49 protein-coding genes, 1 pseudogene and 1 riboswitch (1 of these 51 running past the window's edge) are annotated in these 56,954 nt (G+C 73.3%); of the genes and pseudogenes, 20 read left to right on the top strand and 30 right to left on the bottom strand.

What is annotated here, in order from left to right; all coding sequences use genetic code 11:
- Positions 1-113: 113 nt before the first annotated feature.
- The 16 genes from IF43_RS0122400 to rsmH all read right to left on the bottom strand — a co-directional run bounded on the left by IF43_RS0122400 (position 114) and on the right by rsmH (position 17,842).
- Complete coding sequence (locus IF43_RS0122400; RefSeq protein WP_030203538.1) at positions 114-1,271, bottom strand: DivIVA domain-containing protein; 1,158 nt, start codon at positions 1,269-1,271, stop codon at positions 114-116.
- Positions 1,272-1,320: 49 nt separating this feature from the next.
- Positions 1,321-1,617 (bottom strand): YggT family protein, encoded by a 297-nt coding sequence (locus IF43_RS0122405; protein ID WP_030203539.1) that lies wholly within the window; start codon positions 1,615-1,617, stop codon positions 1,321-1,323.
- Between the two features lie 84 nt (positions 1,618-1,701).
- Entirely contained in the window at positions 1,702-2,310 is a 609-nt protein-coding gene (locus tag IF43_RS0122410) for a cell division protein SepF (RefSeq protein WP_030203541.1), read from the bottom strand.
- Positions 2,311-2,449: 139 nt separating this feature from the next.
- On the bottom strand, positions 2,450-3,172 hold the full coding sequence (locus tag IF43_RS0122415; RefSeq protein ID WP_030203543.1) for a YggS family pyridoxal phosphate-dependent enzyme: 723 nt from the start codon (positions 3,170-3,172) through the stop codon (positions 2,450-2,452).
- Positions 3,169-3,903 (bottom strand): peptidoglycan editing factor PgeF, encoded by a 735-nt coding sequence (gene pgeF, locus IF43_RS0122420; protein WP_030203546.1) that lies wholly within the window; start codon positions 3,901-3,903, stop codon positions 3,169-3,171. Before pgeF ends, IF43_RS0122415 begins: the two co-directional genes overlap by 4 nt.
- Complete coding sequence (gene ftsZ / locus IF43_RS0122425; RefSeq protein WP_030203549.1) at positions 3,900-5,111, bottom strand: cell division protein FtsZ; 1,212 nt, start codon at positions 5,109-5,111, stop codon at positions 3,900-3,902. The genes pgeF and ftsZ overlap by 4 nt, the downstream gene beginning before the upstream one ends.
- Before the next feature lie 278 nt (positions 5,112-5,389).
- The gene (locus tag IF43_RS0122430; protein ID WP_051795853.1) at positions 5,390-6,124 is read right to left on the bottom strand and encodes a cell division protein FtsQ/DivIB; all 735 of its coding nucleotides are present in this window, start codon (positions 6,122-6,124) and stop codon (positions 5,390-5,392) included.
- A gap of 18 nt (positions 6,125-6,142) precedes the next feature.
- Positions 6,143-7,237 carry an undecaprenyldiphospho-muramoylpentapeptide beta-N-acetylglucosaminyltransferase gene (murG, locus tag IF43_RS0122435; RefSeq protein ID WP_030203556.1) on the bottom strand — a complete coding sequence of 365 codons (1,095 nt, stop codon included), beginning with the start codon at positions 7,235-7,237 and terminating at the stop codon, positions 6,143-6,145.
- Positions 7,238-7,243: 6 nt separating this feature from the next.
- On the bottom strand, positions 7,244-8,620 hold the full coding sequence (gene ftsW, locus IF43_RS0122440; protein ID WP_030203559.1) for a putative lipid II flippase FtsW: 1,377 nt from the start codon (positions 8,618-8,620) through the stop codon (positions 7,244-7,246).
- 59 nt (positions 8,621-8,679) lie between these two features.
- Entirely contained in the window at positions 8,680-10,107 is a 1,428-nt protein-coding gene (gene murD / locus IF43_RS0122445; protein ID WP_030203562.1) for a UDP-N-acetylmuramoyl-L-alanine--D-glutamate ligase, read from the bottom strand.
- Positions 10,089-11,159 (bottom strand): phospho-N-acetylmuramoyl-pentapeptide-transferase, encoded by a 1,071-nt coding sequence (mraY, locus tag IF43_RS0122450; protein ID WP_030203565.1) that lies wholly within the window; start codon positions 11,157-11,159, stop codon positions 10,089-10,091. Before mraY ends, murD begins: the two co-directional genes overlap by 19 nt.
- Positions 11,156-12,580 (bottom strand): UDP-N-acetylmuramoyl-tripeptide--D-alanyl-D-alanine ligase, encoded by a 1,425-nt coding sequence (gene murF / locus IF43_RS0122455; RefSeq protein ID WP_030203568.1) that lies wholly within the window; start codon positions 12,578-12,580, stop codon positions 11,156-11,158. Before murF ends, mraY begins: the two co-directional genes overlap by 4 nt.
- The gene (locus IF43_RS0122460) at positions 12,577-14,283 is read right to left on the bottom strand and encodes a UDP-N-acetylmuramoyl-L-alanyl-D-glutamate--2,6-diaminopimelate ligase (RefSeq protein ID WP_030203570.1); all 1,707 of its coding nucleotides are present in this window, start codon (positions 14,281-14,283) and stop codon (positions 12,577-12,579) included. The genes murF and IF43_RS0122460 overlap by 4 nt, the downstream gene beginning before the upstream one ends.
- 64 nt (positions 14,284-14,347) lie before the next feature.
- Positions 14,348-16,321, bottom strand: coding sequence for a penicillin-binding protein 2 (locus IF43_RS0122465; RefSeq protein ID WP_030203574.1), 1,974 nt, complete (start codon positions 16,319-16,321; stop codon positions 14,348-14,350).
- 3 nt (positions 16,322-16,324) lie between these two features.
- Positions 16,325-16,831, bottom strand: coding sequence for a septum formation initiator family protein (locus tag IF43_RS0122470; RefSeq protein WP_107048571.1), 507 nt, complete (start codon positions 16,829-16,831; stop codon positions 16,325-16,327).
- A gap of 54 nt (positions 16,832-16,885) precedes the next feature.
- Positions 16,886-17,842, bottom strand: coding sequence for a 16S rRNA (cytosine(1402)-N(4))-methyltransferase RsmH (gene rsmH / locus IF43_RS0122475; RefSeq protein ID WP_030203578.1), 957 nt, complete (start codon positions 17,840-17,842; stop codon positions 16,886-16,888).
- 322 nt (positions 17,843-18,164) lie between these two features.
- On the opposite strand from rsmH, the gene IF43_RS0122480 reads away from it, so the two are divergent.
- From IF43_RS0122480 to IF43_RS0122495, 4 genes are all read left to right on the top strand, one after another.
- Positions 18,165-18,710 (top strand): carbonic anhydrase, encoded by a 546-nt coding sequence (locus IF43_RS0122480; RefSeq protein ID WP_030203581.1) that lies wholly within the window; start codon positions 18,165-18,167, stop codon positions 18,708-18,710.
- A 187-nt stretch (positions 18,711-18,897) separates the two neighbouring features.
- Positions 18,898-19,941 carry a MoxR family ATPase gene (locus IF43_RS0122485; RefSeq protein WP_051795856.1) on the top strand — a complete coding sequence of 348 codons (1,044 nt, stop codon included), beginning with the start codon at positions 18,898-18,900 and terminating at the stop codon, positions 19,939-19,941.
- Positions 19,941-21,281, top strand: coding sequence for a DUF58 domain-containing protein (locus IF43_RS0122490; RefSeq protein ID WP_030203585.1), 1,341 nt, complete (start codon positions 19,941-19,943; stop codon positions 21,279-21,281). The genes IF43_RS0122485 and IF43_RS0122490 overlap by 1 nt, the downstream gene beginning before the upstream one ends.
- Positions 21,278-23,698 (top strand): DUF3488 and transglutaminase-like domain-containing protein, encoded by a 2,421-nt coding sequence (locus IF43_RS0122495; RefSeq protein WP_030203588.1) that lies wholly within the window; start codon positions 21,278-21,280, stop codon positions 23,696-23,698. Before IF43_RS0122490 ends, IF43_RS0122495 begins: the two co-directional genes overlap by 4 nt.
- Before the next feature lie 484 nt (positions 23,699-24,182).
- On the opposite strand, the gene IF43_RS0122500 is transcribed toward IF43_RS0122495, so the two are convergent.
- The 3 genes from IF43_RS0122500 to IF43_RS0122510 are packed head-to-tail and all read right to left on the bottom strand — an operon-like array spanning position 24,183 to position 27,977.
- Positions 24,183-24,830, bottom strand: a complete 648-nt coding sequence (locus tag IF43_RS0122500; RefSeq protein ID WP_030203590.1) for a TetR/AcrR family transcriptional regulator — start codon at positions 24,828-24,830, stop codon at positions 24,183-24,185.
- 11 nt (positions 24,831-24,841) lie between these two features.
- A complete protein-coding gene (locus tag IF43_RS0122505; RefSeq protein WP_030203592.1) occupies positions 24,842-26,926 on the bottom strand; it encodes a YhgE/Pip domain-containing protein in 2,085 nt (694 codons plus the stop codon).
- Positions 26,913-27,977 carry an ATP-binding cassette domain-containing protein gene (locus IF43_RS0122510; protein ID WP_234332457.1) on the bottom strand — a complete coding sequence of 355 codons (1,065 nt, stop codon included), beginning with the start codon at positions 27,975-27,977 and terminating at the stop codon, positions 26,913-26,915. The genes IF43_RS0122505 and IF43_RS0122510 overlap by 14 nt, the downstream gene beginning before the upstream one ends.
- A 263-nt stretch (positions 27,978-28,240) precedes the next feature.
- On the opposite strand from IF43_RS0122510, the gene IF43_RS0122515 reads away from it, so the two are divergent.
- The 5 genes from IF43_RS0122515 to IF43_RS0122535 all read left to right on the top strand — a co-directional run bounded on the left by IF43_RS0122515 (position 28,241) and on the right by IF43_RS0122535 (position 32,552).
- Positions 28,241-28,717, top strand: a complete 477-nt coding sequence (locus IF43_RS0122515) for an SAV_6107 family HEPN domain-containing protein (RefSeq protein ID WP_051795858.1) — start codon at positions 28,241-28,243, stop codon at positions 28,715-28,717.
- Positions 28,718-28,867: 150 nt separating this feature from the next.
- A complete protein-coding gene (locus tag IF43_RS0122520; protein WP_030203596.1) occupies positions 28,868-29,632 on the top strand; it encodes a methyltransferase domain-containing protein in 765 nt (254 codons plus the stop codon).
- 248 nt (positions 29,633-29,880) lie between these two features.
- Complete coding sequence (locus IF43_RS0122525; RefSeq protein WP_030203597.1) at positions 29,881-30,282, top strand: DUF3040 domain-containing protein; 402 nt, start codon at positions 29,881-29,883, stop codon at positions 30,280-30,282.
- A gap of 128 nt (positions 30,283-30,410) precedes the next feature.
- Complete coding sequence (locus IF43_RS0122530; RefSeq protein ID WP_037889579.1) at positions 30,411-31,049, top strand: DUF4126 domain-containing protein; 639 nt, start codon at positions 30,411-30,413, stop codon at positions 31,047-31,049.
- 9 nt (positions 31,050-31,058) lie between these two features.
- A complete protein-coding gene (locus IF43_RS0122535; protein WP_234332449.1) occupies positions 31,059-32,552 on the top strand; it encodes an NAD(P)/FAD-dependent oxidoreductase in 1,494 nt (497 codons plus the stop codon).
- Between the two features lie 132 nt (positions 32,553-32,684).
- Here the strand turns inward: IF43_RS0122535 and IF43_RS0122540 are convergent, their stop codons facing one another.
- From IF43_RS0122540 to IF43_RS0122560, 5 genes are all read right to left on the bottom strand, one after another.
- On the bottom strand, positions 32,685-33,719 hold the full coding sequence (locus tag IF43_RS0122540) for a hypothetical protein (protein WP_030203607.1): 1,035 nt from the start codon (positions 33,717-33,719) through the stop codon (positions 32,685-32,687).
- A 39-nt stretch (positions 33,720-33,758) separates the two neighbouring features.
- A complete protein-coding gene (gene metF, locus IF43_RS0122545; protein WP_037889581.1) occupies positions 33,759-34,673 on the bottom strand; it encodes a methylenetetrahydrofolate reductase [NAD(P)H] in 915 nt (304 codons plus the stop codon).
- A gap of 212 nt (positions 34,674-34,885) precedes the next feature.
- Positions 34,886-35,539: a thiamine phosphate synthase gene (gene thiE, locus IF43_RS0122550; RefSeq protein ID WP_030203612.1), complete on the bottom strand. Its 654-nt coding sequence runs from the start codon at positions 35,537-35,539 to the stop codon at positions 34,886-34,888.
- A gap of 137 nt (positions 35,540-35,676) precedes the next feature.
- Positions 35,677-36,042: an Rv2175c family DNA-binding protein gene (locus IF43_RS0122555; protein ID WP_030203615.1), complete on the bottom strand. Its 366-nt coding sequence runs from the start codon at positions 36,040-36,042 to the stop codon at positions 35,677-35,679.
- Positions 36,043-36,296: 254 nt separating this feature from the next.
- The gene (locus tag IF43_RS0122560; RefSeq protein ID WP_234332459.1) at positions 36,297-37,532 is read right to left on the bottom strand and encodes an NAD(P)/FAD-dependent oxidoreductase; all 1,236 of its coding nucleotides are present in this window, start codon (positions 37,530-37,532) and stop codon (positions 36,297-36,299) included.
- Positions 37,533-37,950: 418 nt separating this feature from the next.
- Positions 37,951-38,063, top strand: a riboswitch (TPP riboswitch).
- Here IF43_RS0122560 and thiO point away from each other — a divergent pair.
- From thiO to IF43_RS0122590, 6 genes and pseudogenes are all read left to right on the top strand, one after another.
- On the top strand, positions 38,061-39,326 hold the full coding sequence (thiO, locus tag IF43_RS0122565; RefSeq protein ID WP_078910364.1) for a glycine oxidase ThiO: 1,266 nt from the start codon (positions 38,061-38,063) through the stop codon (positions 39,324-39,326). It overlaps the preceding riboswitch by 3 nt.
- Positions 39,323-39,523, top strand: a complete 201-nt coding sequence (gene thiS, locus IF43_RS0122570) for a sulfur carrier protein ThiS (RefSeq protein ID WP_030203622.1) — start codon at positions 39,323-39,325, stop codon at positions 39,521-39,523. Before thiO ends, thiS begins: the two co-directional genes overlap by 4 nt.
- Positions 39,524-39,528: 5 nt before the next feature.
- Entirely contained in the window at positions 39,529-40,365 is an 837-nt protein-coding gene (locus IF43_RS0122575; RefSeq protein ID WP_051795861.1) for a thiazole synthase, read from the top strand.
- 188 nt (positions 40,366-40,553) lie between these two features.
- Positions 40,554-42,458, top strand: coding sequence for a Stk1 family PASTA domain-containing Ser/Thr kinase (gene pknB, locus IF43_RS0122580; RefSeq protein WP_030203628.1), 1,905 nt, complete (start codon positions 40,554-40,556; stop codon positions 42,456-42,458).
- Between the two features lie 68 nt (positions 42,459-42,526).
- A pseudogene (locus IF43_RS36765) lies at positions 42,527-43,385 on the top strand (deoxyribonuclease IV).
- Between the two features lie 76 nt (positions 43,386-43,461).
- The gene (locus tag IF43_RS0122590) at positions 43,462-44,019 is read left to right on the top strand and encodes a DUF4396 domain-containing protein (RefSeq protein WP_030203640.1); all 558 of its coding nucleotides are present in this window, start codon (positions 43,462-43,464) and stop codon (positions 44,017-44,019) included.
- A gap of 58 nt (positions 44,020-44,077) precedes the next feature.
- Here the strand turns inward: IF43_RS0122590 and IF43_RS0122595 are convergent, their stop codons facing one another.
- A complete protein-coding gene (locus IF43_RS0122595) occupies positions 44,078-44,710 on the bottom strand; it encodes a sulfite oxidase-like oxidoreductase (RefSeq protein ID WP_030203643.1) in 633 nt (210 codons plus the stop codon).
- A 151-nt stretch (positions 44,711-44,861) separates the two neighbouring features.
- Here IF43_RS0122595 and bfr point away from each other — a divergent pair, with 151 nt between their 5' ends.
- The gene (gene bfr / locus IF43_RS0122600) at positions 44,862-45,338 is read left to right on the top strand and encodes a bacterioferritin (protein WP_030203646.1); all 477 of its coding nucleotides are present in this window, start codon (positions 44,862-44,864) and stop codon (positions 45,336-45,338) included.
- 52 nt (positions 45,339-45,390) lie between these two features.
- Here the strand turns inward: bfr and IF43_RS0122605 are convergent, their stop codons facing one another.
- Together IF43_RS0122605 and IF43_RS0122610 are read right to left on the bottom strand one after the other, a co-directional pair.
- Positions 45,391-45,732, bottom strand: a complete 342-nt coding sequence (locus tag IF43_RS0122605) for a bacterioferritin-associated ferredoxin (protein WP_030203649.1) — start codon at positions 45,730-45,732, stop codon at positions 45,391-45,393.
- A gap of 169 nt (positions 45,733-45,901) precedes the next feature.
- Positions 45,902-47,257: a class II 3-deoxy-7-phosphoheptulonate synthase gene (locus IF43_RS0122610; protein WP_030203651.1), complete on the bottom strand. Its 1,356-nt coding sequence runs from the start codon at positions 47,255-47,257 to the stop codon at positions 45,902-45,904.
- A 112-nt stretch (positions 47,258-47,369) separates the two neighbouring features.
- Between IF43_RS0122610 and IF43_RS43910 the strand changes: the two genes are divergently transcribed.
- The 4 genes from IF43_RS43910 to IF43_RS0122625 all read left to right on the top strand — a co-directional run bounded on the left by IF43_RS43910 (position 47,370) and on the right by IF43_RS0122625 (position 54,362).
- Entirely contained in the window at positions 47,370-47,426 is a 57-nt protein-coding gene (locus tag IF43_RS43910) for a trp operon leader peptide (RefSeq protein ID WP_158939462.1), read from the top strand.
- Positions 47,427-47,527: 101 nt separating this feature from the next.
- A complete protein-coding gene (locus IF43_RS0122615) occupies positions 47,528-49,414 on the top strand; it encodes an anthranilate synthase family protein (RefSeq protein WP_030203654.1) in 1,887 nt (628 codons plus the stop codon).
- Between the two features lie 540 nt (positions 49,415-49,954).
- Positions 49,955-53,986 carry an SGNH/GDSL hydrolase family protein gene (locus IF43_RS0122620; RefSeq protein WP_051795863.1) on the top strand — a complete coding sequence of 1,344 codons (4,032 nt, stop codon included), beginning with the start codon at positions 49,955-49,957 and terminating at the stop codon, positions 53,984-53,986.
- A gap of 82 nt (positions 53,987-54,068) precedes the next feature.
- Positions 54,069-54,362 (top strand): hypothetical protein, encoded by a 294-nt coding sequence (locus IF43_RS0122625; RefSeq protein ID WP_030203659.1) that lies wholly within the window; start codon positions 54,069-54,071, stop codon positions 54,360-54,362.
- A gap of 91 nt (positions 54,363-54,453) precedes the next feature.
- Here IF43_RS0122625 and IF43_RS0122630 read toward each other — a convergent pair whose 3' ends face one another.
- From IF43_RS0122630 to IF43_RS0122640, 3 genes are all read right to left on the bottom strand, one after another.
- Positions 54,454-55,449 (bottom strand): 2-hydroxyacid dehydrogenase, encoded by a 996-nt coding sequence (locus IF43_RS0122630; protein ID WP_030203661.1) that lies wholly within the window; start codon positions 55,447-55,449, stop codon positions 54,454-54,456.
- A gap of 200 nt (positions 55,450-55,649) precedes the next feature.
- Positions 55,650-56,681 carry a 6-phosphofructokinase gene (locus IF43_RS0122635; RefSeq protein WP_030203663.1) on the bottom strand — a complete coding sequence of 344 codons (1,032 nt, stop codon included), beginning with the start codon at positions 56,679-56,681 and terminating at the stop codon, positions 55,650-55,652.
- Between the two features lie 143 nt (positions 56,682-56,824).
- Positions 56,825-56,954, bottom strand: the 3' end of a protein-coding gene (locus IF43_RS0122640) for a response regulator transcription factor (RefSeq protein ID WP_030203665.1). 557 nt of this gene lie beyond the right edge of the window; 130 of the gene's 687 nt are visible here — the last part of the coding sequence; the start codon falls outside the window, past its right edge; its stop codon occupies positions 56,825-56,827.

Raw genomic sequence — 56,954 nt, forward strand, 5'->3', positions numbered from 1 at the left:
CCCCACCCCACCCCACCCCCCGAAAAACGGGCCGGGCCCGGATCCCCGCAAAGGGGTCCGGGCCCGGCCCGTAGAGACTGCCGACGGCTACGTCGGTCGACGCGACGCCTACCTCAGTTGTCGTCCTCGTCGATCAGGAAGCCCCGCATCGGAGACGGCGCCTGCTGCATCGGCTGCGGCGCGGCCGGCCGCACCGGAGCCATCGGCTGCGTCATCGCCGGGGTCATCTGCTGCTGGCCACCGTAGGACGGCGCGCCCATCGGCGACGGACCGCCGCCCATGCCCATGGCACCGGCCGGGGCCATCGACGGCGTCGTGGTGGCCGGCAGGGACGCGGTCGCCGGGGTGCGCGGCGGCGCGAGGGAGTCGTCCGACTGCGACTCCAGCTGGCGCAGCTGCGACTCCAGGTACGACTTCAGACGCGTGCGGTACTCGCGCTCGAAGCCGCGCAGGTCCTCGACCTTGCGCTCCAGCGTGGCGCGGGCGGACTCCAGGGAGCCCATCGCGACGCGGTGCTTTTCCTGCGCGTCCCGCTCCAGCGCGTCGGCCTTGGCGCGGGCGTCCCGCTCCAGGCCCTCGGCGCGCGAACGCGCCTCGCCGACGATCTTGTTGGCCTCGGAGCGGGCCTCCGCGATCGCCTGGTCGGCGGTCTGCTGCGCCAGCGAGAGCACGCGGGCGGCGCTGTCGCCGCCGGGGCCCTGGCCGGGCTGCGGCAGCTGCGGGGGCTGGTGACCCATCGGGGGCTGACCCATCGGCGGCTGACCCATGGGCGGCTGGCCCATCGGCTGGCCCATGGGGTTCTGGCCACCCATGGTGTGCGGCTGCATGGGGCCGCCCATGGGGCCCTGCTGCATGGGGCCGGGACCCTGCTGCATCGGACCGGGGCCCTGCTGCATCGGGCCGGGACCGCCGGGGCCGGCCGGAAGCTGCGGGGCGCCGCCCGGAAGCTGGGGAGCACCACCCGGAAGCTGCGGCGGACCCATCTGCGGCGGGCCCTGCTGGACCGGCGGGCCGGATATGGCGGCGGGCACGGGGCCGCCGGGGCCGCGCTGGTCCTGGGGCTCGGGCTTGCGCTGCTGCTGCTGGTTCTGCGCGGCGGCACGCGTGGCGGCGGCCAGCTTGGCGCGCAGGTCCTCGTTCTCGCGGAGCAGGCGGGTCAGCTCGGCTTCGACCTCGTCGAGGAAGGCATCGACCTCGTCCTCGTCATAGCCTTCTCGGAGGCGGACGGTCGTGAACTGCTTGTTCCGCACGTCCTCGGGGGTCAGCGGCATCTCTTCTTCACCTCTACGTAGTCGTCGGCAGTCGGCAAGACCAGTTCGTTCACAGGCTTCTCGCAACGTTGCTCACGATGCTGATCAGGATGTAAACGATGATCATCAGCACGAAGAAGGACAGGTCGAGTGCCACGCCCCCGAGACGCAGCGGCGGGATGAACCGCCGCAGGAGCTTGAGCGGTGGATCGGTGACAGTGTAGGTGGCCTCAAGAACGACCACCATCGCCTTGCCTGGTTCCCACGAGCGGGCGAACTGGAAGACGTAGTCCATGACCAGCCGGAAAATGAGCACGACGAGGAAGCACATCAGCGCGATGTAGATCACTTGCAGTGCCACGCCCATCTCGCGCTTCCCTCTCCCCTTGCTCTCGCTGTCCGGCCGAGCGGCCGGGTGGTCGGTCCCGGTGTCGCGTGTTACTCAATCGGTCTAGCTCTGGTTGAAGAACCCGCCCTCGGCGATGCGGGCCTTGTCCTCCGCCGTGACATCGACGTTAGCAGGCGACAGCAGGAACACCTTCTGCGTCACGCGTTCAATGCTGCCGTGCAGACCGAACACGAGTCCGGCCGCGAAGTCGACGAGACGCTTCGCATCAGTGTCGTCCATCTCCGTGAGGTTCATGATCACGGGGGTGCCCTCGCGGAAGTGTTCCCCGATGGTACGGGCCTCGTTGTAGGTCCGGGGGTGCAGCGTCGTGATGCGGTAGGGCTCCCGCTCGGACACGACCTTGGGCATGATCACCGGTGCGTTCTTCTCCAGGCTCGGGCGTTCGGGTGTGATGGATGCCACGGGGGCGATTCGCGCCGGACGCCCGCTTTCCGCCGGCAGCGGGGCCGGCTCGCGGGGTGCCGGCGGCTGGGCGACCCGTACCGGTTCGTCCGGGGCCGGGGCCTGGTGCGGAGGCTGGTGCCGCCGGCGGTCCCGCTCCGGTTCGGGCTCGGGCTCGAATTCGTCGTCGGGATCGAACCCGGGGCCGTCGTACCCATCGTCCTCCACGAGGCCGAGGTAGACCGCCATCTTGCGCATCGCGCCGGCCATTCTCTGAGTCCTCCGCTCTGTGGTGGATCGCCCTCGTCACCGATGGGCACTGCGTTCGACTGCCCGCGATCCACGTGGCCCGTCCCCGATCTGCGGGAATGACCATATTTTCTGCTGTGGTCCGACTTTCTTCGCGACGTTACCCGAGCCGGGGTCGGCTTCCGAGTACCGCAGTGCCGACGCGTACGTGTGTCGCCCCTGCCGCCACGGCCTGCTCGAGGTCCCCGCTCATACCGGCCGAGACCATCGTGGCAGCCGGATGGACGGCGCGCAGGCGGGATGACAATTCCACCAACCGCGCGAACGCCTCCTGTTCGCGGCCCGCGTACGGACCGGCGAGCGGGGCGACGGTCATGAGGCCGTCGAACCGGAGTCCCGGGGCGGCGGCCAGCAGGCCGGCCAACTCCTCGACGCGGTCGGGGGCGGCGCCGCCGCGCGCCCCCCGCTCCTCGCCGGCCTCCGCGTCGAGCGCGACCTGGACGAGGCAGCCGAGCTCGCGCCCGGCCGTCTCCGCCGCCGCCGAGAGGGCGGTGACCAGTCGGGGGCGGTCGACGGACTGCACCAGATGCGCATAACCGGCCACGGAACGGGCTTTGTTCGTCTGCAGCTGGCCCACGAAGTGCCAGACGAGCGGCAGATCCGCGCAGTCGGCGGCCTTCGGCGCCGCCTCCTGGTCCTTGTTCTCCGCCACGTGCCGGACGCCCAGCTCCGCCAGCAGCCGCACGTCGCTCGCGGGGTAGGTCTTGGTGACCACGATGAGGGTCACTTCCTCCCGCTTGCGACCGGCTGCGGCACAAGCGGAAGAAATACGTTCCTCCACCCGCGCCAGGTTCGCGGCCAGTTCGGCCCTGCGGTCGGTCATCGCGACTCCAGCCAGACATATCCGGCGAGCCGCCCGGTGGTGCGGTCGCGGCGGTACGAGTAGTGGTCGGGCGATTCGAGGGTGCAGACGGCGGAGCGCGCGAGGTCGCGTACGCCGAGCGCGACGAGCTGCGCGTGCACGCCGGCGACCACGTCGACGGCCGGAGTGCCCCAACTCGTCTCGGCGTACGCCTGCGGTACGACGGCGGCGACGGCCTCGCGCATGTCGGCGGGCACCTCGTAGCAGCGCCCGCAGACCGCGGGGCCGGTACGGGCGGTGATGCGGACGGGGTCCGCGCCGAGCGCGGCCATCGCCTCGACGACGGCGGGCACCACACCGGCGACCAGGCCGGGCCGGCCCGCGTGCGCCGCGGCCGCGACCCCGGCGACGGGGTCGGCCAGCAGGACGGGGGTGCAGTCGGCGGTCAGGACCGCCAGTGCCAGTCCGGGGCGGGTGGTGACCACGGCGTCCACGGCCGGGACCGGGCCGTCGGCCCAAGGTCCGTCGACCACGGCCACGTCGCGGCCGTGCACCTGGTTCATCCAGACCACGCCCTCCGGGGCGAGGCCCAGGGACCGGGCGGCCCGGGCGCGGTTCTCGCGCACCGCGGCGGGGTCGTCCCCGACCGCGCCGCCCAGGTTGAGCTCCTCGTACGGAACGGCGCTCACCCCGCCCCACCGGTCGGTGAAGGCGAAGTGGGCGCCGCTCGCGTGGTGCTGCTCGCTTATCACTTCAAGAAGTCCGGTACGTCCAGCTCTTCGGCGGGGCTGTCCTGGTACGGACGGGCCGTGGGCACCTGGGGCGCGGCGACCGTGGGGGCCACCGGCACCTCGGGGGCGGGCTCGACCGGCGCCGGGGGCTCCTCGCGCGGGGTGACCGTGCCCAGTCCGCCGAAGGCGGGGCGGGCCGGCTCGGGGGCGCGGACCGGGGCCGGGGGCTCCTCGCGCTTGGTGGAGGCGGCGCCGATCACGTTGTCCCGGCGGGCCGGGGGCTGGCCCCCGTCGAAGCCGGCCGCGATGACCGTGACCCGGACCTCGTCGCCGAGGGCGTCGTCGATGACGGCGCCGAAGATGATGTTCGCCTCCGGGTGGGCGGCCTCGCTGACCAGCTGGGCGGCCTCGTTGATCTCGAAGAGGCCGAGGTCGGAGCCACCGGAGATGGACAGCAGCACGCCCCGGGCGCCGTCGATGGAGGCCTCCAGCAGCGGCGAGGAGATCGCCATCTCGGCGGCGGCCACCGCGCGGTCGTCGCCGCGGGCCGAGCCGATGCCCATGAGGGCCGAGCCGGCCTCGGACATCACGGACTTGACGTCGGCGAAGTCGAGGTTGATCAGGCCGGGGGTGGTGATGAGGTCGGTGATGCCCTGGACACCGGAGAGCAGGACCTGGTCGGCCGACTTGAAGGCGTCCAGGACCGAAACCTGGCGGTCCGAGATGGACAGCAGCCGGTCGTTCGGGATGACGATGAGGGTGTCGACCTCTTCGCGCAGGGCGGCGATGCCGTCCTCCGCCTGGTTCGCGCGGCGGCGGCCCTCGAAGGTGAACGGGCGGGTGACCACGCCGATCGTCAGGGCGCCCAGCGAGCGCGCGATGTTGGCGACGACCGGGGCACCCCCGGTGCCGGTGCCGCCGCCCTCGCCCGCGGTGACGAAGACCATGTCGGCCCCCTTGAGGACCTCCTCGATCTCCTCGCGGTGGTCCTCGGCGGCCTTGCGGCCGACCTCGGGGTTGGCGCCGGCGCCCAGACCCCGGGTGAGTTCGCGGCCGACGTCGAGCTTGACGTCGGCGTCGCTCATCAACAGCGCCTGCGCGTCGGTGTTGATGGCGATGAACTCGACGCCCTTGAGACCGACCTCGATCATTCGGTTGATGGCATTGACACCACCGCCGCCGACACCGATGACCTTGATGACTGCGAGGTAGTTCTGCGGTGCTGCCACGTCGAAGGCCTCTCGCCTCGAGTTACGTGTCGTCACACCGCGGGCCTGCGCTGCGACGACTGATGCCGAAATGGGACGGTCCGTACGCGCCGACCCGAACCCTCACCCTGAAGTTTAGGGTTAGGAGTGTGTCTGTTCCTTGGACTCTTCCGGACAGGACACTAAGTCGACAAGTGGCGCGCGTTCAACGAACACGCCGAACCTCCCGTTTTTCTTTTCACCCTATGTGATCACCCATATCCCTGGCCAACCAGGGTGCTTCCCTGTTCGACCTGGCGTCAACTCCGCGACACCGCAGGGGCGCTGGGGGCGCTCACGTCGAAGTGACCGGCCCCCGGGGCGGCTTTCATCAGCGCGGTCAGCGCACGGCCCTTCAGGGCCCCGCGCTCCGAGCTCCCCCACACGACCGTACGCCCCCCTGCCAACTCCAGCACGACGGAGTCGTACGAGCGCACGCGGACGACCCGGGTGTCCGCGGCCACGGCCCGCGGCAGGTCGCCGGCCACGCCCACCGCCTCCAGCAGGAGCCGCTCCTCGTCGAAGCGGCGCAGGCTGGGCGATCCCGCGGCCGCCAGTTCGAGGACGGGGACGCCCCGGGGGGCCTTGCGGACGGTGGCGAAGCGGACGCCCGAAGCATCCACTTCCACGAAGTCCGCACCCTTTTCGAGGAGCAGGACCGGTGTGCGCTCGGTCACCTTCAGCCCGATCCCGTGCGGCCAGGCGCGGACCACGTCGACCGAGCCGACGCGCGGCAGTTGGCCGCGCAGCCGCGTCCCGATCTCGTCGGTGTCGACGGACGCCAGCGGGGCGCCCAGCGACACGGCGGCCGCGGCGCGCACCTGGTCGGGGGTGAGCACCGCGGTGCCGGAGACGCTCACCTTCTCGACCCGCAGCCAGGAGGAGCCGTACAGCACCCAGGAGCCGCCGCCCGCGAGCAGCAGGGCGGCGGCGATCCCGAGGAGCACGGGCGTGCGCCGGAACCAGGGACGTCTCGCGGTCTGGGGTCCGGCCACTCGTGCTCGCCTCCTGCGTCAGCGGTTCCGGTGCGCGGCGATCGCCTCGTACACCATGGCGACCAGCAGCTCGTCGGCGTCCCGGCGGCCGAACTCGGCGGCCGCGCGGGACATCTCGTAGAGCCGGTGCGGGTCGGCCAGTACCGGCAGGACCTGGCCCTGGACCCACTCGGGGCTCAGTTCCGCGTCGTCGACGAGGAGGCCGCCGCCAGCCTTGACCACCGGCTGGGCGTTGAGCCGCTGCTCGCCGTTGCCGATCGGCAGCGGGACGTACGCGGCGGGGAGCCCGACGGCGGAGAGTTCGGCGACGGTCATCGCGCCCGCGCGGCACAGCATCATGTCGGCCGCGGCGTACGCGAGGTCCATCCGGTCCACGTACGGTACCGGGACGTAGGGCGGCATCCCGGGCATGTTGTCCACGCGCGGCAGTTCGTTCTTCGGGCCGACCGCGTGCAGGATCTGGACGCCGGAGCGCTGGAGCGTCGGGGCGACCTGCTGGACGACCTCGTTGAGGCGCCGGGCGCCCTGCGAACCGCCGGAGACCAGCAGGGTCGGCAGGTTCGGGTCGAGACCGAAGGCGGCGCGGGCCTCGGCGCGGACCGCGGCCCGGTCGAGGGTGGCGATGGTGCGGCGCAGCGGGATGCCCACGTAGCGCGCGCCCCGCAGCTTGCTGTCGGGCGTGGAGACCGCGACGGCGGCCGCGTAGCGCGAGCCGATCTTGTTGGCCAGGCCGGGCCGGGCGTTGGCCTCGTGGACCACGATCGGCACGCCGAGGCGCTTGGCCGCCAGGTAGCCGGGCAGCGCCACGTAGCCGCCGAAGCCGACGACGCAGTCGGCCTTGGTCCGCGTGAGGATCTCCTCGGCGGCCTTGATGGTGCCGCGCAGCCGCCCGGGGACGGTGATCAGCTCGGGGGTGGGCTTGCGGGGCAGCGGCACGGCGGGGATGAGCCCGAGCTCGTAGCCGCGCTCCGGCACGAGCCGGGTCTCCAGGCCGCGTTCCGTGCCGAGGGCAGTGATGCCCACGGTGGGGTCCTGCCTGCGCAGGGCGTCCGCGAGGGCGAGCGCCGGCTCGATGTGGCCGGCGGTCCCCCCACCGGCAAGTACGACATGCACCGAAATTCACCGCTCTCCGGACAGACGCTTCTTGACGCGCCGTCTCATCGACTTCCATCCAAGCCCGGCCCGCTTCCAGCCGAACCTCGGCTGCCGCATGGCGAGCGCCGCGCGCGCCGCCGGCTCCTCACGCGCGAACGCGATGAGCAGCCCGACGGCGAACATGGTCGGCAGCAGGGCAGACCCTCCGTAGGAGAACAGCGGGAGCGGGACACCGGCGATCGGCAGCAGACCGAGCACCGCACCTACGTTGATCACGGCCTGGGCCGTGATCCAGGTGGTCACCCCTCCCGCGGCGTACCTCACGAAGGAGTCCTCCGTGCGTCCGGCCACGCGGATACCCGCATAGCCTAGAGCCGCGAACAGGGCCAGCACCGACAGCGTCCCCGCCAGTCCCAGTTCCTCCCCGGTGATGGCGAAGATGAAGTCGGTGTGGGCTTCGGGCAGTTGTCCCCATTTTTCCACACTGGCGCCGAGACCGGAACCGAACCATCCACCGGAGGCCAGGGCGTAGAGTCCGTGCACGGCCTGCCAGCACAGGTCACCCTTGCCCGGATCGGTGGCGCCGAGGCAGGCGAGCCGGTCCATCCGGTGCGGGCTCGTCTTGATGAGGACCGCCACGATCAGGCCGGCCAGCCCGAGCACGCCCACGAAGAGCCGGGTCGGCGCCCCCGCCAGCCACAGCAGGCCGAACAGGATGGCCGTGAGGATCATCGCGGTGCCCATGTCCCCGCCGAGCATGATCAGCCCGAGGAGCAGGAACGCCACCGGGATCAGCGGCACCAGGAGGTGCTTCCACTGGGTCAGCAGGTCCTTGTCGCCCTTGCGGGCCAGGAGGTCGGCTCCCCACAGGATCAGCGCCAGCTTGCCGAACTCGCTGGGCTGGAGCATGAACGGGCCGCCCAGCGAGATCCAGTTCTGGTTGCCGCCGACCGAGACCCCTATCCCGGGGACCTGGACCAGCACCATGAGGAACACGGTCGCGGCCAGCACCGGGTAGGAGAGCGCCCGGTGCAGCTTCACCGGCATCCGGGAGGCCGTCAGCAGCAGGCCGGTGCCGAGCAGGGCCGCGAAGAGCTGTTTCTGGAAGAAGTACGAGGCCGGCAGCCCCTTCTGCAGCGCCGTGATCATCGACGCCGAGTAGACCATCACCAGCCCTAGGACGGTGATGAGCAGCGCACTGCCGAAGATCAGGTAATAGGCCGTGAGCGGCCGGTCCCAGGTGCGCCGGAGCTGCCGGTAGGTGGTGCGGACCCGCTCGAGGGGACCGCGCCCGGACGGCTTCCGGGGCGGCCCGGAGCGCACCGGACGCCTGCGGCCGAGGGTCCTGGGCGCCTTGGGCGCCGAGGGGCGCCGCCCGGCGCCCACCGCCACGCGCTGCATGTGTCTGTTCCCCTCCACTCGTACGAGCAGCCGGCCGGACAGACCTGTCGCCCGGGCCCCTACGCGGTTTCGGCGGCCAGTTCGCGCACGGCGTCGGCGAACGCGTCGCCGCGGGTGCCGTAGTTCGCGAACATGTCCATCGACGCGCAGGCCGGGGCCAGCAGGACCGTGTCGCCGGGCTCCGCGAGCCGGGCCGCTTCCCGGACCGCGGCAAGCATCGCCCCAGTGTCGGTCCGGTCGAGGTCGACCACCGGGACCTCGGGCGCGTGTCGCGCCAGGGCTCCCCGGATCAGCTCCCGGTCGGCGCCGATGAGCACCGCGCCGCGCAGCCGCCCGGCGGAGCCCGCCACGAGCTCGTCGAAGGTCGCGCCCTTGGCGAGGCCGCCGGCGATCCACACGATGGACTCGTAGGCCGCCAGGGAGGCCTCGGCGGCGTGGGTGTTGGTGGCCTTGGAGTCGTCGATGTACGTGACCCCGGCGACCTCGGCCACGTGCGCGATCCGGTGCGCGTCGGGGCGGAAGTCGCGCAGCCCGTCGCGGACGGCGCGCGGCTCGACCCCGAAGGCGCGGGCGAGCGCGGCGGCGGCCAGGGCGTTGGCGACGTTGTGCGGGGCCGGCGGGTTGACGTCCGCGACCTCGGCGAGCTCCTGGGCGTTCTTCTGCCGGTTCTCGACGAAGGCGCGGTCGACGAGGATGCCGTCCACGACGCCGAGCATGGAGGGGCCGGGGGCGCCGAGGGTGAAGCCGATGGCGCGGCAGCCCTCGACGACGTCCGCCTCCTCGACGAGGTGCTCGGTGGCCTTGTCGGCGACGTTGTAGACGCAGGCGACCGTGTTGCCCTCGTAGATGCGGCCCTTGTCGGCGGCGTACGCCTCCATGGAGCCGTGCCAGTCGAGGTGGTCGGGCGCGAGGTTGAGCACCGCCGCGGAGTGGGCGCGCACGCTGGGCGCCCAGTGCAGCTGGTAGCTGGAGAGCTCGACGGCCAGGACGTCGTACTGCTCCTGCCCCTGCACCACGTCGATGATCGGGGTGCCGATGTTGCCGACAGCGGCGGTGCGCAGGCCGGCGGCGCGCAGGATCGAGGCCAGCATCTGGGTCGTGGTGGTCTTGCCGTTGGTGCCGGTGATCGCCAGCCACGGGGCCGCGTCCGGGCCGCGCAGCCGCCAGGCGACCTCGACGTCCCCGATGACCTCGACCCCGGCCGCCGCGGCGGCCTCGAACAGCGGGCTGGAGGGCTTCCAGCCGGGCGAGGTGACCACGAGGTCGGTGCCCTCGGGGAGGCTGTCCGCGTCCCCGAGGCGTACCGCGATGCCGGTGGACTCGACCTCGGAGGCGCGGGTGCGGTGCGCCTCGCTGTCACCGCCGTCGACCACGGTCACGCGTGCGCCGAGGCCGGCCAGGGCGCGGGCGGCACTGATGCCGCTCACGCCGAGGCCGGCCACGGTGATGTTCATGCCCTGCCAGGAGGTCACTTGTCGGCTGCCCATCCCGCGTAGAAGAGGCCCAGGCCCACGATGACGCACATGCCCTGGATGATCCAGAAGCGGACCACGACGAGGACTTCCGACCAGCCCTTGAGCTCGAAGTGGTGCTGCAGCGGTGCCATCCGGAAGACGCGCTTGCCGGTGAGGCGGAACGAGCCGACCTGGATGATCACCGACATCGTGATGAGGACGAACAGGCCGCCCAGCAGCGCGAGCAGCAGCTCGGTGCGCGAGCAGATGGCCAGGCCGGCCAGGGCGCCGCCGAGCGCCAGCGAGCCGGTGTCGCCCATGAAGATCTTGGCGGGCGAGGTGTTCCACCACAGGAAGCCGAAGCAGGCGCCCATGAGGGCGGAGGCGACGATCGCGAGGTCCAGCGGGTCGCGCACCTCGAAGCAGGCGGCCGGGTTGGTCAGGGTCTCCGCGTTGGCGCAGGACTCCTGGTACTGCCAGACGCCGATGAACGTGTAGGCGCCGAACACCATCACGGACGCGCCGGTGGCCAGGCCGTCGAGGCCGTCCGTCAGGTTCACGCCGTTGGACATGGCCAGGATCATGAACAGCGCCCAGACCACGAACAGCACCGGGCCGATGGACCAGCCGAAGTCGGAGACCCACGACAGCTTGGTGGAGGCCGGGGCCAGCCCGCGGGCGTCCTTGAACTGCAGGGCGAGCACCGCGAAGGCGATGCCGACGATCAGCTGGCCGGCCATCTTCGCCTTGGCCCGCAGACCCAGCGAGCGCTGCTTGACGATCTTGATGTAGTCGTCGAGGAAGCCGACCAGGCCCATGCCGGCCATCAGGAAGAGCACCAGCAGACCGGAGAAGGTCGGCTGGCTGCCCGTGATCACCTTCGTCAGGCCGTACGCGGCGAGCGTGGCCAGGATGAAGGAGATGCCGCCCATGGTGGGCGTGCCCTTCTTGCCGGCGTGGCCGCGCGGGCCGTCGTCCCGGATGAACTGGCCGTAGCCCTTGCGGGCCAGCAGCTTGATGAGCAGCGGGGTGCCGATGATGGTGAGGAACATGCCGATGACACCGGCGAACAGGATCTGCCTCATCGGCCGGCGACCTCGCCCTCGCCCTCGAGCAGCGCCAGCGCCACCCGCTCCAGACCGACCGACCTGGAAGCCTTCACCAGCACGACGTCTCCCGGGCGCAGTTCACTGCGCAACAGGTCGACCGCCGCCTGCGCGTCGGACACGAGCACCGACTCCTCACCCCACGAACCCTCGTTATATGCGCCCAGTTGCAACCAGGACGCTTCCCTGCCCCCGACTGCGACGAGCTTGCTCACGTTGAGCCGGACGGCGAGCCGTCCGACCGCGTCGTGCTCGGCGAGCGACTCGTCACCGAGCTCGGCCATTCGACCGAGCACCGCCCACGTGCGACCCCCCTTCGCCCTGGCGGCGCCGCCCATCGCGGCCAGCGCGCGCAGCGCGGCCCGCATGGACTCGGGGTTCGCGTTGTAGGCGTCGTTGACGACCGTCACGCCGTCGGCGCGCTCGGTGACCTCCATCCGCCAGCGGGAGAGCGTGCCCGCACCGGAGAGCGCGGTGGCGATCTCGTCGACGGACATGCCCAGCACGTGGGCGACGGCGGCCGCGGCGAGCGCGTTCGACACGTGGTGCTCACCGTACAGCCGCAAGGTCACGTCGCTGCACCCGGTGGGTGTGTGGAGCGTGAAGGAAGGCTGTCCCTGGGGGGTCATCCGGACTTCGCTGGCGCGTACGTCGGCGTCGTCGGCCTCGCCGAAGAGGACCGTGCGGGCCTGCGTCCGGGAGCTCATGGCGCGTACGAGCGGGTCGTCGGCGTTGAGCACGGCGACGCCGCCCTCGGCGGCGGTCGGCAGGGCCTCGACCAGCTCGCCCTTGGCCTGCGCGATCTGCTCGCGGCCGCCGAACTCGCCGATGTGGGCCGTGCCCACGTTGAGGACGAGGCCGATCCGGGGCGGGGTCAGACCCGTGAGGTACGTGATGTGGCCGATGCCGCGCGCGCCCATCTCGAGCACCAGGTGACGGGTGTCCTCGGTGGCCTTGAGCGCGGTGAGGGGCAGTCCGATCTCGTTGTTGAGCGAGCCGGGCGTCCATACGGTCGGGGCGTGGTTCTGCAGGACCTGCGCGATGAGGTCCTTGGTGGAGGTCTTGCCGGCCGAGCCGGTCAGGGCGACCACGTCGGTGCCGAGCCGGCCGACCACGGCGCGGGCGAGGGCTCCGAGGGCGGCCTCGACGTCGGGCACCACGACCGCGGGCACGCCGACGGGCCGGGCGGCCAGTACGGCGACGGCTCCGGCGGCGGCGGCGCGCTCGGCGTAGTCGTGGCCGTCGACGTGTTCACCCGCGAACGCGGCGAACAGACCGCCGGGTTCGACCTCGCGGGAATCGATGACGACGGAACCGGTGACCGTGACCGACGGATCCGGTATGTCGTGGGTACGCCCGCCGGTGATGTCGGCGATCTCGGCGAGGGAGAGGGCGATCACGGTTTCACCTCGGCCTGTCGGGACTGCTCTTCGGACTGGGCGCGGGCCCGCTCGATCGCGGCCCGCAGCACCTGGCGGTCGTCGAAGGGTCGGACCACCCCGGCGGTGTCCTGGCCCTGCTCGTGCCCCTTGCCGGCGACGAGCACGGTGTCGCCCGCCTGCGCGCGGGCCACGGCCGCGGCGATCGCGGAGGCCCGGTCGGCGTCGACGAGGACCGCGCCGCGCTCGGCGGCGGGGACGGAGACGGCGCCCTCGAACATCGCGGCGAGGATCGCGAGCGGGTCCTCGGAGCGCGGGTTGTCGGAGGTCAGCACGGCCGTGTCGGCCAGGCGCGCGGCGGCGGCGCCCATCGGGGCGCGCTTCGTCCGGTCGCGGTCGCCGCCGCAGCCGATGACGACGTGGAGCTTGCCCTGGGTGACCTCGCGCAGGGCGCGCAGGACCGACTCGACGGCGTCCGTCTTGTGCGCGTAGTCGACCACGGCGAGGTACGGCTGGCCCGCGTCGACCCGCTCCAGCCGGCCCGGGACGCCGGGCACGGCGGCCACGCCGTCGGCGGCGGTCTGCGGGTCGATGCCGGCGGCGGCCAGCGTGACCACGGCGGCCAGGGTGTTGGCCACGTTGAACGGGCCGGGCAGCGGCGCGGTGGCGTTCACCCGCACGCCGCCCGGGCCCACGATCGTCAGGGTGGAGTCGACCGGGCCGGAGCGGACGTCCTCGGCACGCCAGTCGGCGCCCGGGTCGCCCGCCACGGAGAACGTGACGACCGGGACGGCCGACTCCTTCGCGAGCCGGCGGCCGTACTCGTCGTCGACGTTGACCACGCCGAGCCGGGCGCGCCGCTCGGTGAACAGCTGCGCCTTGGCCTGGAAGTAGTCCTCCATGTCGGAGTGGAACTCCATGTGCTCCGGGCTCAGGTTGTTGAAGACGGCGACGTCGAAGACGCAGCCGTCGACCCGGCCGAGCACGAGGGCGTGGCTGGAGACCTCCATCGCGACCGCCTCGACCCCGCGCTCGCGCATGGCGGCGAACAGGGCCTGGAGGTCGGTGGCTTCCGGCGTGGTGCGCTCGGACTTCACGCGCTCGTCGCCGATGCGCATCTCGACGGTGCCGATGAGCCCCGTGCGGCGGCCGGCGCCGCGCAGGCCGCCCTCGACGAGGTACGCCGTGGTGGTCTTGCCGGACGTACCGGTGATGCCGATCTGCAGGAGCCCGGTGCCGGGGCGGCCGTAGATCTCGGCAGCGAGCTCGCCCATCCGGCCGCGCGGGTCCTCGACGGCGAGGACCGGCAGTCCGGTGGCGGCGGCGCGGTCGGCGCCCGCCGGGTCGGTCAGGACCGCGGCGGCGCCCAGCGCGGCGGCCTGCGCGGCGAAGTCGGCACCGTGCACGTTCGCGCCCGGGAGGGCGGCGTACACGTCACCGGGTCGCACGGCACGGGAGTCGTGCGTGATGCCGGTGATCTGCACGGCGTCGGCCGGGGCGCCGGGGGCTCCGAGACCCAGCAGCTCCGCGAGCGCGCCCAGGGGTGTCGGGCGGGCGTGTGCGGGCCGGGGCGGTCCCGGCGGCGCTGCCGGGGCGTCTTTCTGGGCGGTTCTGGGCTGATCAGCGTGGGGCACGGCGGTGAGCGTACCGGGCGCTGCGGGCCCGCCGGGAATTGAGGTGCCCGGGGCGCCGCGGTTCCCCGGGTCCGGGGTGATGGTCGTCACTGGTGGTGCCTCGCGCTTCTGGTCCGCTTCTCGTCGCCGGCCGGGCGGTCCGGCCGGCCGGGTCTCACCGGCTCGGGCGGCCGGGGGTGAAGGTGGTCGGCAGGTTCGCGGGAGCGGTGCCGGTGGGGGCGATCTGGAGGCTCTTGAGGGCGAACTCCATGACCTTCTTGTAGATGGGGCCGCAGATCTGGCCGCCGAAGTGGCTGCCCCGGGTGGGGTTCTGGATGGCGCAGTAGACCGTGATCCGGGGCTTGTCGGCGGGGGCGAAGCCGGCGAAGGAGGCCGTGTAGCCGTTGTAGCGGCCGGTGGCCGGATCCACCCGGTTGGCCGTGCCGGTCTTGCCGCCGACGCGGTAGCCGGGGATGCGGGCCTTGGTGCCGGTGCCCTCCCGGTCGTCGACCACCGACTCCAGCATGGCGGCCAGCGTCTTGGCGGTCTCCTCGCTGATCACGCGGGTCTTCTGGGGCGCCGGGGCCGCGGTGAAACGGCCGTCGGGGCCCTTGTAGCCGCGCACGAGGGTGGGCTGGATGCGGACGCCGCCGTTGGCCACGGTCGAGTACACGGACGCGGCCTGCATGGCGCTGAGCGAGAGGCCCTGGCCGAAAGGGATCGTGAACTGCTGCGAGGTGGACCACTCGGAGGGCCGGGCCAGGATGCCGCGGGTCTCGCCGGGGAACTCCAGGCCGGTGGGCTGCCCGATGCCGAAGCGGGTCAGGTAGCCGTAGAGGGTCTCGTTCACGTCGGCCTGGGTCTTGCCGAGCTGCCCGGTGGCCAGGATGGTGCCGATGTTGCTGGACTTGGCCAGGACGCCGTTCAGGGTCAGGTACCAGGTCGCGTGGTCGATGTCGTCCTTGAAGAGCCGGTCGCCGCGGTGCAGCCGGTTGGGGACGGTGACCTGCGTGAGGGGGCCGGCGACCTTCTCCTCGAGCACGGCGGCCATGGACATGACCTTGGCGGTGGAGCCGGGCTCGTACGCGTCCTGCAGGGCCGCGTTGCCCATGGCGGCGGAGCGGGCCTTGCTGAGGTCGTTGGGGTCGAAGCCGGGGGCGTTGGCCATCGCCAGCACCTCACCGGTCTGCGTGTCCTGGACGACGACGTAGCCGCGGTCGGCCGCGGATGCCCGCACCTGCTCGGTGATCGCGTCCTGGGCGGCCCACTGGATGTCGCGGTCGATGGTCAGCTCGATGTCGGAGCCGGGCACCGCGGGCTTCTCGCGCGAGCCGGCCGTGGGTACGCGGCGGCCGCCGGCCTGGGCGTACCGCAGTTCGCCGTCCTTGCCCGCGAGCCGCTCGTCGAGCTGGGACTCCAGGCCGCCGGCGCCCTTGCCCTCGGCGTTGACGTAGCCCAGTATCCCGGCGGCCAGGTCCCCGTTGGGGTACACGCGCTTGCTGCTGGGCTCCTGGAACACGCCCGCGAGGACGTTCGCGCCGGGACCACCGGCCCGCTTGTCGGCCTGCGCCTTGTCGGCGAAGACGCGCTTGAGGTCCTTGATCTGGTTCCAGACCTGGGGGGTCTGGCGGCGGGCCAGGACCACGTACCGGGACTTGGGGGTCTTCAGCCGGGCGGCCAGGTCGCCGGCGTCCTTGCCGAGGATGGGGGCGAGCAGGGCGGCCGCCTGCGCGGCGGCGTCGGGGGCGCCGCTGCCCTTCGGCGTGAACATCGAGGGGTCCGCGGTGATGTCGTACGCGTCCACGCTGGTGGCGAGCGCGATGCCGCGGCGGTCGGTGATCCGGCCGCGCTCGGCGGCGATGGTGTAGCTGGCGTAGCGGTTCTTCTCGGCCTGGGCGGAGTACTCGGCCGCGTCGACCGCCTGGACCTGGAGCAGTCGTACGACGAACGCGGCCATCACCAGCGTCAGGCCGAGGCTGACCAGCCGGAGCCGGGGCCGGGGGCTGCCCAGCCGGATGGTGTGCGGGGCGCGGTCGGGGGCGGCCGGGCGGGGGCGGCGCGCCGTGGGGCGGGCGGCGGGGCGGCGCTCCCCGGGCCGGGGGCGGGCGGGGCCGGGCACGCGCCGCCGCGGGGGTTCCTTGGGGCTCACGGGTCACCTGCCGGGGGTCGGTGCGGGCTTCGTGACGGGGCTCGGATCGGTGGCGGGGGCCTGGGACGGCGGGGCGGCGGGGGCGGACGGGACCGCCTGCGCGGCCGGGTCGGCCTGGGCGGTGGCGGTGGGCCGTGCGGCGGGGCTCGGGACGCCGCCGACCTTGCCGTCCGCGCCGAGGAAGACGGGGCTGCCGCCCGGGACCAGGCCGAGCCGGCGGGCCTGGCGTTCGAGGGCGTCGGGGGCCGAGTAGGAGTCGACGTCGCGCTGCAGGGCCTGCTGCTCGTCGGTGAGGGAGGTGGTCTCCTTCTTGAGCCGGCTGAGCTGGAAGGAGCCCTCGTTCAGGGCGGAGTTCAGCAGCAGCAGGGTGATCAGGCCGCCGCCGAGCAGGGCCACGACCAGCAGGACGAACGGGGTGCGGGCGGCCTGGGCGGCCGCGCCCTTGGCAGCGCCGGCGCCCTGCCCCTTCCGGCCCGGCCGGGTCGCCGGGCCGCTCCGCCTGATCACCACACTCGCCTCCCGGTCACACGCGCCTCCCGGGACGTCGCGGACGCGGTCCGGGCCTCACAGGTTCTCCTCGCGGATCCGCTGGGCGCCGCGCAGCCGGGCGGGGGCGGCCCGCCGGTTCTGCGCGACCTCCTCCTCGGTCGGCAGCTCCGCGCCGCGGGTCAGCAGCTTCAGCTTGGGCTGGTACTTCTCCGGTACGACCGGCAGTCCGGGCGGCGCGGTGCTCGCGGCGCCGGCCGCGAAGACCGTCTTGACCAGGCGGTCCTCGAGGGAGTGGTACGACAGCACGGCGATCCGGCCGCCCACGGCGAGGGCCGCCACCGCGGCCGGGATGGCCCGCTCCAGGACCGCCAGCTCCCGGTTGACCTCGATGCGCAGCGCCTGGAAGGTGCGCTTGGCCGGGTTGCCGCCGGTGCGCTTGGCGGCCTGCGGGAGGGCGTCGCGGATCAGCTCGACGAGCCGGGCGCTGTTGCTGAAGGGTTCCTTCTCGCGCTCGCGGACGATCGCCGAGACGATCCGCTTGGCCTGCTTCTCCTCGCCGTAGGCGCGCAGGATGCGGACCAGTTCGCCGGCCGGGTAGGTGTTGAGGACCTCGGCGGCGCTCATGCCGGTGGTCTGGTCCATGCGCATGTCGAGCGGGGCGTCCTGGGCGTACGCGAAGCCCCGGTCGGCCTCGTCGAGCTGCATGGAGGAGACGCCGAGGTCGAACAGGACGCCGTCGACGCGCGGGATGCCGAGCCGCTCCAGCACCTCGGGCAGCTCGTCGTACACGGCGTGGACGAGGGTGGCCCGGTCGCCGAAGGGCGCGAGGCGCTCGCCCGAGAGCCGCAGCGCCTCCGTGTCGCGGTCCAGGGCGACGAGGCGGACCTCGGGGAACTGGGTGAGCAGGGCCTCGCTGTGGCCGCCGAGGCCCAGGGTGCAGTCGACGACCACCGCCCCGGGTCGTTCCAGGGCCGGGGCCAACAGGTCCAGGCACCGCTGGAGCATCACCGGGACGTGGCGGGTCTCGCTCAATGCACCCTCTCAGGTAACGGCGCGGCCTGCGGGTACATGGCCGTACGCGCCGCGCACGCGGGGGGATTCTCGTGCGGCCGGAGCCGCGGGCGGGGCCCGGGGTGCCGGCCGGTTCGCGTCACTTTAGTCCACGGGTGCGCGGGATCGGGGCACCGGCCCGCGCGTCGTGCGCCCCGGTCCGGCCAACCCGACGCATGCTCCGTACCACTCGAACGGGCCAGGTCGGGCCATCCCTGTGGGTTAGCTCACAACAAGGTTCGTTGACCGGCTTTGTCCACCCTCACACCTGTCGCGCTCGAGCGTGAGCACTAACGTCATAGGCATGACGACCTCCGCATCCCTGCCGACAGAGTCCGCACCCTCGACGGCCGGCACCGTCATCAACCGGCTCGTCGAGGCGAACCGGGCGTACGCCGAGGGCTTCAGCGACCCCGGCATGGACGCCAAGCCGGTCCTGCACGTGGCCGTCGTGGCGTGCATGGATGCCCGACTCGACCTGCACAAGGCGCTGGGCCTCCAGCTCGGCGACTGCCACACGATCCGCAACGCGGGCGGTGTGGTCACCGACGACGTGATCCGCTCGCTCACCATCAGCCAGCGCGCCCTGGGCACCCGCTCGGTGATACTCGTCCACCACACCGGCTGCGGCCTGGAGAGCCTGACCGAGGACTTCCGCCACGACCTGGAGGAGGAGGTCGGCCAGCGCCCGGCCTGGGCCGTCGAGGCCTTCCGCGACGTCGACCAGGACGTCCGCCAGTCCATGCAGCGGGTCCGCACCAACCCCTTCCTCCTGCACACCGACGACGTCCGCGGCTTCGTCTTCGACGTGCACACCGGCCTCCTGAGGGAGATCGGCCCGGCCTCCTGAGCAACCGGTCCCCCTCCCCCGCCCGGGAGGGGGAAACCCCGGGCACGTGACAGCAGGGCGTCGCGCCGTCAAGAATGCGGGGTGACGCCTGCCCGGAAACCGTTCCGGCGGACGTCCGTGAGTTTTCGCGGTGGGCCGGTGATGCGCAAATGGGCGTTCGGCCCGTGAAAGGGCCGAGGAGGGCCGGGTGACGACCTTTGACGATCGAGCGAGCCTCGCTGATCTGACCAGCACCGCCGAGCGGGTGCGCGGGTCGGTGGAGCGGGTGATCGAGGGCAAGCCCGAGGTCGTGCGGCTTTCGCTGGTGGTGCTGCTCGCCGAGGGGCACCTGCTCATCGAGGACGTGCCGGGCGTGGGCAAGACGATGCTCGCCAAGACGCTGGCCCGGTCCATCGACTGCTCGGTGCAGCGCATCCAGTTCACCCCGGACCTGCTGCCGTCCGACATCACGGGCGTCAGCATCTGGGACCAGCAGCGCCGCGAGTTCGAGTTCAAGCCCGGCGCGATCTTCGCCCAGATCGTGATCGGCGACGAGATCAACCGCGCCTCGCCCAAGACCCAGTCCGCGCTGCTGGAGTCGATGGAGGAGCGCCAGGTCACCATCGACGGCGAGACCTACCCGCTGCCCAGCCCGTTCATGGTGGTCGCCACCCAGAACCCGGTGGAGATGGAGGGCACCTACCCGCTCCCCGAGGCCCAGCGCGACCGCTTCATGGCCCGCGTCTCGGTCGGCTACCCCAGCCCCGAGGCCGAGCTGCAGATGCTCGACGTGCACGGCTCGGTCTCCCCGCTGGACGACCTCCAGCCGGTGGCGCACGCGCACGACATCGTCAAGCTCATAGAGGCCGTGCGGGACGTGTACGTCGCCGAGCCCGTACGGCGCTACGTCGTCGACCTCGTCGCCGCCACCCGCAACCACCCCGACCTGCGCCTGGGCGCCTCCCCCCGCGCCACGCTGCACCTGCTGCGCGCGGTCAAGGCCTCCGCCGCCCTCGCCGGCCGCGACTACGTGCTCCCCGACGACGTGCAGGCGCTGGCCGCCCCGGTGCTCGCGCACCGCCTGCTGCCCACCGCGCAGGCCCAGCTGAACCGGCGGACCGCCGAGCAGGTCGTCGCCGACATCCTCCAGCGCACCCCCGTGCCCAACGCCGCCGTGCGCAGCCAGGCCACCGCGCCCCGGTTCCAGGAGCAGGCGTACGGCGAGCAGTCCCCGGGCGGCCGGGGCTACTGATGGCGAACGGAACGCGTCCGTCCGACGGGTCCGGCCGGGACGGGCTGCGGGCCGCGCTGTCCGGCCTGACCACCCGGGGCCGCTCCTTCCTGGCGGCCGGCGTGGCGGCCGGGGTCTGCGCGTACGTGCTGGGCCAGCCCGACCTGCTGCGGGTCGGGCTGCTGCTCGCCGTGCTGCCGCTGCTGTGCGCGGTCGCGCTGCACCGCACCAAGCACCGGGTGGCCTCGACCCGCCTGCTCAGCCCGGGCCGGGTGCCGGCGGGCGCCGAGGCCCGGGTGCAGCTGCGCATGAACAACGTCTCGCGGCTGCCCACCGGCCTGCTGATGCTGCAGGACCGGGTGCCGTACGTGCTCGGGCCCCGGCCCCGCTTCGTGCTGGACCGGGTCGAGGGCGGCGGCCGCCGGGAGGTCTCGTACCGGGTGCGCTCGGACCTGCGCGGCCGCTACCCGCTGGGGCCGCTCCAGCTCCGTCTGACGGACCCCTTCGGGCTGGTGGAGCTCACCCGCTCGTTCACGGCGTACGACACCCTGACCGTCATACCGCGCACCGAGCCGCTGCCCGCGGTGCGGCTGACCGGCGAGGCCTCCGGCTACGGCGACGGCCGGCAGCGCTCCCTGGCGCTGGCCGGCGACGACGACGTGATCCCGCGCGGCTACCGGCACGGCGACGACCTGCGCCGGGTGCACTGGCGCTCCACCGCCCGCTACGGCGAACTGATGGTGCGCCGCGAGGAGCAGCCCCAACGGGCCCGGGCCACCGTGCTGCTGGACACCCGGCGCATCGCCTACCAGGGCGCGGGCCCGGACTCGGCCTTCGAGTGGGCCGTGTCGGGCGCCGCCTCGGCGCTGCTGCACCTGCTGGAGCGCGGCTTCTCGGTGCGACTGCTGACGGACACCGGCGACGCGGTGGGCGGCGAGGGCGCGGGCGGTTTCTCCGCCGGGGGCCAGGAGTCGGCCGCGGCGGCCGGGATGATGATGGACATGCTGGCCGTGGTCGGGCACTCCGACGGGGCCGGGCTCTCGCGCGCGCACGACGCGCTGCGGGGCGGCGAGGAGGGGCTGCTGCTGGCCTTCCTCGGCGACCTGGACGACGCGCAGGTGGAACTGGCGGCGAAGCTGCGTCCGCGCACCGGCGCGGCGGTGGCCTTCGTGCTGGACTCCGCGGCCTGGGCCGGCGAGGGACCCGGCAGGAGCGCGGACGCGGTCGAGGGAAGGCTGCGGCGGCTGCGCGAGACGGGCTGGACGGCGGTCGCCGCGCTGCCCGGCGTACCGTTCGCGGACCTGTGGCGGCAGGCGGGGAACGCCCCCGCGGGCCGCGGCACTTCGGGGGGTTGGGCATGAGCAGCCGGACGAGACTGACGCTGTGCGCGCTGGCGGCCACGCTGCTGACGGCCGGTTCGCTGCTGCCGCTGGTGCATCCGGCGACCTGGTTCCCGCAGGCCGTGGTACTGGTCGCGATCCAGGCCGGGGTGGGAACGGGCGCGCGGCGGGTGCCGCTGGCCCGGTCGCTGACCCTGGGGGCGCAGGTCCTGGTGTCGCTGCTGCTGCTGACGCTGCTGTTCGTCGGCGAGCACGCGCTCTTCGGCGTGCTGCCCGGGCCGGCCGCGATACAGGACTTCGCCGACCTGTACGAGCAGGGCGCCACGGACATCGGGCACTTCGCCATGCCCGCCCCGCTCACGGACGGCATCCGGCTGATGCTGCTGACCGGCGTGCTGGTCATCGGGCTGCTGGTGGACATGCTGGCGGTCACGTTCCGCACGGCGGCCGCGGCCGGCCTGCCGCTGCTGGCGCTGTACTCGGTGGCCGCCGGGCTCTCCCAGGGCGGGGCGGACTGGCTGTGGTTCCTGCTGGCCGGGGCCGGGTACCTGCTGCTGCTCCTGGCCGAGGGCCGGGACCGGCTCTCGCAGTGGGGCCGGGTCTTCGGGGGCGCCCCGAAGGGCCGCAGCAACGCCGGCCTGACCTCGGGTGCGGGCGCGGTGGCGCCCGTACGGACGGGGCGGCGGCTGGGTGCGCTGGCGCTGGGCGTCGCGCTGCTGGTGCCGGCCGGCCTGCCGGCGCTGGAGGGCGGTCTGCTCGGCGGCACGGGTCCGGGCGACGGCGACGGGCTGGGCGGCGGGACGATCTCGGCGGTCAACCCGCTGGTGTCGCTGCAGAGCAGCCTGAACGTGCCCGAGGACAAGGAGGTGCTGCGCTACCGCACCGACAGCGGGCGCACCACGGAGCAGTACCTGCGGATCGTGGCGCTGGACGAGTTCGACGGGCAGTCGTGGAAGACCTCGGAGCGGGAGATCACGGCGGTGCCGGACCGGCTGCCGAACCCGCCGGGGCTGGGCCCGGGCACACCCACGCGCGAGGTGCGCACCAGCGTGTCGGCGGCCGGCTGGTACGCGCAGACGTACCTGCCGATGCCGTACCCGGCCACGCAGGTGGACGTGAAGGGCAAGTGGCGGTTCGAACCGGTGGGCCGGACCCTGGTGGGCGACCGCGGGCAGAGCACGCGGGGGGCGCAGTACACCGTGCGCAGCCTGCAGGTGCAGCCGACGGCGCAGCAGTTGGCCGGGGCGCCGCGGCCGCCGGCGGAGCTGCTGGCCGAGTACACGCAGGTGCCCGAGAGCCTGCCGGAGTCGGTGGAGCGGACGGCGCTGGAGGTCACCAAGGGCGCCCGGACCGACTACCAGCGGGCGGTGCGGCTGCAGGACTGGTTCGCCGAGAGCGGCGGCTTCACGTACACGACCCGCGGCAGCTCGGGGTCCGGGACGGCGGCGATCGCCCGCTTCCTGAAGGACAAGCAGGGCTTCTGCGTGCACTTCTCCTTCTCGATGGCCGCGATGGCGCGCACCCTGCGCATCCCGGCGCGGGTGGCGGTGGGCTTCACGGCGGGCTCGCAGCGGGCGGACGGCAGTTGGTCGGTGGGGCTGCGGGACGCGCACGCGTGGCCCGAGCTGTACTTCGAGGGGGTGGGCTGGACCCGGTTCGAGCCCACGCCGTCGCGCGGCAGCACCCCCGCGTACACCCGGCCCGACCTGCCCTCCGCGCAGCCGTCGGACCCGGCGGCGGAGGTTCCGGGGCGGACGGACGCGCCGGCTCCGGCGCCGTCCAGGGCCGACCAGTGCCCGGACCAGCTGCGGCGGTTGGGCGAGTGCGGCGGGGCCACGGCGGGCGTGGCCGCCGACCGGGGCGAGGACGGTCCGTCGCCGCTGTCGGTCGTGCTGGTGGTGCTGGCCGTGCTGGTGGTGGCGGGGCTGCCGCTGCTTCCGATGCTGTGGCGTTCGCGGGTACGGGCCCGGCGGCTGGCCTCGGCGGATCCGCTGGAGGCCTGGCGGGAGCTGGGCGACGCGGCCTGGGACGTGGGCATCGAACCGGACGAGGCGCTGTCGCCGCGGGGTGCGGCGCGGCGGATCGTGCGGCTGGGCGGGCTGGACGTGGTCGCGGCCGAGAGCGTGCACCGGGTCGCCGGGGCGGTGGAGCGGGCGCTGTACGCGCCGGCTCCGGCACCCGGCGGCGGTGCGCCCGGCGGCGGTACGGCGACCCTGGCCCGGCCGGCCACGACCGCGGGAGCGGACCTGGCGGCGGACGTGTCGGCGGCGGCCGCGGCGCTGCTGGTCGGTGTCGGCGGACGCACGCGGCTGCGGGCCCGGCTGGCCCCGCGGTCCGGGGTGCGGGTGCTGTGGGTGGCGCAGGTCCGCTGGGGCGCGGTACGGGCCGGACTGCGGGCCCGGCTGCCGGAGCGCGTGCGGTCGCTGACCGGGCGCTGAGCGTCCGGTCGCCGACCGGACGGGAAGTCGACCGGACCGGAAGTCCACCGGACCGGGAGTCGACCAGACCGGGAGTCGACAGGCCCGGGAGTCGACCGGCCCGGGAGTCGACCGGCCCGGGAGTCGACCGGCTCCGGAACGCGAAGAACGCCGGTGCGGTGAGGCTCGATCCCCCCGAGCCCCACCGCACCGGCGTTCTTCCGGTCCTGCGGACCGTTTCCCCCGCCCGGAGGCGTGGTCGGCGCTCTCCGGGACGCGTTCGAGGGCCCGATCCGCTCCGCCGCCCCGTGTCGGCGGCGCGGTTCGGGCTCCCCATCCGCTGGGTCCACTCTCCCGTCCATCCGGGTGCGGGCCCATCCGCGTACCTACTCATCTGTGCGTCTAGGTACGGATACTCAGTTCTACGTGCCCGGACCCGGCCGGAACGACCGCCGACCGGGTCCATTCGGAACGTTTCGGTCCGCTTCGTGGCGGTGGCTGGCCTCTACGCCTCCGACGCGGGGCTGCCGGTGCCCGAGACCCGGCCGCGCAGCAGCAGCGACAGGGCCGAGTGCACGTCGTCCAGCGACCGTTCGCGCTGGAAGGACTGCCAGTCGAGCGCCGCCACCAGCACCATGCCGACGAGCGCGGCGGCGGTCAGCTGCACGTCGATCTCCGCGCTCAGCTCGCCCCGTTCGACACCCTCGCGGAGCACCGACTCGACGACCGCCACGGCCTCGCCCCGGACCACCATCAGGGTCGGCTGCCAGCTGCGGTTGGTGCGCCACAGCTCGGCGACGTACAGCTGCGTGAAGGCCGGGTAGGCGTCGATGAAGACCAGACCGGCCCGGATCATCGCGTCCAGCGCCTCGACGCTGCCGCCGCCGCGCCGGCGGACCTCCTCGGCCGCGGACCGCAGCGAGGCGGTCAGCAGGCCGACGCCGTGCCGCAGCAGCTCCTCGAAGAGGACGGTCTTGCTGGCGAAGTTGTAGTAGACGGTGCCCTTCGCCACTCCCGCCCGCTCGGCGATCTCGTCCACCGTGGTGGCGGAGAAGCCCTGTTCGGCGATGAGCGTGACGGCGGCCTCGTAGAGCTTCTGCCGCGTCGCCTGGCGGCGGGAGGTGCCGCCGGTGTCCGTGCTGCTGCTGTCCATGGCGGAGATTCTCACAGGCTCAGGTCCGGGTGCAGACGGTCGAGGGTCCACACCTGCTTGCCGCGCGCCGCGAGGGCGGTGAGCGCGAGGGCACCGGTGGTGAAGGCCACCAGGACCGCGCACGCCTGCCAGACCGGGTCCAGCGGGCCGCCGGTGATGAGCCGGCGCAGCGCGTCGACGATGTACGACATCGGCAGGTAGGGGTGGACCGCATTGAAGAAGCCGGGGCTCGTCTGGACGGGGTACGTGCCGCCCGCCGAGGTCAGCTGGAGCATCAGCACCGCGAGGACCAGGATCCGGCCGGCCGCACCGAAGCGGGCGTTGAGCCACTGCACGATGGCGGCGAAGCAGCCGGTGACCAGGACCAGGAAGCCGATGGTGCCGGCCGCCCGGGCCATCTCCAGGCCCAGGGCCCAGTGCAGTACGGACATCAGCGCGGCCACCTGCAGGACGCCGAGGGCGGCCACGGGCAGCCAGCCGGCGAGCGCGATCCGCCAGGCGGAGGCGCCGGCCGCGAGGGCGCGCCGGTTCATCGGCTGGATGAGCATGTACGCCACCATGGCGCCGACCCAGAGGGAGAGCGGGATGAAGTACGGGGCGAAGCCGGTGCCGTAGTTGGGGGCCTTGTGCAGGGACTTGGCCGCGAGCTGGACCGGGTCGGCCATGACCTCGGTGCGCTGGTCGCGCTCCTGCTCGTCGTAGTCGGGGATCTGGTCCGCACCCTTGTGGAGGCCGCCGGCGAGTTCACCGGAGCCGTCCACCAGCTTGTACATGCCGCTGTCGAGCTGGTGGGCGCCGCTCTTGAGCTTGCCGACGCCCGCGTCGAGGACGCTCGAGCCGGAGTGGGCGGAGGCCAGGCCCGTGTGGAGCTTGCCCAGGCCGGAGGCGACCTTGTGGGCGCCGGAGTTGAGCGCGTTGACCTTCTCGACGGCCGCGTCGAGGTCGTTGGCCAGGTTGGGGGCGCTCGCCTCCAGGCGGCGGGCCTGCTTCTCCAGCTCCTTCAGCTGGGTGTCGAGCTTCTTCATGTCGCCGCCGCTGTCCTGCACGAGGTTGTTGACGTCACCGGAGAGCTCGGCGGCCTCGGCGGCGTCGTCGCGGAGCCTCTTGACCCGGTCGCAGCCGGTGACGGTCGTGTCGCCGCCGGCGCAGTGGTCGCGGTAGTAGTCGGCGAGGCCGTCGGACACGCGCTTGCTGGCGCGGGCGGCGCCGGGGGCGTGCTTGGTGAACGTGTCCAGGTGGTTGCGGACCACCTTGGCGGTGTCGGCGGTCAGTTCGGCCGCGTCGGCGATCGTCTTGATGTTGTTGCGCAGGAACGGACGGGCCTTGTCGGCCGTGGTGTTCACCTTGCCGGCCAGGGACTGGGTGCCGCCGGCGATCTGCCGGGCGCCGGTCTCCAGCTGACCGGCGGCCCCGTCGAGCTTGCGCAGGCCCGAGGCGAGGTCGCTGCTGCCGTCCTTGGCGGTGGTGAGGCCGTCGGCCAGGTCGGACGCGCCCTGCTTGGCCTTGCCGATGCCGCTCTTGAGCGTGTCGGCGCCCTCGGCGGCCTTCACGGTCTGGTCGTGCATGTCGGAGAAGGAGATGAAGATCTTGTCGAGGAAGCCGCGCGAGGTGCTGCGCGAGGCCGAGGCGCGCACCTCGGAGAAGACCGTCTTGGAGATCGAGCCGACGATGTAGTTGTTGGCGTCGTTGGTGCGCACCTGGAGCGCGCCGGTCTCGGGGTTGTCGCCGGCGCTGGAGGCCAGCCGGGTGCTGAAGTCGGCGGGCATGGTGAGCGAGAGGTAGTACGTGCCGTCCTCGACGCCCTTGGCCGCCTCGGCGGCGCTCACGTCTCGCCAGTCGAAGATCCGGCTCTCGTGCAGCTTGCGGGCGATCTCGTCGCCGGCCGCGAGCTCCTTGCCGTCGACCGTCGCGCCCTTGTCGGCGTTCACGAGGGCGACCGGGAGCTTGTCGAGACGGCTGTACGGGTCCCAGAACGAGCACAGGTACAGGGCGCCGTACAGCAGCGGGAGCAGGAGCAGGGCCACCAGGGCGGCGCGCGGCAGCTTCCCCCTGCCGAAGCGCTTGAGCTCGAGCGCGGCGAGCCTAGGCGAGCGCATCGGAGGTCCCCTTCCGGACGGTGGTACGGGTCTTGGGCTTGCGGTCGCCCTTGGTGAGGGAGGCCGACCCGGGCCGCGCCGCGGTCGCGGGGGCGGCGACGGTCGTGGACTCGATGGCGGGGTCGGTCGTGGACTCGGGGTCGGAGTCGGGCTTCGGCTCGGACTCGGAGTCGGGCTCGGACTCGGTGTTCGGCTCGGACTCGGTGGCGGGCTCCGGCTCGGGATCGGTCGCGGGCTCCGGGTCGGGCTTGGTCGTGGGCTCGGGCTCCGGCTCGGACCCGGGCTCCGGATCGGTGTCCGCGTCGGCCGCCGGAGCGGCGGGCGCCGCGGCGGGCTCCGGATCGGCCCCGGCCGCCACCGCGGGCGCCGCGCCGGGCACGGGCCGGGCGCTGGGGTCGGGCGCGGCGGCGGTGCGGACGACGACCGCGCCCTCCGGGGCCTCGCTGCAGACGGCCAGCACGGTCGTGCCGCGGTCGGCGAGGGAGCGCAGCAGGGCCCAGGCCTCGGCGCGCTCGGCGTCCGAGAGCTTGAGGTCGGTGTCGTCCACGGCCACGAGCCGGGGCTGCGACATCAGGGCCAGTGCCAGCGAGAGCCGCAGCTCCTCCAGGCGCTCCAGGTCGCGGACCGAGGTGCGGGCGCCCTTGGGCAGCGCTTCCACGTCCAGGCCGACCGCGGCGAGGGCCTCGTCGATCCGGCGGGCGGTGCCCGCGACGCGCTCGCCGCGCGGGCGGAGCAGGGCGCGGACCGGGCCGTCGTAGCGCCGCTGGAGCAGCGCGCGCTCGCGCAGCTGCTCGGCCACGGTCAGGGACGGGTCGAGGTCGGTGACCCCGGGCACCGGGCCCAGCGCGCTGAGCCGGCGGACCGCGCCCATCTTCTTCGGCAGTCGGTGGCCGTCGACCTCGGCGTGGCCGGCGGTGGGCTTCATGCGGCCGGTCAGGGCGAGCAGCAGGCAGGTGCGCCCGGAGCCGGACGGGCCCTCGACGGCGATCAGCGAGCCCGGTGCGGCCTCGACGTCCACGCCCCGGAAGACCCAGCCGCGCGGGCCCTTCATCCCGAAGTCCGCGGCCTTGACGGCCGCGCCGTGCGGGCTGTCCACGCCCGTCCCCCCTCTTTTTGAACTGACCAGTCAGTTCAAAAACTATCACGCTTCGTGGAAGCCCCACCGCGGGAGCCGCGCCCTCCCCCCGGCACACGCCCAGGCGCCCGGCAAAACCGCAGGTCAGATGGATTGTCAGTGGCGGACGTCACGATGGGTCCGTGCGGAGCTCCCCGACGGAAGGGGACCCCGCGAACCGCGTAGACAGGAGGTTCGTCATGGCCACACCCGCCGCCACGCCAGCCGCCGATGTCCACCCCGTCCTCCGCCGCACGACCGCGCCGCCCGCGGCCGTCGAGCTGCTCGACAAGGCCCGCGCGGGCCTGACCGAGGCCGCCGGCCTCGCCGTACCGAACGAGCGCTATGCCACCGCCCACCTCGCCGCACTGCGCGCCGCGGCCGCCGTGCTCGCCGCCCGGGCCCGCCCGGAGCCACCGAGCGCCCGGCGCCGGCCGCGGATCCGCAGTGCCTGGGACCTGCTGCCCCAGATCGCGCCCGAGCTGACCGAGTGGAGTGCCCTGTTCGCCTCGGGGGCGGCCAGGCGCGCCCGGGCCGAGGCGGGCATACAGGGGGCGGCCACCGGACGGCAGGCGGACGACCTGCTGCGCGAGGTCGCGATGTTCCTGCGCATCGTGGAGCGCCTGCTGGCCCTCCCGCCGGTGCTGCCGCCACCCCGCCCGGAGCCCCTCGGCTGACGGTCGGCGGAGCCGGGGACGGCAGACCGCGCCCGGAACGACCGGACGCGGGATGGGCTGCCCGGCTCCGGGAGGCAATAGGGTGGATCACGCACCTGACCATTGCCAGCCCGCCGCCCGCGGCGGTTCCGCGCCGAGGAGTCATCAGCCGTGTCGGACACCACCCGCCCCCGCGCCTCCCTCCGCACCGCCGTGGTGTGGGAGGTCCTCAAGGAGGTTCTGGACCACCGCGCCAAGGCCACCGGGCGGGACGTCCTGGACGTGCTCGACACGGGCGGCGGCACGGGCAAGTTCGCCGTGCCCGTCGCCCGGCTCGGCCACCGGGTCACCGTCGTCGACCCCAGCCCGAACGCCCTGTTCGGGCTGGAGCGCCGGGTCACCGAGGAGGGCGTCGCCCACCTGGTGACCGGCGTGCAGGGCGACGCCCAGGGCCTGCTGGACGTCGTCGAGCGCGGGGCGTACGACGTGGTGCTCTGCCACGGGGCGCTCGAGTACGTGGACGACCCGGCCGAGGGCGTGTCCAACGCGGTCGCCGCCCTGCGCCCGGGCGGCACGCTCAGCCTGCTCGCCGCGGGCCTGGGCGGCGCGGTGCTCGCGCGCGCCCTGGCCGGGCACTTCACGGAGGCCCGCACCGCCCTGACCGACCCGGCCGGCCGGTGGGGCGCGGGCGACCCGGTGCCCCGCCGCTTCACCGCCGACCAGCTCACCGAGCTGGTCGGTGGCGCAGGCCTGGAGGTGGGCCCGGTGCACGGCGTACGGGTCTTCGCCGACCTGGTCCCGGGCGTGCTCGTGGACACCGAGCCGGGCGCGGTAGAGGCCCTGCTGCGGCTCGAGGAGGCGGCGGCGGAGCTGCCCGCGTTCCACGCCGTGGCCACCCAGCTCCACGTGCTCGGCCGGAAGCCCGACACGGCCTGATCTGCGGCGGGTCGGACCGGGTGGGCCGCACCCCCTCCGTTCCGGCCGCCGTCACCGTATGATCGGGATACACCGTCCGGCATGGCCGGCCGGGCGTTGGGGAATAAGGGCCACAACGACCGCTCGGGCGACGGTACGGTTTGTCGAACCTGGCGCAGAGGGGCGGGTTTCACGGGGGCGATTCCCTGCCTATCCTGAAGGGGACCCCCGGTCGCCACCCCCGCGACCGACGGATGAGGAGGACTCCCGTGCCGCTCTCGGAGCACGAGCAGAGAATGCTCGAGCAGATGGAGCGAGCGCTGTACGCCGAAGATCCCAAGTTCGCGTCGGCGCTTGAGGGAAGCGGGCTGCGCACGTACACCCGACGACGGGTCTACCAGGCAGTCGCAGGCTTTCTGGTGGGTATCGCGCTCCTCATGACCGGAATGGTCGAGCAGAGCCTGTTGTGGGTCAGTGTGGTGGGGTTCCTCGTCATGCTGGGCTGCGCGGTGCTCGCGATCACCGGCTGGCGCAAGGCACCCAAACCCGGCGAGCAGGCCGCACCCGGCGCCGCCGGTGGCCACGCCCGGGGCCACAACCGACAGAAGCGGTCGGTCATGGACCGCATCGAACAGCGCTGGCAGAAGCGCCGCGACGAGCAGGGCCACTGAGCCCAGGGGCCACGGCCCCGTGAGCAGACGTGCACGAGGGGGTGCCGCCCGGGCCGGGCGGCACCCCCTCGGCGTCCCGGCGTCCCGTTTCGCCGGTCAGCGCGGGACCGCTGCGGCATGATGACCGGATGAGCGCGCTCCCCCTGGTCTTCACCAGCGGCTGGGCCAGCGGCATCAACGCCTACGCCGTGGTCCTGCTGCTCGGCGTCTTCGGCCGTGCCGGGCTCACCGACCAGGTGCCCGCCTCGCTCCAGCGCACCGACGTCCTGGTCGTGGCCGGGGTGCTCTTCCTCTGCGAGGCGGTCGCCGACAAGATCCCGTACGTGGACTCGGCCTGGGATGCGGTGCACACCGTGATCCGGCCGGTCGCCGGTGGCGTGGTGGGTGCGCTGCTGGCCGGGCAGAGCGGCTCCCTGACGGACCTCGCGGCCGGAGCCGTGGGCGGCGCCACCGCGCTGGCCAGCCATTTCGTCAAGGCCGGCACGAGAATGGCGGTCAACACCTCCCCGGAGCCGGTCAGCAACATCGTCATCAGCACCGCCGAGGACCTGGGCGTCGCCGCGATCGTCACCTTCGCGATGTTCAACCCGCAGGCGGCCGCGGTGATCGCCGCCGTGCTCCTGCTGTCCGGCCTGGTCGTGCTGGTCTACCTCTGGACCAGGATCCGCCGCTTCCTTCGCCGTCGGGCGCAGCGACGCGAGGAGAGACGGCTGGCCGCGCTCCCGGGTGGCGGCCCTCCGGACGGGGCCCGCCACCAGGGCGGATAGGGTCGGGCCATGGCAAGGATTGCGGTGATCGGCGCCGGGATGGGCGCCATGGCGGCGGCCGCCCGACTGACCGTGGCGGGCCACCGGGTGACGGTGTACGAGCGCGGGGAGACGTACGGCGGCTCCCTCGGGCGCCTCGAGCGCGACGGCTTCGCCTTCGACACCGGCCCGGGACTGCTCCTGCTGCCCGCCGTCTACCGCGACCTGTTCGTCAAGACGGGCAAGCGACCCCTGGAGAGCTGCGTCGACATGGCCCAGGTGGACCCCGCGGTCCGCCACGTCCTGGCCGACGGCCGCACGCTGACGCTCCCGGCCGTCTCGCGCGGCGGCGTGGCCGCGGCCCTCGACGAAGCCTTCGGCCCGGGCGCGGGCGAGCGCTGGGCGGCCCTGCTCAACCGGGCCCGGGACGCCTGGGACGCCACCCGGCGCCCGCTGCTGGAGGAGCCGCTGCGCCCCGACTGGCAGGTGCTGGGCCGCGACCCCTACCCGGCGCTGCGCAGGAGCGGCCTGCTGCGCCGCCGCCCGCCGACGCTGGCCGAGGTGGCCGACCGCGAGCTGGGCGGACCCGCCGCCGCCCTGCTGACCAGCCGCGTGCTGGAGCACGGGCTCGACCCGCGCACCGCGCCGGCGGCCGCGACCGTGCTGCCGTACATGGAGCAGACCTTCGGCGGCTGGTACGTGCGCGGGGGCCTGCGGGCCCTCGCGACGGCGGTGTACGAGCGGTGCCTGGAGCGCCGGGTCGGGTTCGTCTTCGGCGCCGAGGTCACGGGCGTCCCGGTGCGGGACGGCCGGGCGGCCGGCGTCGAGCTGGCCGACGGCACGGTCGCCGAGGCCGACGAGGTGGTCTGCGGGGCGGACCCGCGGACGCTGGAGTGGCTCCTGCCGGACGCCGCCCCGTGGCCCGCCGGGGCCAGGGAACCGCGGACGGGGGCGCCGAGCCGCTTCACCCTGCTGCTCGCCCTGCGCGGGGAGCGTCCCGCGGACACCGTCCACCGGACCGTCGTGCACTCCCCCGACCCGGCCGCCGAGGCGGACGCGTTCCGGGGCGAGCACACCGGCCGGCCCACGGTGACGGTGCTGCGTCCGGACGACCCGACGACCCGGCCCGACGCGGACCACGAGGCGGTCACGGCGACGGCCGTCGTGGCCCCTCAGGGCGTCCTGGACTGGGCGGACGCGGATCTGGTGGCCCGTTACACGGAACGGGTGCTGGCGGCCGCGGAACGGGCCGTCCCGGGGCTGCGGGCCCGGCTGCTGTGGCACGAGGCCCGGACGCCGCTGGACGTGGCCGGCGACACCGGCGCGGTCGGGGGCGGCGTGCCCGCGCCCGCGCTGGCCGGGGCCACGGAGCTGCTGTACCCCGCGAACACCACCGCCGTGGCCGGCCTGCACCTCGCCGGGGGCTGGACCCACCCCGGTGGCGGACTGGCCCACGCGGGCATGTCCGGCGCGCTGGTGGCGGGGCTGGTCACCGAGGGCTCCGCCTTCCGCGGGTCCCAGTAGGCAGGGCGCAGGCGGTGGTGAGCCCGGGCGTCGTGGGCGCGGGCGCGGTGGGCGCGGGCGCAGCAGGAGGACGGAGCGGCGGTCGCCGTCCGTCCGGATGCGGGAGTTCGGTTCGGTAGCGGGAGGCCGATTTCAGTAGCGGTACTGCTCGTACTCGCCGTTCGGCGCCTGGTACGGGTACGCCTGCGGCTGCTCCTCGGGGTACGGCTGGGCGACGTCGCGCTGCTGCGGGACCCACGACCCGCTGTACGGCGCCTCCGGCGCGTACTGGTGCTGCCCGGTGTACGGGTCGGCGTAGGCCGGGTAGGCGTCCTGGCCCGTGCCGTAGCCGTAGTCGTACGCCGCGTAGGCCCCGGGGTCGGGCTGGGCGGAGAGCGCGCCGGTGCCGATGTAGGGGTCGGAGTAGGCGGCGTACGTCTGCTGCTCGCCGGCGCCGTAGCCGTAGCCGGTCGCGTAGCCGGGGTCCTGGTAGGCGGCGGCCTGGCCGTACGGGTCCGGGGCGGCGGGGGCCTGGGGGGCGTAGTAGTTCGGGTCGGCGTAGTCGGAGCCGGGGTACCCGGAGCCGTCGTAGCCCGGCGCGGCCTCGTAGCCCGCGGGCGCGTAGCCGTCCGCGGCGGTGCCGTAGCCGGAGCCCGCCGGGTCGTAGGCGGCGCCGGCCTGGTCGTAGGCGGCGCCGGCCTGGTCGTCCGTACGGGGCTCGAAGACCGAGGCGTCGGATGCCTCGACGGGATCGTCGGCCGGGTCCAGGCGGTCCATCACGGCCGTCCCGGCGTCCTGCACGTCGCCGTCGGGGCCGTACGCCGACCCGTACTCGAGGTCGGAGACCTCCAGCACCGGCTCCGTACGTCGCGGGGCCGCCCCGCCGCGGCGCCTGCCGCGGCGGCCCTGCTCGACCTCGGGTTCGGCGTCGCGCTTGGTGCCCAGCGCCCAGCCCGCGACGAAGCCGCGCCGGAAGGAGAGGGTGACCAGGGTCTGGCCGACCGCGAACGCGGCGGCGCCCACGGCGATGACGACGACCGAACCCAGCAGGACGCCGACGACGACGCCCAGGAACCCGGCGAACGCGAGCACGCGCCAGCGCAGGCGCGCCTTGTACTGGAGCAGTACCTCCGCCAGCAGCCACAGCGCGACAATGCCGAACGCGATGTAGAGGACCGTCCAGCCCATGCATGGCCCCTCTCGGTACGGCCGCGCGGGTACGGCCGGTCAGGGCCGCTGGTGCAGGCCCAGATTCTCGTAGATCTCGAGGGTCGCCGTGGAGTTGTTGAGCGTGATGAAGTGCAGTCCGGGGACACCCTCGGCCAGCAGTCGCGCGCAGAACTCCGTGGCGAACTCGATGCCAATGGAGCGTACAGCGGCCGGATCGTCCTTGACGGCGAGCATGCGCTCTTTCACGTCCGCGGGGAAGACCGCGTTGCTCAGCTGGGGCAGCCGGTCGAGCTGCTTGATGCCCACAACTGGCATGCACTCGGGGATGATCGGGGTGTCGCAGCCGGCCTGCTCGACCCGGTCCCGCAACCGCAGGTAACTCTCCGGATCGAAAAACATCTGCGTGATCGCATAATCGGCACCTGCACGGCACTTGTCCACGAAGTGCCGGATGTCCGTATCCCAGTCGTCGGAGCGGGGGTGCAGCTCGGGGAACGCCGCGACGCCCACGCAGAAATCGCCGGACTCCTTCAACAGGCGGACGAGGTCGGCCGCATAGTGGACGCCCTCGGGGTGCGCCACCCACTCGCCCATCGGGTCGCCCGGCGGGTCACCGCGCAGGGCCAGCATGTTGCGGATGCCCGCGTCCGCGAACTGCCCGATGACGTGGCGCAGCTCGGCGATCGAGTGGTCGACCGCGGTCAGGTGGGCGACCGGGGTCAGCGTCGTGTCGGCCGCGATGTCCTGGGTGGCCTTGACCGTGCCGCCCCGGGTCGAGCCGCCGGCCCCGTACGTGACGGAGACGAAGCTGGGGGACACGGCCTCGATGCGGCGCAGCGCGTTCCACAGGTTCCGCTCGCCCTTCTCGGTCTTCGGCGCCCAGAACTCGAACGAGTACGAGGTGCCGGACGCGAGCATGTCGCGGACGGTGCGTGCACGGTCCGACCTGGTGGAAGCGGTGCCAAGGGCCATACCGGCAGGTTAGACAAAGTCCAGGGAGGGCCCAAGGACCGTCCACATCCCGGACGCGTTTTTGGACAGTTCGTGTCGGTCCCTGCGGCCACGGGGAGCGCAGGGGTCTCCTGCCGTCACATCAGGCACGTCGCGGATGTCGGGCGCGTCGGGCACGTGGGGCACGTGGGGCACGTGGGGGCGGGCGAGCCGCGCGAGGCCCGTGAGCCGCCTCAGGCGAGGCGGGCGCGGACCCGCTTCGCGAGGTCGGCGGCGGCGGCACCGGGGTCGTCGGCCTCGGTGATCGCCCGTACGACGACCACGCGGGAGGCGCCGGCGTCGAGCACCTCGTCCAGGTTCCCGGCGTCGATGCCGCCGATGGCGAACCAGGGCCGGTCCTGGCCGAGCGAGGCGGCGTAGCGCACGAGGTCGAGGCCGGGGGCGTAGCGGCCCGGCTTGGTGGGGGTGGGCCAGCAGGGGCCGGTGCAGAAGTAGTCGACGCCCGGCTCGGCGGCGGCCGCGGCCACCTCGTCCTCGCCGTGGCAGGACCGGCCGATCAGCACCCCTTCGCCGAGGATCGCGCGGGCGGCCGGCACCGGGATGTCTCCCTGGCCCAGGTGCAGGACGTCGGAGCCGATGGCGTGCGCGACGTCGGCCCGGTCGTTGACGGCCACGAGCTTGCCGTGCCGGCGTGCGGCCTCGGCGAACACCTGGAGGTGCTCCAGCTCCTCGGCGGCTTCCATGCCTTTGTCGCGCAGCTGCACGATGTCGACCCCGCCGGCGAGGACGGCGTCGAGGAACTCGGGCAGGTCGCCCTGGCGCTTGCGCGCGTCCGTGCAGAGGTAGAGCCGGGCGTCGGCGAGGGCTGCGCGGGCGTCGACAGGCATGGAGGTACCCCCCGTGGTGAGCGGTGCGCAGGGCCCGGAGGGTCCCGCGCACCGCGTGGCGGATCAGGTGTTCAAGCAGGTCAGCTGGTCAGCAGGCCGGCGAGCCGGTTGGCTGACAGGCCGGCGGGGTCGGCAGGTCAGACGGCGAGCGCCTGGGCGCGCCGCTTGACCTCCGTGCCGCGATTCTCGCTCAGGGCCTGCGCCGGGGTGCCCGGCAGGGTCTCGTCCGGCGTGAAGAGCCACTCGAGCATCTCCTCGTCGGTGAAGCCGTCGTCGCGCAGGAGGGTGAGGGTGCCGGAGAGGCCCTTGACCACCTTGTCGCCGTCGATGAAGGCCGCCGGCACCTGGAGGGCGCGGTTCTCGCCGCGGCGGACGGCGATCAGCTGACCGTCCTTGACCAGCTGGCGGACCCGGGTCACCTCCACGTCCAGCATTTCGGCGATGTCGGGGAGGTAGAGCCACTCGGGGACGAGAGCATCGATCTTCGTGTCAATCTCGGTCACGGGACAAGCCTGCCATCCCGGACCGACAGCCGGTACCCGGGCCGTCCGGACGGGGGCTCGGGTGTGGGGTGCGGGCGTGGGGGGGGTGGGGGTGGGATGTCGGGTGTCGGCTGTCGGCTGTCGGCTGTCGGCTGTCGGCTGTCGGCTGTCGGGTGACGGGTGACGGGGACGAGGCCCGGCACCCGGGATACGGGGTGGGGTGCCGGGTGCCGGGCGTGCGTGTCGGGTAGGCGTGTATCGGGTGTCGGGGGCCGTCAGACCGCGGCGGACTTCAGTGCCACGGTGGGGTCCGCGACCTTGGCCGGATCCAGTCGGGTGCCGGCCTCGATGAGCTTGCGCCCCTGTGCCAGGTCCCGCGGCCGTCCGACGGAGAGCACGGCGGCCGGCACGTCGCCGCGCAGCCACACGACCGCCCACGCGTCCTCGGCCGGATCGCCGCGCCACACCAGCGTGTCGTGGTCGGTGTGGTGGCCGGCGTACTGGACGAAGCGCCCGAACTGCTCCGACCAGAAGTACGGCACCGGGTCGTAGACGGGCCCGTCCTCACCCGGGGCGGCGAGGATGTTCGCGGCCAGCGTCCGGGGCCCCTGGAGGGCGTTGTCCCAGTGGTGGACGAGCAGCCGCTCGCCGTAGCGGGCCGAGGGGAACGAGGCGCAGTCCCCTACCGCGAACACCGCGGGCACCGAGGTGGCCAGGCGGGCGTCGGTGGTGACGGAACCGTCCGGGCCGAGCTCGACGCCGGAGCCGGCCAGCCAGGCGGTGGCGGGCCGGGCGCCGATGCCGACCACGACGGCGCCGGCGGGCAGCCGGGTGCCGTCGGCGAGCAGGACCGCGCCGGGGCCGCCGGCGGCCCGGGGCTTCCCCGGGCGGGCGGGCTCGGCGGGCGCTGCGGGCTCGGCCGGCTCGATCTTCTCGACGCGGGAGCCGGTGAGCAGCCGGACGCCGATCTGCTCGTACCAGGCGGCCATCGGGGCGGCCACCTCGGCCGGCAGCGCACCGGCCAGCGGGCGGTCGGCGGCCTCGACGACGGTGACGGCGCAGCCGGCCTCGCGGGCGGCGGTGGCGAACTCGGCCCCGATCCAGCCCGCGCCGACCACGACGATGTCGTGCTGCTCGGCGAGCACGGGCTTCAGGCGGGCGGCGTCGTCGAGGGTGCGCAGCAGGTGGACGCCGGGGACGCCGGCGCTGCCGGGCAGGGTGACCGGCTCGGCGCCGGTGGCGACGACCAGGACGTCGTACGGGACCGGGCCCGCCTCGGTGTCGACCTCGCGGTCACCGGCGCGCAGGCCGGTGACGGCCACGCCGAGGCGCAGGTCGATGCGCAGGGCCTCGAAGTCGATCTCGAAGGCGGAGTCCTCGGCCTTGCCGAGGAGGACCGCCTTGGAGAGCGGGGGGCGGTCGTAGGGCTGGTGGGGCTCCGCGCCGAGGAGGGTGACCGGCCCGGTCCAGCCCTGTTCGCGCAGGGCGACCGCCGTCTGCACCCCGGCCATGCCCGCTCCGACGATGACGACGCCGTACGTCGTCTCCCGCGTCTGGTTGCTCTGATCGCTCACGTCCCCACCCTAACCACCTGATAGTGCGTCAGTAAGGCCGGTGCGGGGGGCTTCCCGGGCTGGTCCGGCGCAGGTCCGGTGCCTGTCCGGCGTCCGTCCGGCTTGCGTCCGGCGTCCGTCCGGCCGGGTTCGGTCGATCCTCCGGTTTTTGGTGCGGTTGGCCCGTGGATGGGCTGGAGGATTCTCTGGTGCTGGGGTGCGTGGGTGGGGGTGGTGAGTTTGGCGCGCGTTCGCTGACCCCGGGCACGCGGGGCCCAGGACGGCTCCCGCACCGGGGTGGGGGCGGCGCCCCCGGGGGAGGGCGCGCGACCGGGCGGCCTTACCCGTCCTGCTGGGCGGGGGTTAGTCTGACGGCCGTACCTATCGCGGGAGCCCGGACGCACCGGGCTGAGAGGGAGGCTGGCCGGCCTCCGACCGTCCGAACCTGATCCGGGTCATGCCGGCGAAGGGAGGGGCTGGAAGCCCATGCACGCACCCACGCGCGCAGACACAGCGGCCGACGTCCTCGTCATCGGCGGCGGGATCATCGGGCTCGTCACCGCCTGGCGGGCCGCCCGGCTCGGACTGCGCACCGCCCTCGTCGACCCCTCGCCCGGCGGCGGGGCGGCCCAGGTCGCGGCCGGCATGCTGGCCGCCGTCACCGAACTGCACTACGGCGAGGAGACCCTGCTGGGGCTCAACCTCGCCTCCGCCCGCCGCTACCCGGACTTCGCGGCCGAACTGGCCGAGGCCAGCGGGGGCATGGACATCGGCTTCCGGGCCTGCGGCACCCTCGCCGTCGCGCTCGACGCCGACGACCGTGCCCATCTGCGCGAACTCCACGCCCTCCAGCGGCGCTGCGGCCTGGAGTCCGAGTGGCTCACCGGGCGCGAGTGCCGCCGCCTGGAACCGATGCTGGCCCCCGGCGTCCGCGGTGGCCTGCGCGTGGACGGCGACCACCAGGTCGACCCGCGCCGGCTGGCGGCCGCCCTGGTCGCCGCCTGCGAGCGGGCCGGGGTGGCCTTCCACCGCACCACGGCCGAGCGGCTCACCGTCACCGGCGACCGGGCCGCCGGCGCGCTGCTCGACGACGGTACGGACGTCGCGGCCGGCCAGGTGGTCCTGGCGGCCGGCAGCCTCAGCGGCCGCCTGGCCGGGCTGCCCCCGGAGGTGGTCCCGCCGGTCCGGCCGGTGAAGGGCCAGGTGCTGCGGCTGCGCGTGCCGCCGGCGTACGCGCCCTTCCTGACCCGGACCGTACGGGCGGTCGTCCGCGGCAGCCACGTCTACCTCGTCCCGCGCGAGAGCGGCGAGCTGGTCGTCGGCGCCACCACCGAGGAGCTGGGGTGGGACACGACCGTCACCGCGGGCGGGGTGTACGAACTCCTGCGGGACGCCCACGAGCTGGTGCCGGGCCTGACCGAGCTCCCCCTGATCGAGACCCGGGCGGGTCTGCGCCCGGGCTCCCCCGACAACGCGCCGCTGCTGGGCCCCACCGCGCTGCCCGGCCTGCACCTGGCCACCGGGCACTACCGCAACGGCGTCCTGCTGACGCCGGTCACCGGCGACGTGATGGCGGACCTGCTGACCACCGGCGAACTACCTGAGGCGGCACGGCCGTTCAGTCCGCGCCGGTTCGCCCGCCCCGGTTCGGCCGCGTCGGCGGCCGTACCGCCGGCCGCTGGTCCGGCCGGACCCGGAGTACCCGTGGCGCCCGGCGCCGCGCCCACCGCACGTCAGGAGTCCTTCGCATGACCGTGTCCGTCAACGGCGAGCCGCGCGAGGTCGCGGCGGGGACCACGCTGGACGTCCTGGTCGCCACGCTGACCTCGGCGCCCTCCGGGGTGGCCGCAGCCGTCAACGAAACCGTCGTACCGCGGGGGCAGTGGCGGGCGACCGCGCTCGGCGAGGGCGACCGGGTCGAGGTGCTGACCGCGGTGCAGGGAGGGTGAGCGCGATGTCTCTCGACCCCTCCGGCTTCCCCGCCGACGGACCCTCCGGTGCGTCCGACCCGTTCGTGCTCGGCGGACGGGAGTTCTCCTCGCGTCTGATCATGGGCACCGGTGGCGCGCCGAGCCTGGACGTCCTGGAGCGGGCGTTGCTGGCCTCCGGTACGCAGCTCACGACCGTCGCGATGCGGCGGCTGGACCCCTCGGTGCAGGGTTCGGTGCTGTCGGTGCTCGACAAGCTGGAGATCCAGGTGCTGCCGAACACCGCCGGCTGCTACACCGCGGGCGAGGCGGTGCTCACCGCCCGGCTGGCCCGGGAGGCGCTGGGTACGGACTGGATCAAGCTCGAGGTGGTGGCCGACGAGCGGACGCTGCTCCCCGACGGGGTCGAACTGCTCGACGCCGCCGAGACGCTGGTGGACGACGGCTTCACGGTGCTGCCGTACACGAACGACGACCCCGTGCTGGCGCGCAAGCTGGAGGACGTGGGGTGCGCGGCGATCATGCCGCTCGGGTCGCCGATCGGGTCGGGGCTCGGGATCCGCAACCCGCACAACTTCCAACTGATCGCGGAGCGGGCCTCGGTGCCGGTGATCCTCGACGCGGGGGCCGGGACGGCGTCCGACGCCGCGCTGGCGATGGAGCTGGGGTGTGCGGCGGTGATGCTCGCGTCCGCGGTGACGCGGGCGCAGGAGCCGGTGCTCATGGCCGCGGCCATGCGGGACGCGGTGTCGGCGGGGCGGCTCGCCCACCGGGCCGGCCGGATCCCCCGGCGCCACTTCGCCGAGGCGTCCTCGCCCTCCGAGGGCCTCGCCGCCCTCGACCCGGAGCGCCCGGCCTTCTGACCCCGGGGGGCCGTCCTCGAACGGCGGCCCGTCCCGCCCGCCGGGGCACCTCCCGGCGGTGGCCGGGCGGGTTCGAGGCGCCGGGGTCCGGGGGCGGAGCCCCCGGGGTGGCGGCGGTGGCGTCACAAGACGGTGGCAAGCAGGGGCGGGCGGGGTGGGGCGAGGGCGGGCCCTCGTAGAATTCGCGGGTGGATACGACCCTGGACGACCCGCTCGTCGGGCGCAGCCTCGACGGCCGCTACCGCATCGACGCCCGCATCGCGGTCGGCGGCATGGCGACGGTCTACCGGGCCCTCGACACCCGCCTCGACCGCGTGCTCGCGCTCAAGGTGATGCACCCGGACCTCGCCGCCGACGCCGCGTTCGTGGACCGCTTCATCCGCGAGGCCAAGTCCGTGGCCCGGCTCGCGCACCCGAACGTCGTCGCCGTCTTCGACCAGGGCACCGACGGCCCGTACGTGTTCCTCGCCATGGAGTACGTCCCCGGCTGCACCCTGCGCGACGTCCTGCGCGAGCGCGGCGCGCTGCAGCCGCGGGCGGCGCTCGACATCCTGGAGCCCGTGCTGGCCGCGCTCGGCGCCGCGCACCGGGCCGGGTTCGTGCACCGGGACATGAAGCCCGAGAACGTCCTGATCGGCGACGACGGCCGGGTCAAGGTCGCCGACTTCGGCCTGGTCCGGGCGGTCGGCTCGGCCACCAACACCACCGGTGCCGTCCTCGGCACCGTCTCCTACCTCGCCCCCGAGCAGATCGAGAACGGCACCACCGACCCGCGCGTGGACGTCTACGCCTGCGGCGTGGTGCTCTACGAGATGCTGACCGGCGGCAAGCCGCACTCCGGCGACACCCCCGCCCAGGTGCTCTACCGGCACCTGAACGAGGACGTGCCGCCGCCCTCCGCCGCCGTCCCGGGCCTGCCGGCCGCGCTGGACGAGGCGGTCGCGAGCGCCACCGCGCGCTCCGCGGACCTGCGCCCGTACGACGCGGTCGCGCTGCTGCAGCTCGTACGGGAGGCCCGCGCGGCGCTCACCGACGCGCAGCTGGACGCCGTGCCGCCGCAGGCGCGGGCCGGTGAGCGCAGTGCGTCCGAGGACCGGACCAGCGTCGTGCCGCGGCCGGTGGCCGGGCGGGAGTCCGTGCACCACACGGCCCGGTTCGAGCACCCGCCGGTGGCGGACCCCGCCCCCGCGCCGCGGCGCCGGCCGCGCCCGCGCGGGCCGCTGTTCGCCGCGCTCGGCGCGCTGCTGGTCGTCCTGCTCGGCACCGGTGTCTGGTACGTGAGCTCGGGCCAGTTCACCCGGGTGCCGAACCTGCTGGGCAAGACCCAGGAGGACGCGCAGCAGCGGCTGGCCGCGGCCGGTCTGGACGTCGAGGGCGTCCGGCGGGAGTTCAGCGACTCGTACGAGCGCGGCACCGTGATGGCCACCGACCCGGCGGGCGGGGCGCGGATCCGCGGGAACGGGTCCGTGGTGCTCACGGTCTCCCGCGGCCCGAAGGTCGTGACGGTGCCGACGGTCAAGGGGATGCCGCTGGCGCAGGCCAGGAAGGCCTTGGCCAAGGCGGGGCTGGCGCCGGGCGTGGTCACGCAGGAGTTCAGCCGCGACGTCGCCAGGGGCGCGGCGATCAGCACCGATCCCGGCGCCGGCGAGCAGCGGGCCCCTGACACGGCCGTCGCGATCGTGGTCAGCAAGGGCGCCCCGGTGCCGGTGCCCACGGTGGTGGGCGAGCCCCTCGACCGGGCCCGTACGACGCTGGAGGCGCTCGGGCTGGTGGTGCAGGTCGCACCGGAGCAGACCAACTCCCCGCAGCCGGCGGGGGCGGTGGCCAACCAGTCGGTGGCGGCCGGGACCCAGGCGGGCACCGGGGACACCATCGTGCTGACCGTCTCCAAGGGGCCGCGGATGGTCCCGGTGCCGAACGTCGTCGGCCAGGACCAGGACGACGCGAAGCGGGCGCTGGAGGCGGCCGGCTTCAAGGTGAAGGTGGACCGGCCGCTGATCTCCTTCAGCCACGAGGTGGCCGAGCAGTCGGTCAAGGGCGGCGAGAGCGCGCCCGAGGGCAGCACCATCACGATCAGGATCAAGGCACTGTGAGCAACGAGACCACGCCCCCCGGACACCCCGCGGGGGTATCCGTCCCGGTTCGGCGCGACCCGGCGGCCGTGCGCAACCCCGTCGGGGGGCACGTGCCGGTGGCGGGCGGGCTGGCCACGACGGGCCTCGCGTACGCCCGCGAGATGGGCGCCGAGACGGTGCAGGTCTTCGTGGCCAATCCGCGGGGCTGGGCCACCCCCACGGGGTATCCGGAGCAGGACGAGGCGTTCCGCGCCGGCTGCGCGGCCGCGGACATCCCCGCCTACGTCCACGCCCCGCTACCTGATCAACTTCGGCTCGCACACCGGGGCGACGGTGGAGCGGTCGGTGGAGTCGCTGCGGCACTCGCTGCGCCGCGGGCGGGAGATCGGTGCGCTCGGGGTGGTGGTGCACACCGGCTCGGCGACCGGCGGACGGCCGCGCGAGGAGGCGTTCGCGCAGGTCAGGGAGCACATGCTGCCGCTGCTCGACGAGCTGACGCACGACGACGACCCGTTCCTGCTGCTGGAGTCCACGGCGGGGCAGGGCTCGTCGCTGTGCTCGCGCACCTGGGACTTCGGGCCCTACTTCGAGGCCCTCGACGCGCACCCCAAGCTGGGGATCTGCCTGGACACCTGCCACATCTTCGCCGCCGGGCACGACCTGGCGGCGCCGGGCGGTACGAAGCAGACCCTCGACCTGCTGGTGGACACGGTCGGACCGGGGCGGCTGAAGCTGATCCACGCCAACGACTCGAAGGAGGGCCTGGGCGCCCACAAGGACCGGCACGCCAACATCGGCGCCGGCCACATCGGCGAGGACGCCTTCCGGGAGCTGTTCTCGCACCCCGAGACGGCCGGGGTGCCGCTGGTCATCGAGACCCCGGGCGGCAAGGAGGGGCACGCGGCGGACGTGGCCCGGCTGAAGGAGCTGCGGGAGATCCACTGAATCCTTGAGGAATACCCCTGGGGGGTATACGGTTCTGCATATCGGCAGGACCGTATACCTGGCTTTGGGGGTTCTCATGGAACACGCGCAGCACCACACGGAGCACACGCACCACGACGCCGAGCACGCGGGCCACGCCCAGCACCACGCGGAACATGCGAGCCACGCGGGACACGCCCACCTCACCGCCGGCGGCCGCGTCAGCTGGGCCACGGCCGCGCAGGCCACCCTGCACTGCCTCACCGGATGCGCCATCGGCGAGGTCCTGGGCATGGTGATCGGCACCGCGTTCGGCTGGGGGAACCTCCCGACGATGGTCCTGGCCATCGCCCTGGCGTTCTTCTTCGGCTACGCGCTCACGCTTCGCGGCGTCCTGAAGGCCGGCGTCGACTTCCGCACCGGCTTCAAGGTGGCGCTGGCCGCCGACACCCTCTCGATCGCCGTCATGGAGCTGATCGACAACGGAGTGATCGCGCTGTGGCCCGACGCGATGGACGCCCACCTCGACGACGCGCTCTTCTGGATCGCGCTGGCGGCCTCGCTGGTGCTGGCCTTCCTGGTCACGACCCCGGTCAACCGCTGGATGATCGGCCGCGGCAAGGGCCACGCGGTGGTCCACCAGTACCACCACTGAACGGCGCGCGGACCGCGCCCGTCACCCCGCGGGAGCCGCGCGGCGGCCCGGAGGACCCCTACAGGTCCGGGCCCTCGCCCGGCTCCTCCTGGTAGGAGTACCGCTGCTCGCGCCACGGGTCGCCGATGTTGTGGTAGCCGCGCTCCTCCCAGAAGCCGCGGCGGTCGGCGGTCATGTACTCCACGCCGCGCACCCACTTGGGGCCCTTCCACGCGTACAGGTGCGGCACCACCAGCCGCAGCGGGAACCCGTGCTCGGCCGTCAGCGGCTCACCGCCCTGGTGCGTGGCGAAGACGGTCCGCTCGGAAGCGAAGTCCGCCAGGCGCATGTTCGAGCTGAAGCCGTACTCGGCCCAGACCATGACGTGCGTGACCTGGGGGGCCGGCGGGGCCAGTTCGAGGATCCTGCGGGCGAGGACACCGCCCCATTCGGCCCCCACCATGCTGAACTTCGTGACGCAGTGCAGGTCCGCCACGACCGAGGAGAAGGGCAGGGCCGCGAACTCGTCGTGGTTCCAGCAGTGCTTCTCACCGTCCGCGGTGGCGCCGAAGACCCTGAATTCCCAGCGGTCCGGCCTGAACTTGGGGACGGGTCCGTAGTGCGTGACCGGCCAGCCGCGCTGCAACCGCTGCCCCGGCGGAAGCTCCAGCTGCTCTGCTCCCGGAGATTCCCGGCTTTCCGGCTGACCCATGAGTCCATGGTGACAGACCCGGCGGGGTGGTCATGACCAGCCGAGCACGCATTCGGGCAACTCCTACTAAGGAGGCACTTACTGGACGGCCCTCTGCAGCGGTGCGAGGATGCGCGCAATTGCCCGGTTACGCCTGGAAGGAGCCTCTGCGATGCAGGGCGACCCCGAGGTCCTCGAGTTCCTCAACGAGCAGCTGACCGGCGAGCTGACTGCCATCAACCAGTACTGGCTGCACTACCGCATCCAGGACAACAAGGGTTGGACGAAGCTCGCCAAGTACACGCGTGAAGAGTCCATCGACGAGATGAAGCACGCGGACAAGCTGACCGAGCGCATCCTGATGCTGGACGGCCTCCCGAACTACCAGCGGCTCTTCCACGTCCGCGTCGGCCAGACGATCACCGAGATGTTCCAGGCCGACCGGCAGGTGGAGGTCGAGGCCATCGACCGCCTCAAGCGGGGCATCGAGGTCATGCGCGGAAAGGGCGACATCACCTCGGCGCGGCTCTTCGAGGAGATCCTGGCGGACGAGGAGCACCACATCGACTACCTCGACACGCAGCTGGAGCTCATCGAGTCCCTCGGCGAGGCGTTGTACATCGCCCAGCTCATCGAGCAGCCGAGCTGATCGGCCGGCCGGGCCCACAGGGCAGCCCAGCTCATCGAGCGACCGAGCCGGCTCAGGCCGCTTCGACGAGCGGCGAAGCCAGGGGCGCGGGTGCCAGCGGGGTCGGTGCCGGCGGGGCCGAAGGCGCGGGCGCCGGGCCCACGGGCGCCATCGCCGCCGCCGGAGCCCCGAGCGCCGGGTCGGTGGCCAGGACGGCCGTCCTCTCGCCCTTGTCCAGCAGCTGGCGGCGCGGGCACGCGCCGCGGCCCAGGATGCCCTGGATGGCCCGGACGCAGTTGCCGCAGTCCGTTCCGGCCTTGGTGGCCGAGGCTATCTGGCGGGGGGTGCAGGCGCCGTTCGCCGCGTGGTCCTTGACCTGCTGGTCGGTGATGCCGAAGCAAGAGCAGACGTACACGCGGTTCACCTCCCGACAGGATGTGCGGAAACCCTCGCCGATCTTCGGTGAGGTTTACCTAACCTTACCCGCGGGCCCGGACCCGTAAAAGTCCTGTCGACGACAGTGGGGCGCGGATCACATCGATCCGCGCCCCACTGTCATAGGAAGCTACCTACTGATCGCGACCTCACTGGTCGCGGTACATCTCCGCCACCAGGAACGCCAGGTCCAGCGACTGGCTCCGGTTCAGGCGCGGGTCGCAGGCCGTCTCGTAGCGCTGGTGCAGGTCGTCGACGAAGATCTCGTCGCCGCCGCCCACGCACTCGGTGACGTCGTCACCGGTGAGCTCGACGTGGATGCCGCCCGGGTGGGTGCCCAGCGCCTTGTGGACCTCGAAGAAGCCCTTGACCTCGTCGAGCACGTCGTCGAAGCGGCGCGTCTTGTGGCCGGAGGCGGCCTCGAAGGTGTTGCCGTGCATCGGGTCGGTGACCCAGGCGACGGTCGCACCGGAGGCGGTGACCTTCTCGACCAGCTCGGGGAGCTTGTCGCGGACCTTGTCGGCGCCCATGCGGACGATGAAGGTCAGCCGGCCCGGCTCGCGGTCCGGGTCGAGGCGGTCGATGTAGGTGAGCGCGTCGTCCACCGTGGTGGTCGGGCCCAGCTTGATGCCGATCGGGTTCGCGATCTGCGAGGCGAACTCGATGTGGGCGTGGTCCAGCTGGCGGGTGCGCTCACCGATCCAGACCATGTGGCCGGAGGTGTCGTACAGCTTCCCGGTGCGGGAGTCCGTACGGGTGAGGGCGCCCTCGTAGTCGAGCAGCAGCGCCTCGTGCGAGGAGTAGAACTCCACCGCCTTGAACTCGGCCGGGTCGGTGCCGCAGGCCTTCATGAAGTTCAGGGCGTTGTCGATCTCGCGGGCGAGCTGCTCGTAGCGCTGGCCGGACGGGGACGACTTCACGAAGTCCTGGTTCCAGGCGTGCACCTGGCGCAGGTCGGCGTAGCCACCGGTGGTGAAGGCGCGGACCAGGTTCAGCGTCGAGGCGGAGGCGTTGTACATCCGCTTCAGGCGCTCGGGGTCCGGGACGCGGGCCTCCTCCGTGAAGGCGAAGCCGTTGACGGAGTCGCCGCGGTAGGTCGGCAGGGTCACCCCGTCGCGGGTCTCGGTGTCCTTCGAGCGCGGCTTGGAGTACTGGCCCGCGATGCGGCCGACCTTCACGACGGGCACGGAGGCCGCGTACGTCAGGACGGCGCTCATCTGGAGGAGGGTCTTGAGCTTGGCGCGGATGTGGTCGGCCGAGACGGCGTCGAAGGCCTCGGCGCAGTCGCCGCCCTGCAGCAGGAACGCCTCGCCACGGGCGACGGCTCCCATGCGGGCGCGCAGCTGGTCACATTCGCCGGCGAAGACCAGCGGGGGATACGAGGCGAGGTCCGCGACGACTGCGCGCAGAGCCTCGGCATCGGGGTACTCAGGCTGCTGCGCCGCGGGCAGGTCTCGCCAGGTCGCCTTTGCGGCGACTGCGTGGGTTTCAGCGTTCACGGTCACCTCGTAAACATTACGTCGTGCGGCGCGCAGTCCACTCCATCGACCAAAGGATGAGACGGCCGTCTCCCCTTCCGGCCGCACCCGGCAGGTGCCGGGGTGTAGGGTGCGGGGCATGTTCGCGCACTCCAACCTGGACTGGTGGTGGACCGCTCATCCGGCGGCCCACTGACTGCGCGTACCAGAAACCACGCGAAGGCCGCCCGAGGGGCGGCCTTCTTCCGTTTCCGGGGCCGTTCCTCTCCACCGATCCGATGCCGGAAGGAACCCCCGATGGACCTCAGCAGGCTGCTGGACCCGCACTGCCCGCCCTTCGCCCTGCTCCGCCGCCGCACGCCGGGCCGCGACCACGACACCGTCGAGCTGCTGCTCGGTCCGGTCCACGAGGCCGCGGCCCTGGCCGACCTGCCGGTGCGGGAGCTGCCCACCCTCGCGCTGGTGCCCTTCCGGCAGATCCGCGAGCGGGGTTTCGACGTCCGCGACGACGGCACGCCGCTGAGCGTCCTGGCCGCCGAGGAGGCGTACGAGCTGCCGCTCGCCGAGGTGCTCGCCGCCCTGCCGGACCACGCGGTACGGGTCGAGGGCGGCGCCTTCGACGTGCCCGACGCCGAGTACGCGGAGACCGTCCGGCGCGTGATCGAGGACGAGATCGGCCGCGGCGAGGGCGCGAACTTCGTCGTCCGGCGCACCTTCACCGGCGAGATCCCCGGGTTCTCGCGGGCCGACGCGCTCGCCCTGTTCCGGCGGCTGCTGGCGGGCGAGCGCGGGGCGTACTGGACGTACGTCGTGCACACCGGCGACCGGACGCTGGTCGGCGCCTCGCCCGAGGTCCACGTCCGGATGGCGGGCGGCACCGTGGTGATGAATCCGATCAGCGGGACGTACCGGTACCCGGTCGGGGGCCCGACCGTCGAGTCGCTGCTGGCCTTCCTGGGCGACCGCAAGGAGACCGAGGAGCTCTCGATGGTGGTCGACGAGGAGCTCAAGATGATGTGCACGGTCGGTGACATGGGCGGCGTGGTGGTCGGCCCGCGCCTGAAGGAGATGGCCCACCTCGCGCACACGGAGTACGAGCTGCGCGGCCGCTCCTCCCTGGACGTGCGGGAGGTGCTGCGGGAGACGATGTTCGCGGCCACCGTGACCGGCTCGCCGGTGCAGAACGCCTGCCGGGTGATCGAGCGGTACGAGGCCGGGGGCCGCGGGTACTACGCGGGCGCGCTCGCGCTGCTGGGCCTGGACGCCAACGGGTCACAGACCCTGGACTCGCCGATCCTGATCCGCACCGCGGACATCGCCGCCGACGGCACGCTGCGGGTGCCGGTGGGGGCCACGCTGGTACGGCACTCCGACCCGGCGGGCGAGGTGGCCGAGACGCACGCGAAGGCGGCCGGGGTACTGGCCGCACTGGGCGTGCGGCCGGCGGCGGCCCCGCTGCCGGCCGGCCCGGTGGCGCGGCTGGCCGACGACCCGCGCGTGGTGGCGGCGCTGGCGGCGCGGCGCGGCGACCTCGCCCCGTTCTGGCTGCGGATGCAGGAGCCGGTGGCTCCGGTGGCCGGGCACGCGCTGGTGGTGGACGGCGAGGACACGTTCACGGCGATGCTGGCACACGTGCTGCGGGCCGCGGGGCTTTCGGTGACCGTACGCCGCTACGACGAGCCGGGGCTGCGGGAGGCGGCGCTCGCCCACGAGGGGCCGATCGTGCTGGGGCCCGGCCCCGGCGACCCGGCGGACCCGACCGACCCGAAGATGCGGCTGCTGCGGGGGCTGGCGCGGGAGCTGCTGGCGGGGCACCGCGGGGGGCTGCTCGGGGTGTGCCTGGGGCACGAGCTGATCGCGGCGGAGCTGGGGCTGCCGCTGGTGCGCAAGGCCGAGCCGGCGCAGGGGGCGCAGGTGTCCGTCGACCTCTTCGGCGCGGCGGAGGTCGTCGGCTTCTACAACACCTACACCGCCGCCTGCGACTCCGGGACGGCGGCCGAGCTGGCCGCCCGCGGCGTCGAGGTCTCCCGCGACCCGCTGACGGACGAGGTCCACGCCCTGCGCTGCACGGCCCGCGGCTTCGCCGGCGTCCAGTTCCACCCCGAGTCCGTCCTGACCCTGCGCGGCGCGGCCCTCCTCTGCGACCTCGTCCGCTCCCTGACGGCCGCGGCCCGCCCGGCGTAGCCGCCGCCGTACGGCCTCTGCGCACGAGCGCGGCCGGGTCCGGCCGCGCTCGTGCGCTTTCGTGCGCGACCGTGCGGGGTCGCGCGGGGGTCGCGGTCGTCCGTGCGTGGTCGCGGTCGTTCGCGCGGGGGTCGCAGCCGTTCGCGCGGGGGTCGCAGTCGTTCGTGCGGGGGTCGCGGTCAACCGACTGGTGCCGGGGCCGACTTCGTGCCTAAGATCCACAAGCCCACTGACCAGGGCTTATCTCGTACAACATTGCTACACGGGGGGATTTTCTTCTTCACCCGCGGCGGGTTCCGCCGTATCGGCCGGCCACCGGCCGCCGACGACCCGGCACCGGCGCACAGCGCCGGTCCCCGCCTCTCGCGCGGGGCAGCCCTGACCAGGCGACCGCCGGGTCGGCCGATACCGCCGCCGCGGACCGACCGAACGACCGCACAGCGGCCGCCCGCTCCCAGGGGACTTCGCACCCCCGAGCCGGCGACCTTGTCATGCTCGCGCAAGGCGTGGGCATGAGCACAAAATCGGGGATTCTTCACTTTGCGTCTCACAAGACGAACACTCATATCTCTGGCCGCCGTCACGACCTGCGCCGCCCTCTCGGGCGGACTGCTGCAGGCCGTGCCGGCCGCCGCCGTACCGACGTCCGTCGCCGGCCCGGACCCCCGGGTTCCGGTCGCGCCGCCGGCCCGGGTCGCCGACCCGGACCGGAAGCTCGGCAAGGACTGGCGGACCAGTTCCGACCGCGCGGTGACCGCCGCCGCCGACTCCGACGGCCTTCGCATCCTGGTAGCCGACAGCGGCAAGGCGTACGCCTGGAAGGTCGCGGCCACGCTGTCCGAGCCGGGCATGCCCGCGGACTCGTGGATCGGCAACCAGTGCCTGATGGACCACGACCACGCGGCCGTCGTCTACGCACCCCGGACCTTCACGAACAAGCCGGACCTCATGCAGGGCGGCGCGTTCGCCGCCGTGGTGAACCTCGCGACCGGTCATGTGACGAAGCTGCCGTTCACCGCGTCGCTGGCCTACTTCGACCCGTCGTGCAACACGACGACGCGCACGGCCGCGTTCACCTCGTTCCGCGACATGAACGACCCGCACCTCACGCAGACGCGCGTGGTGACCGTGAACACCTCCGGCCGCACCCTCGGCCGGGCCACCGCCCGCGGCGAGCTGACCAGTGCCGTCCCCGTGCCCGGCGGCGTGGTCGCCGGCCGCGGCCGGAACCTGGTGCACCTGGCCGCCTCCGGCGCGGTGCGCAGCCTGGCCGTAGCGGAGAGCACGCCGTTCGACATCCGCCCCGGCGCCGACGGGCGGATCGCCTTCGCCGACCGCAAGGGCACGTCCACCGTGCAGGCGAAGGTCCTGCCCGGCCGCGGCAAGCCGGTGCTGCTCGCCTCGGGCAGGCTCGGCGACCTGGGCCTGACCCAGGGCGAGGGGGGCCGGGTGTTCCTCACCGGCCACCCGGAGGGCACCCCCGCCACGAAGGGCACCGGGGTCACCCGGATCAACGCGCCCGCCGACACGGACGTGTCGTCCCACGGCAAGCTGGCCGTCGACGCCGTCCTCACCCCCGGCATCCGCGCCGGTCTGGCGCACATCGGCAACGCCGGCAAGGGCTTCACGAAGGCCGAGCCCGCCGCGCAGACCCGGTCCTCCGGCGGGCCGGAGACGGCCGCCGGCCGCACCGAGCCGGTGACCGTCACCAGCACCGCGACCAGCACCGGCACCAAGCTCGCCCAGCGCGTCGAGCACGTCGCCGGCGACGGCTCGGGCACCACCGGCTCCCCCGCCCTCGCCGCGGCCCGGACCACCGGCGCCCGTCCCCAGGGCACCGCCTTCGCCGCTGCCGCGGCGTCGAACGACCCGGTCGACGGCGACCGCTGGTGCTCGGTGTCCCGCAACGACGTCAACGCGCAGGCGCTGCAGCCGACGCCCAACCAGGTCGAGTGGGCCGTCGACATGGCCGTGCGCGGCGAGCTGCGGGGCAAGTGGATCCGCCAGGGCGGCTACCGCAACCAGGCCGGTCTGGGCTCCATCGACCCGCAGGGCCTCTTCCCCCCGCCGACCCTGAACGGCGGCGGGAAGATCCCGGCCAACGTGCTGCTCGGCATCATGGCCCAGGAGTCGAACCTGTGGCAGGCCGAGCGGGGGTCGATCCCCGGTCAGATGGGCAGCCCCCTCGCCGCCGTGGACGGCTACTACGGCCACAAGACCGTGGCCGGTGACCCGGACGCCTACTGGCGGATCAACTGGGACAAGTCCGACTGCGGTTACGGCGTGGGCCAGGTCACCGACGGCATGCGCCTCGCGGGGCACGAGAAGGTGGATCCGGCGACCGGGGCCAGGGAGACGAGCCTGTCCCCGTCCCTGCAGAAGATCATCGCGGTCGACTACGCGACGAACATCGCCGCCTCGATGAAGATCCTCGCCGACAAGTGGAACGAGGTCCACAAGAGCGGTCAGAAGATCACCGTCAACAACGACGACCCGTCCATGGTCGAGAACTGGTTCACCGCCGTGTGGAACTACAACCTCGGCTTCAACCCCCCGTCGGAGGCCTCGAAGCACGCCGGCCACTGGGGCCTGGGCTGGTACAACAACCCGGCCAACCCGCTGTACAAGAAGGGCTGGGGCCACCCCTTCATGGACACCACCGCGGGTGGTGCCGAGGCGATCCGCCACGCCGCCCACCCGCAGGACTGGCCGTACGAGATGAAGGTGATGGGCTGGGCCGCCTGGTCCATCGACACCGGCTTCTCGTACTCCACCGACGGCCGCCAGGACTGGCCCGGCGAGACCGGCTTCTCCTCGGCCGGCTTCCGGCCCGCCTGGTGGACGAGCCCGGCGCAGCGCACGAACGTCTCGCCGAAGCTGGACGTCTTCTGCAACAAGGCCAACAACTGCAACCCCGACACCCCGCCGAACTGCCCTGACGCCGAGTGCTACGCGCAGTACTGGTGGAACCAGCCCAACGCCACCTGGAAGACGGCCTGCGCCGTCGACTGCGGCCACGAGAGCATCAAGTACCAGACGCTCGTCTCCGAGCCGGGCAGCGGCACCCGCCTGCAGAACGGCACACCGGTCTGCGAGGGCGCTCCGGCCGGCTCCGACGTCGTCCTCTCCGTACCGAGCGGGACGGAGACGTGGGGCAGGTGCGGCCAGGCCAAATCCGCCGGCTCGTTCACGTTCGGCTTCAACGCCGACACCGCGGGCCGCTACGAGGCGAAGGCCGACCTGCACCAGGTCGGCGGCGGGTACGGCGGCCACTTCTGGTACGCCCACACGCGTGACGCGGCGCACCTCGGCGGCCCCGACGGCCGCATGACCATCAACGGCACCTGGACCCTCCCCAAGAAGCTGGGCTGGGCCCGCGTCCTGGTCCACCTGCCCGACACGGGGGCGCACACCCGCCAGGCCACCTACACGGTCAACGGGAACGACAGCACCAGCAAGAACCGGGTCGTGCTCCAGCGCGCCGGCGGCTGGGCGAGCCTGGGCGTGTTCAAGTTCACCGGCACCCCGGAGGTCGTGCTGTCGAACACGACCAAGGACGGCACCGCCGACGAGGACATCGCCTGGGGCGCCGTGGCCTTCCAGCCGCTGGCGGCCAAGCCGCAGGACGTCGTCGTGGCCATGGGTGACTCGTACTCCTCGGGAGAGGGCTCCAGCGCGCCCGGCGGCAAGGACTTCTTCCCGGAGACCGACTTCTACGACAAGGTGAACGACAAGGCCTGGAACTCCTGCCACCGCTCCAAGATCGCCTGGTCGCGCCAGGCCACGCTGCCCGGCCAGACCGCGCCGGTCGGCACCCTGGCCGACAACTTCGACGCGAAGCTGGACTACCACTTCGTGGCCTGCTCCGGAGCGCGGACGTACAACATCACGGGCAGCGGGCAGAACAGCGAGGTGCCGCAGGTCGAGGCCGGCTACCTCGACAACAACACCACCCTGGTCACCATCAGCGTCGGCGGCAACGACGCCCGCTTCACCGACATCGTCACGAAGTGCGTCATGCCGACCCTCACGAACTGCAACGCCAACTCGATCGGCAACATCGACCCGACCAACGGCAAGTCCCTGCCCGGCGAGACCGGGCCGATGCAGGACTGGGCCCCGAAGTGGCTGCACGACGGCGTTCGCCCGCAGATCGTCAAGGTCCTGAACGCCATCCACGCGAAGGCGGGGCACGCGAAGGTGGTCCTCATGGGCTACCCGCGCCTGCTGTCGACGGAGGCCGGTCAGGCCTACCCCGGCACCTGCGTCCTCAACATGGAGAAGCCGGAAGGGGAATGGCTCACCAAGGTGGCCGACACCCTCGCGGCGGAGATGAAGGGCGCCACGCAGGACGCCGGCACCTGGGCCGTCTTCTCGGACCCGCGTGACGAGTTCGGGAACAACACCATCTGCGGAAACCCGGAGACCGTGCACAACATCGTGAAGACCGGCCTGTCCAAGGCGGACAACACCGGGGTCCTCGAAGTCGGCATGGCCTCCTTCCACCCCAAGCCCGCGGGGGCCCGGCGGTACGCCGACAGCCTGGAGCACACGCTCCAGGGCAAGGACTGACCGGAAGCGACCGGCCGGGGGCCCGAGCAGCTGAGTACCGCTGCTCAGGCCCCCGGCCTCCCGAGACAGGACAATCGGAGACATGAAGCGAGAACCGCGTCCGGCCGACGGGCCGACGGCCGTCGCCGTGGGCATCGTCGACCTGGTGGTCGTGGCGATGCTGGCGACCGCGTACGTACTGTCCGGGCTCAGCATCGGCGCGCCGGACGCCCGCGAGCTGCACGACACGGAGGTCTACCGCCACACGGTCGTGGTGGTCACCGCCGTGTTCGCCGGCGCGGGCGGCGCGGTGGCCGCGCTGTTCCGCTTCCGCAAGACGAGCGTCACCCACCTCGTGGTGACCGGTCTCGCCCTGCTGGCCTTCGTCGCCCTGTAGGGCCGCGTCCCCTCCGCCGGAGAGAGCCCCAGGTCCCGGACCTGGGGCTCTCGCGCGTCCGACCGGCGGCCCTCCGGCGCGAGGACACCCCCTAGCCGGCGGGGACCAGGGTGTTCTCCGAGCGGCGGCCGGCCAGGTAGTCGGTGACGTTGCGGACCGTGGCGTCGATGATCTGGCCCACCGCCTCGTGGGTGTAGTACGCCTGGTGCGAGGTGACGAGGACGTTCGGGAAGGTGATCAGCCGGGCGAGGGTGTCGTCCGGGACCGCCTCCAGCGACTTGTCGAGGAAGAAGACGCCGGCCTCGGCCTCGTACACGTCCAGGCCGACCCCCGTGAACCGGCCCGCCCGCAGCTCGGCGACCAGGGCCTCGGTGTCGATCAGGCCCCCACGACTGGAGTTGACCAGGATCGCGTCGTCCTTCATCGCCGCCAGGGCGGCGGCGTCCACCAGGTGCTGGGTGGCCTCCAGCAGCGGCACGTGCAGGCTGATCAGGTCCGCCGTGGCGAACAGCTCGTCCTTGTCGACGTACGTCATGCCCAGCTCGACGCAGGCAGGGTTCGGCACCACGTCCCAGCCGAGCAGGGTCATGCCGAAGCCGTGCGCGATCCGCGTGAAGGCCTCGCCGATCCTGCCGGTGCCGAGCACGCCGGCCGTACGGCCGTGCACGTCCCGGCCCAGCAGGCCGTTGAGGCGGAAGTCGAAGTCCCGGGTGCGGTTGGAGGCCCGCACGATCCGCCGGTTCACGGCCATCGCCAGGGTCCAGGCGAACTCGGCCACCGAGTACGGCGAGTAGGCCGAGACCCGGCTGACCGTCATGCCGAGGGACCGGGCCGCGTCCAGGTCGATGTTGTTGAAGCCGGTGGAGCGCTGGGCGATCATCCTCGTCCCGCCCGCCGACAGGACGTGCAGCACCCGGCGGCCGAGATCGGCGTTGACGCTGGAGCAGACGACCTCGTAGCCGGTCGCCATCGGCGCCGTGTCCTCGCTCAGGACGACGTCGACGCAGCGCACCTCGCACCGTCCGGCGAACGCCCGCTCCAGCAGCGGCTTCTCGTCGGCCGTGACACCGAAGGCCAGGATTTCCACGTGCTGCTCCCGGGGCGAGGGACCATGGGTCGCTTCCGGCGTGGGGGGCACGGTGCGCGCCCGGAATCGGCCGGATCTGCCGAATATACGACCCATGGTCCGCGCGGGTGGGCAGGGCAGGCCGGTGGGCGGCGGCCGGCGGCGTCGAACCGGTGGCGACGACCGGTGGTCCGCGGCGTCGGCCGCCGCCCGGGGGTCGGTCAGCCGAAGAAGACCCCGACCTCGCGGTACAGCTCCGGGTCCACGGTCTTCAGCTTGGCCGTGGCCTCGGCGATCGGCACCCGCACCACGTCCGTGCCGCGCAGCGCGACCATCTTGCCGAAGTCCCCGTCGCGGACGGCCTCGATCGCGTGCAGCCCGAACCGGGTGGCCAGCCACCGGTCGTACGCGCTGGGCGTGCCGCCCCGCTGCACGTGGCCGAGGACGGTGGTGCGGGCCTCCTTGCCGGTGCGCTCCTCGATCTCCTTGGCCAGCCACTCCCCCACGCCCGAGAGCCGGACGTGACCGAAGGAGTCGCGGGAGGCGGCGTCCTTGAGGACCAGGTCCCCGTCCTTGGGCATGGCGCCCTCGGCGACCACCACGATGGGGGCGTAGCTGGCCTTGAAGCGGGAGGTGACCCAGGCGCACACCTGGTCCACGTCGAAGCGCTGCTCGGGGATGAGGATGACGTTCGCGCCGCCGGCCAGGCCCGAGTGCAGGGCGATCCAGCCGGCGTGCCGGCCCATCACCTCCACCACCAGGACGCGCATGTGGGACTCGGCGGTGGTGTGCAGCCGGTCGATCGCCTCGGTCGCGATGCCGACCGCGGTGTCGAAGCCGAAGGTGTAGTCGGTGGCCGACAGGTCGTTGTCGATGGTCTTCGGCACGCCCACGCACGGCACGCCGAACTCCTCGTACAGCCGCGCCGCCACGCCCAGGGTGTCCTCGCCGCCGATCGCGACCAGGGCCTCGACCTCGTACTTGGCGAGGTTGTCCTTGATGCGGCGGACGCCGTCCGCAACCTTGAAGGGGTTGGTGCGCGAGGAACCGAGGATGGTGCCGCCGCGCGGCAGGATCCCGCGTACGGCGGGGATGTCGAGGCGGACCGTGTCGCCGTCCAGGGGGCCGCGCCAGCCGTCCTTGAAGCCGACGAACCGGTACCCGTACTCCTGGACGCCCTTGCGCACGACCCCGCGGATGACCGCGTTCAGACCGGGGCAGTCGCCGCCGCCGGTGAGCACTCCGACCTTCATGGAACCTTCCCTTCGCCATCAGGGCCCGCTGGCCCGCATGACGGTCACGCTAGTGGTGACGGAGGGCACCCCGAACGGCCACGGAGCGTCATATCCGGTCGATGTACGGGGACTTGCGTAGGCGCTTTCACCCGTACGGGGACCTACGCGTCGTCGAGTCCACGCTCGATCGCGTACCGGACGAGCTCGACGCGGTTGTGCAGCTGGAGCTTGCCGAGGGTGTTCTGGACGTGGTTCTGGACGGTGCGGTGCGAGATGACCAGGCGCTCGGCG

It is taken from the genome of Streptomyces sp. NRRL S-87 (assembly GCF_000719335.1).
Taxonomy (GTDB): domain Bacteria; phylum Actinomycetota; class Actinomycetes; order Streptomycetales; family Streptomycetaceae; genus Streptomyces.

Bases quoted from the DNA above. Each gene is read 5' to 3' on its own strand.
- IF43_RS0122495 (WP_030203588.1), top strand. From the start codon at position 21,278: ATGAGCAGCCGGACGAGACTGACGCTGTGCGCGCTGGCGGCCACGCTG.
- thiE (WP_030203612.1), bottom strand. From the start codon at position 35,539: ATGCCTGTCGACGCCCGCGCAGCCCTCGCCGACGCCCGGCTCTACCTC.
- IF43_RS0122410 (WP_030203541.1), bottom strand. From the start codon at position 2,310: ATGGCCGGCGCGATGCGCAAGATGGCGGTCTACCTCGGCCTCGTGGAG.
- thiO (WP_078910364.1), top strand. From the start codon at position 38,061: ATGCACGCACCCACGCGCGCAGACACAGCGGCCGACGTCCTCGTCATC.
- murD (WP_030203562.1), bottom strand. From the start codon at position 10,107: ATGGGCAGCCGACAAGTGACCTCCTGGCAGGGCATGAACATCACCGTG.
- IF43_RS0122515 (WP_051795858.1), top strand. From the start codon at position 28,241: ATGGCCACACCCGCCGCCACGCCAGCCGCCGATGTCCACCCCGTCCTC.
- bfr (WP_030203646.1), top strand. From the start codon at position 44,862: ATGCAGGGCGACCCCGAGGTCCTCGAGTTCCTCAACGAGCAGCTGACC.
- IF43_RS0122590 (WP_030203640.1), top strand. From the start codon at position 43,462: ATGGAACACGCGCAGCACCACACGGAGCACACGCACCACGACGCCGAG.
- IF43_RS0122575 (WP_051795861.1), top strand. From the start codon at position 39,529: ATGTCTCTCGACCCCTCCGGCTTCCCCGCCGACGGACCCTCCGGTGCG.
- IF43_RS0122480 (WP_030203581.1), top strand. From the start codon at position 18,165: ATGACGACCTCCGCATCCCTGCCGACAGAGTCCGCACCCTCGACGGCC.
- IF43_RS0122500 (WP_030203590.1), bottom strand. From the start codon at position 24,830: ATGGACAGCAGCAGCACGGACACCGGCGGCACCTCCCGCCGCCAGGCG.
- IF43_RS0122635 (WP_030203663.1), bottom strand. From the start codon at position 56,681: ATGAAGGTCGGAGTGCTCACCGGCGGCGGCGACTGCCCCGGTCTGAAC.
- IF43_RS0122530 (WP_037889579.1), top strand. From the start codon at position 30,411: ATGAGCGCGCTCCCCCTGGTCTTCACCAGCGGCTGGGCCAGCGGCATC.
- mraY (WP_030203565.1), bottom strand. From the start codon at position 11,159: ATGAGGCAGATCCTGTTCGCCGGTGTCATCGGCATGTTCCTCACCATC.
- IF43_RS0122510 (WP_234332457.1), bottom strand. From the start codon at position 27,977: ATGAAGGGCCCGCGCGGCTGGGTCTTCCGGGGCGTGGACGTCGAGGCC.
- IF43_RS0122415 (WP_030203543.1), bottom strand. From the start codon at position 3,172: ATGACCGACCGCAGGGCCGAACTGGCCGCGAACCTGGCGCGGGTGGAG.
- IF43_RS0122535 (WP_234332449.1), top strand. From the start codon at position 31,059: ATGGCAAGGATTGCGGTGATCGGCGCCGGGATGGGCGCCATGGCGGCG.
- metF (WP_037889581.1), bottom strand. From the start codon at position 34,673: ATGGCCCTTGGCACCGCTTCCACCAGGTCGGACCGTGCACGCACCGTC.
- IF43_RS0122400 (WP_030203538.1), bottom strand. From the start codon at position 1,271: ATGCCGCTGACCCCCGAGGACGTGCGGAACAAGCAGTTCACGACCGTC.
- thiS (WP_030203622.1), top strand. From the start codon at position 39,323: ATGACCGTGTCCGTCAACGGCGAGCCGCGCGAGGTCGCGGCGGGGACC.
- IF43_RS0122560 (WP_234332459.1), bottom strand. From the start codon at position 37,532: ATGGCCGGGGTGCAGACGGCGGTCGCCCTGCGCGAACAGGGCTGGACC.
- IF43_RS0122615 (WP_030203654.1), top strand. From the start codon at position 47,528: ATGGACCTCAGCAGGCTGCTGGACCCGCACTGCCCGCCCTTCGCCCTG.
- IF43_RS0122505 (WP_030203592.1), bottom strand. From the start codon at position 26,926: ATGCGCTCGCCTAGGCTCGCCGCGCTCGAGCTCAAGCGCTTCGGCAGG.
- IF43_RS0122625 (WP_030203659.1), top strand. From the start codon at position 54,069: ATGAAGCGAGAACCGCGTCCGGCCGACGGGCCGACGGCCGTCGCCGTG.
- IF43_RS0122405 (WP_030203539.1), bottom strand. From the start codon at position 1,617: ATGGGCGTGGCACTGCAAGTGATCTACATCGCGCTGATGTGCTTCCTC.
- IF43_RS0122490 (WP_030203585.1), top strand. From the start codon at position 19,941: ATGGCGAACGGAACGCGTCCGTCCGACGGGTCCGGCCGGGACGGGCTG.
- IF43_RS0122540 (WP_030203607.1), bottom strand. From the start codon at position 33,719: ATGGGCTGGACGGTCCTCTACATCGCGTTCGGCATTGTCGCGCTGTGG.
- IF43_RS0122595 (WP_030203643.1), bottom strand. From the start codon at position 44,710: ATGGGTCAGCCGGAAAGCCGGGAATCTCCGGGAGCAGAGCAGCTGGAG.
- ftsW (WP_030203559.1), bottom strand. From the start codon at position 8,620: ATGCAGCGCGTGGCGGTGGGCGCCGGGCGGCGCCCCTCGGCGCCCAAG.